The sequence below is a fragment of the Pseudoalteromonas sp. LC2018020214 genome, assembly GCF_016598755.1.
Classification (GTDB): domain Bacteria; phylum Pseudomonadota; class Gammaproteobacteria; order Enterobacterales; family Alteromonadaceae; genus Pseudoalteromonas; species Pseudoalteromonas distincta.
This window is the reverse complement of the sequence record NZ_CP066805.1, coordinates 346029-403699: the sequence shown is the minus strand read 5'-3', so window position 1 is coordinate 403699 and position 57671 is coordinate 346029. Positions and strand designations below refer to the sequence as shown.

At 39.1% G+C, this 57671-nt stretch carries 51 protein-coding genes (2 of these 51 cut by a window edge); 25 read left to right on the top strand and 26 right to left on the bottom strand.

What is annotated here, in order from left to right; all coding sequences use genetic code 11:
- On the bottom strand, positions 1 to 128 hold the 5' portion of the coding sequence (locus JG479_RS18225; protein WP_200220723.1) for an oxidoreductase-like domain-containing protein. It extends 40 nt beyond the left edge of the window; only the first 128 of its 168 coding nucleotides appear in the window; the start codon lies at positions 126 to 128; its stop codon lies beyond the left edge, outside the window.
- 103 nt (positions 129 to 231) lie between these two features.
- On the opposite strand from JG479_RS18225, the gene JG479_RS18220 reads away from it, so the two are divergent.
- Together JG479_RS18220 and JG479_RS18215 are read left to right on the top strand one after the other, a co-directional pair.
- Positions 232 to 654, top strand: a complete 423-nt coding sequence (locus JG479_RS18220; RefSeq protein ID WP_002959004.1) for a hypothetical protein — start codon at positions 232 to 234, stop codon at positions 652 to 654.
- A gap of 87 nt (positions 655 to 741) precedes the next feature.
- Positions 742 to 2106 (top strand): leucyl aminopeptidase family protein, encoded by a 1365-nt coding sequence (locus JG479_RS18215; protein WP_200220721.1) that lies wholly within the window; start codon positions 742 to 744, stop codon positions 2104 to 2106.
- A gap of 34 nt (positions 2107 to 2140) precedes the next feature.
- On the opposite strand, the gene gloA2 is transcribed toward JG479_RS18215, so the two are convergent.
- Positions 2141 to 2527, bottom strand: coding sequence for an SMU1112c/YaeR family gloxylase I-like metalloprotein (gene gloA2, locus JG479_RS18210; protein ID WP_039488460.1), 387 nt, complete (start codon positions 2525 to 2527; stop codon positions 2141 to 2143).
- A gap of 70 nt (positions 2528 to 2597) precedes the next feature.
- Entirely contained in the window at positions 2598 to 3677 is a 1080-nt protein-coding gene (locus JG479_RS18205; RefSeq protein ID WP_200220718.1) for a ketoacyl-ACP synthase III, read from the bottom strand.
- A gap of 153 nt (positions 3678 to 3830) precedes the next feature.
- Here JG479_RS18205 and JG479_RS18200 point away from each other — a divergent pair, with 153 nt between their 5' ends.
- The 7 genes from JG479_RS18200 (at position 3831) to JG479_RS18170 (ending at position 9025) form a co-directional block, all read left to right on the top strand.
- Positions 3831 to 5138, top strand: a complete 1308-nt coding sequence (locus JG479_RS18200; protein WP_200220716.1) for a metal-dependent hydrolase family protein — start codon at positions 3831 to 3833, stop codon at positions 5136 to 5138.
- Between the two features lie 8 nt (positions 5139 to 5146).
- On the top strand, positions 5147 to 5551 hold the full coding sequence (locus JG479_RS18195) for a nuclear transport factor 2 family protein (protein ID WP_008133851.1): 405 nt from the start codon (positions 5147 to 5149) through the stop codon (positions 5549 to 5551).
- A 61-nt stretch (positions 5552 to 5612) separates the two neighbouring features.
- Positions 5613 to 6854, top strand: a complete 1242-nt coding sequence (locus tag JG479_RS18190) for a sensor histidine kinase (RefSeq protein WP_200220713.1) — start codon at positions 5613 to 5615, stop codon at positions 6852 to 6854.
- Complete coding sequence (locus JG479_RS18185; protein ID WP_200220707.1) at positions 6851 to 7378, top strand: response regulator transcription factor; 528 nt, start codon at positions 6851 to 6853, stop codon at positions 7376 to 7378. Before JG479_RS18190 ends, JG479_RS18185 begins: the two co-directional genes overlap by 4 nt.
- 27 nt (positions 7379 to 7405) lie before the next feature.
- Positions 7406 to 7828: a thiol-disulfide oxidoreductase DCC family protein gene (locus tag JG479_RS18180; protein ID WP_200220698.1), complete on the top strand. Its 423-nt coding sequence runs from the start codon at positions 7406 to 7408 to the stop codon at positions 7826 to 7828.
- 102 nt (positions 7829 to 7930) lie between these two features.
- Positions 7931 to 8209 (top strand): peptidylprolyl isomerase, encoded by a 279-nt coding sequence (locus JG479_RS18175; protein WP_002959014.1) that lies wholly within the window; start codon positions 7931 to 7933, stop codon positions 8207 to 8209.
- A 132-nt stretch (positions 8210 to 8341) separates the two neighbouring features.
- Positions 8342 to 9025 carry a hypothetical protein gene (locus tag JG479_RS18170; RefSeq protein WP_200220692.1) on the top strand — a complete coding sequence of 228 codons (684 nt, stop codon included), beginning with the start codon at positions 8342 to 8344 and terminating at the stop codon, positions 9023 to 9025.
- A 650-nt stretch (positions 9026 to 9675) separates the two neighbouring features.
- On the opposite strand, the gene JG479_RS18165 is transcribed toward JG479_RS18170, so the two are convergent.
- The 5 genes from JG479_RS18165 to JG479_RS18145 form a co-directional block, all read right to left on the bottom strand.
- Positions 9676 to 10335, bottom strand: coding sequence for a DsbA family oxidoreductase (locus tag JG479_RS18165; protein ID WP_002959016.1), 660 nt, complete (start codon positions 10333 to 10335; stop codon positions 9676 to 9678).
- 114 nt (positions 10336 to 10449) lie between these two features.
- Entirely contained in the window at positions 10450 to 11670 is a 1221-nt protein-coding gene (locus JG479_RS18160) for a M24 family metallopeptidase (protein WP_200220679.1), read from the bottom strand.
- Between the two features lie 101 nt (positions 11671 to 11771).
- Positions 11772 to 12380 (bottom strand): flavin reductase family protein, encoded by a 609-nt coding sequence (locus tag JG479_RS18155; protein ID WP_007375568.1) that lies wholly within the window; start codon positions 12378 to 12380, stop codon positions 11772 to 11774.
- A 9-nt stretch (positions 12381 to 12389) separates the two neighbouring features.
- Entirely contained in the window at positions 12390 to 13112 is a 723-nt protein-coding gene (locus JG479_RS18150) for an SDR family NAD(P)-dependent oxidoreductase (RefSeq protein ID WP_200220672.1), read from the bottom strand.
- Positions 13109 to 13507, bottom strand: a complete 399-nt coding sequence (locus JG479_RS18145; RefSeq protein WP_002959020.1) for a thiol-disulfide oxidoreductase DCC family protein — start codon at positions 13505 to 13507, stop codon at positions 13109 to 13111. Before JG479_RS18145 ends, JG479_RS18150 begins: the two co-directional genes overlap by 4 nt.
- Positions 13508 to 13627: 120 nt before the next feature.
- Between JG479_RS18145 and ppc the strand changes: the two genes are divergently transcribed.
- Both ppc and cdd read left to right on the top strand, forming a co-directional pair.
- A complete protein-coding gene (gene ppc / locus JG479_RS18140; protein ID WP_002959021.1) occupies positions 13628 to 16273 on the top strand; it encodes a phosphoenolpyruvate carboxylase in 2646 nt (881 codons plus the stop codon).
- A gap of 136 nt (positions 16274 to 16409) precedes the next feature.
- Complete coding sequence (gene cdd / locus JG479_RS18135) at positions 16410 to 17336, top strand: cytidine deaminase (protein ID WP_200220659.1); 927 nt, start codon at positions 16410 to 16412, stop codon at positions 17334 to 17336.
- A gap of 94 nt (positions 17337 to 17430) precedes the next feature.
- Here cdd and udp read toward each other — a convergent pair whose 3' ends face one another.
- Positions 17431 to 18186: a uridine phosphorylase gene (gene udp, locus JG479_RS18130; RefSeq protein WP_007375563.1), complete on the bottom strand. Its 756-nt coding sequence runs from the start codon at positions 18184 to 18186 to the stop codon at positions 17431 to 17433.
- A gap of 454 nt (positions 18187 to 18640) precedes the next feature.
- Here udp and JG479_RS18125 point away from each other — a divergent pair, with 454 nt between their 5' ends.
- The 7 genes from JG479_RS18125 (at position 18641) to JG479_RS18095 (ending at position 28747) form a co-directional block, all read left to right on the top strand.
- Entirely contained in the window at positions 18641 to 19750 is a 1110-nt protein-coding gene (locus JG479_RS18125; protein ID WP_024605708.1) for an arginase family protein, read from the top strand.
- 129 nt (positions 19751 to 19879) lie between these two features.
- Entirely contained in the window at positions 19880 to 20569 is a 690-nt protein-coding gene (locus JG479_RS18120) for a transporter substrate-binding domain-containing protein (protein ID WP_002959026.1), read from the top strand.
- Positions 20570 to 20705: 136 nt separating this feature from the next.
- The gene (locus JG479_RS18115) at positions 20706 to 22007 is read left to right on the top strand and encodes a hemolysin family protein (protein WP_002959027.1); all 1302 of its coding nucleotides are present in this window, start codon (positions 20706 to 20708) and stop codon (positions 22005 to 22007) included.
- A gap of 285 nt (positions 22008 to 22292) precedes the next feature.
- Positions 22293 to 23462, top strand: coding sequence for an efflux RND transporter periplasmic adaptor subunit (locus JG479_RS18110; RefSeq protein WP_024594995.1), 1170 nt, complete (start codon positions 22293 to 22295; stop codon positions 23460 to 23462).
- A 12-nt stretch (positions 23463 to 23474) separates the two neighbouring features.
- Positions 23475 to 26609 (top strand): efflux RND transporter permease subunit, encoded by a 3135-nt coding sequence (locus JG479_RS18105; protein WP_002959029.1) that lies wholly within the window; start codon positions 23475 to 23477, stop codon positions 26607 to 26609.
- On the top strand, positions 26606 to 28024 hold the full coding sequence (locus JG479_RS18100; RefSeq protein WP_200220658.1) for an efflux transporter outer membrane subunit: 1419 nt from the start codon (positions 26606 to 26608) through the stop codon (positions 28022 to 28024). The genes JG479_RS18105 and JG479_RS18100 overlap by 4 nt, the downstream gene beginning before the upstream one ends.
- 96 nt (positions 28025 to 28120) lie before the next feature.
- Entirely contained in the window at positions 28121 to 28747 is a 627-nt protein-coding gene (locus tag JG479_RS18095) for a TetR/AcrR family transcriptional regulator (RefSeq protein WP_200220657.1), read from the top strand.
- Positions 28748 to 28813: 66 nt separating this feature from the next.
- Here JG479_RS18095 and JG479_RS18090 read toward each other — a convergent pair whose 3' ends face one another.
- From JG479_RS18090 to JG479_RS18065, 6 genes are all read right to left on the bottom strand, one after another.
- A complete protein-coding gene (locus JG479_RS18090; protein ID WP_200220656.1) occupies positions 28814 to 29926 on the bottom strand; it encodes a HupE/UreJ family protein in 1113 nt (370 codons plus the stop codon).
- On the bottom strand, positions 29923 to 30948 hold the full coding sequence (locus tag JG479_RS18085; RefSeq protein ID WP_200220655.1) for a hypothetical protein: 1026 nt from the start codon (positions 30946 to 30948) through the stop codon (positions 29923 to 29925). Before JG479_RS18085 ends, JG479_RS18090 begins: the two co-directional genes overlap by 4 nt.
- 53 nt (positions 30949 to 31001) lie before the next feature.
- Complete coding sequence (locus tag JG479_RS18080; RefSeq protein ID WP_138490377.1) at positions 31002 to 31511, bottom strand: Ig-like domain-containing protein; 510 nt, start codon at positions 31509 to 31511, stop codon at positions 31002 to 31004.
- An 11-nt stretch (positions 31512 to 31522) separates the two neighbouring features.
- A complete protein-coding gene (locus JG479_RS18075; protein ID WP_200220654.1) occupies positions 31523 to 33115 on the bottom strand; it encodes a DUF4331 domain-containing protein in 1593 nt (530 codons plus the stop codon).
- A 156-nt stretch (positions 33116 to 33271) separates the two neighbouring features.
- Positions 33272 to 33955 carry an anti-sigma factor gene (locus tag JG479_RS18070; protein ID WP_138490379.1) on the bottom strand — a complete coding sequence of 228 codons (684 nt, stop codon included), beginning with the start codon at positions 33953 to 33955 and terminating at the stop codon, positions 33272 to 33274.
- Positions 33952 to 34482 carry a sigma-70 family RNA polymerase sigma factor gene (locus tag JG479_RS18065; RefSeq protein WP_138490380.1) on the bottom strand — a complete coding sequence of 177 codons (531 nt, stop codon included), beginning with the start codon at positions 34480 to 34482 and terminating at the stop codon, positions 33952 to 33954. Before JG479_RS18065 ends, JG479_RS18070 begins: the two co-directional genes overlap by 4 nt.
- A gap of 348 nt (positions 34483 to 34830) precedes the next feature.
- Here JG479_RS18065 and JG479_RS18060 point away from each other — a divergent pair, with 348 nt between their 5' ends.
- Positions 34831 to 36450, top strand: coding sequence for a diacylglycerol kinase family protein (locus JG479_RS18060; RefSeq protein WP_200220653.1), 1620 nt, complete (start codon positions 34831 to 34833; stop codon positions 36448 to 36450).
- Between the two features lie 50 nt (positions 36451 to 36500).
- On the opposite strand, the gene JG479_RS18055 is transcribed toward JG479_RS18060, so the two are convergent.
- Complete coding sequence (locus tag JG479_RS18055; RefSeq protein WP_024591820.1) at positions 36501 to 36809, bottom strand: VF530 family DNA-binding protein; 309 nt, start codon at positions 36807 to 36809, stop codon at positions 36501 to 36503.
- A gap of 54 nt (positions 36810 to 36863) precedes the next feature.
- On the bottom strand, positions 36864 to 37166 hold the full coding sequence (locus JG479_RS18050; RefSeq protein WP_149603613.1) for a DUF1496 domain-containing protein: 303 nt from the start codon (positions 37164 to 37166) through the stop codon (positions 36864 to 36866).
- A gap of 126 nt (positions 37167 to 37292) precedes the next feature.
- Between JG479_RS18050 and JG479_RS18045 the strand changes: the two genes are divergently transcribed.
- Positions 37293 to 37526, top strand: coding sequence for a TIGR02647 family protein (locus tag JG479_RS18045; RefSeq protein ID WP_007375551.1), 234 nt, complete (start codon positions 37293 to 37295; stop codon positions 37524 to 37526).
- Positions 37527 to 37537: 11 nt separating this feature from the next.
- On the opposite strand, the gene maiA is transcribed toward JG479_RS18045, so the two are convergent.
- Positions 37538 to 38167, bottom strand: a complete 630-nt coding sequence (gene maiA / locus JG479_RS18040; RefSeq protein ID WP_039488480.1) for a maleylacetoacetate isomerase — start codon at positions 38165 to 38167, stop codon at positions 37538 to 37540.
- Between the two features lie 8 nt (positions 38168 to 38175).
- A complete protein-coding gene (gene hmgA, locus JG479_RS18035; protein WP_200220652.1) occupies positions 38176 to 39471 on the bottom strand; it encodes a homogentisate 1,2-dioxygenase in 1296 nt (431 codons plus the stop codon).
- Positions 39472 to 39622: 151 nt separating this feature from the next.
- Between hmgA and JG479_RS18030 the strand changes: the two genes are divergently transcribed.
- Complete coding sequence (locus JG479_RS18030; RefSeq protein WP_200220651.1) at positions 39623 to 40054, top strand: MarR family winged helix-turn-helix transcriptional regulator; 432 nt, start codon at positions 39623 to 39625, stop codon at positions 40052 to 40054.
- A 52-nt stretch (positions 40055 to 40106) separates the two neighbouring features.
- Here JG479_RS18030 and JG479_RS18025 read toward each other — a convergent pair whose 3' ends face one another.
- The 3 genes from JG479_RS18025 to JG479_RS18015 all read right to left on the bottom strand — a co-directional run bounded on the left by JG479_RS18025 (position 40107) and on the right by JG479_RS18015 (position 47646).
- Positions 40107 to 43229, bottom strand: a complete 3123-nt coding sequence (locus tag JG479_RS18025) for a TonB-dependent receptor (protein WP_200220650.1) — start codon at positions 43227 to 43229, stop codon at positions 40107 to 40109.
- Between the two features lie 336 nt (positions 43230 to 43565).
- A complete protein-coding gene (locus JG479_RS18020; protein ID WP_200220649.1) occupies positions 43566 to 46748 on the bottom strand; it encodes a TonB-dependent receptor in 3183 nt (1060 codons plus the stop codon).
- A 43-nt stretch (positions 46749 to 46791) separates the two neighbouring features.
- Positions 46792 to 47646 carry a S1/P1 nuclease gene (locus tag JG479_RS18015; protein WP_182671135.1) on the bottom strand — a complete coding sequence of 285 codons (855 nt, stop codon included), beginning with the start codon at positions 47644 to 47646 and terminating at the stop codon, positions 46792 to 46794.
- Between the two features lie 251 nt (positions 47647 to 47897).
- On the opposite strand from JG479_RS18015, the gene JG479_RS18010 reads away from it, so the two are divergent.
- The gene (locus JG479_RS18010; RefSeq protein WP_182712369.1) at positions 47898 to 48764 is read left to right on the top strand and encodes a hypothetical protein; all 867 of its coding nucleotides are present in this window, start codon (positions 47898 to 47900) and stop codon (positions 48762 to 48764) included.
- Complete coding sequence (locus tag JG479_RS18005; protein WP_138490387.1) at positions 48757 to 49701, top strand: hypothetical protein; 945 nt, start codon at positions 48757 to 48759, stop codon at positions 49699 to 49701. Before JG479_RS18010 ends, JG479_RS18005 begins: the two co-directional genes overlap by 8 nt.
- A gap of 29 nt (positions 49702 to 49730) precedes the next feature.
- On the opposite strand, the gene ushA is transcribed toward JG479_RS18005, so the two are convergent.
- Complete coding sequence (ushA, locus tag JG479_RS18000; protein ID WP_200220648.1) at positions 49731 to 51362, bottom strand: bifunctional UDP-sugar hydrolase/5'-nucleotidase UshA; 1632 nt, start codon at positions 51360 to 51362, stop codon at positions 49731 to 49733.
- Between the two features lie 87 nt (positions 51363 to 51449).
- The gene (locus JG479_RS17995) at positions 51450 to 51635 is read right to left on the bottom strand and encodes a hypothetical protein (protein WP_024594581.1); all 186 of its coding nucleotides are present in this window, start codon (positions 51633 to 51635) and stop codon (positions 51450 to 51452) included.
- 250 nt (positions 51636 to 51885) lie between these two features.
- On the opposite strand from JG479_RS17995, the gene JG479_RS17990 reads away from it, so the two are divergent.
- Positions 51886 to 52623: a peptidylprolyl isomerase gene (locus JG479_RS17990; RefSeq protein ID WP_200220647.1), complete on the top strand. Its 738-nt coding sequence runs from the start codon at positions 51886 to 51888 to the stop codon at positions 52621 to 52623.
- Positions 52624 to 52690: 67 nt separating this feature from the next.
- Here the strand turns inward: JG479_RS17990 and JG479_RS17985 are convergent, their stop codons facing one another.
- Positions 52691 to 53107 carry an MAPEG family protein gene (locus JG479_RS17985; RefSeq protein WP_200220646.1) on the bottom strand — a complete coding sequence of 139 codons (417 nt, stop codon included), beginning with the start codon at positions 53105 to 53107 and terminating at the stop codon, positions 52691 to 52693.
- 239 nt (positions 53108 to 53346) lie between these two features.
- Here JG479_RS17985 and JG479_RS17980 point away from each other — a divergent pair, with 239 nt between their 5' ends.
- On the top strand, positions 53347 to 56229 hold the full coding sequence (locus JG479_RS17980) for an insulinase family protein (protein WP_200220645.1): 2883 nt from the start codon (positions 53347 to 53349) through the stop codon (positions 56227 to 56229).
- A 71-nt stretch (positions 56230 to 56300) separates the two neighbouring features.
- On the opposite strand, the gene JG479_RS17975 is transcribed toward JG479_RS17980, so the two are convergent.
- Positions 56301 to 57671, bottom strand: partial view of a Na+/H+ antiporter NhaC family protein gene (locus JG479_RS17975; protein ID WP_200220644.1) — the 3' portion only. 12 nt of this gene lie beyond the right edge of the window; only the last 1371 of its 1383 coding nucleotides appear in the window; its start codon lies beyond the right edge, outside the window — the gene reads right to left on this strand; its stop codon occupies positions 56301 to 56303.

Genomic DNA, 57671 nt, shown 5'->3' with positions numbered 1-57671 from the left:
TACCGCCAAGCTGCTAATTTTTCTTTGTATTCATCCCATACGCAGGGACAGCAACTGCCACCACCGCAACATTCATCCGATTTTGGTTTTTCAGGTTTTTGCGGTAATTGATTTGTTATATTCTGCATTGTTGTATGTATTTAATACTAATTTGGTGCAAAGGGTAAGTTAAAGGGTGTTGTAAGTAAATTATTCTTTGTGAACCTGTGCTGCTGTGTGAAAATAAAAGTTATGCGATTATATAAAGTTATTCACCGTGCACCTTGGCGGGTAGTTAAAATTAGTAAAAAACGCCAACAGCTGCGTTTTCGACGTGCTATGGTGGCGCTTAAAATCGCACTCGCCCAAGAAAAACAAGAAACTAAAGAAATGCTCTCTATTTATAGGCGTTACACTCAAGGCCACACAAGTAAAGAAGAGTTAAAACGCGCAAATGAGCAATTTGTTGATATTTTAAAAGGGTTAGGGCTCGGTGTATTTGCTGTATTACCTTTTGCTCCGCTTACAATTCCTTTAGTTGTTAAATTAGGGAGTTTGGTGGGAGTTGATGTACTGCCAAGTTCGTTTAATATGAACAAATCTATTAAAGAACTAGATGCTAAAATAGATCAAGAAAATCAAAAGCAAGAATCTAAAAATAGCTTAAAAAAGTAGCTAAAATCCCTTCAAATTAGCGATACCTTTTAGGTGCGCTTATTGATATGCTCTTAAGTACCATTTTTATATTATATGAGCTTTTTAATGAGTGCATTACTACGTCATACATCTTCTGGTATTCCTTTATCTTTTATTCTTAAAAACGAATTATCTGACTGGCAAGCACAGCAGCCTGCATTTATACAAAATTGGTTAACTAATACAGGTTTTGAAAAGCAAGGTGTTGCTTTAATTCCTGATGCTAAAACGGGCGAGTTAAGCCAGGTATTTTGTCTAATGCAAAGCAGCGATGATTTTTGGGCTGCGGGTAATTTAGCAAATACACTTCCTACAGGTACTTATCAAATTCAAGGCGACAGCGCTTTTGTAGAGCAGGTTGCTTTAGGGTTTGTACTTGGTGGTTACGAATTTAGTGAATATAAAGAAAAGCCAACGGCAAAGGCGCAATTAGCCATTAGCGATAAAGCGTTATATGAACGCATTAGCCAACAGGCTGATGCCATTACACTTGCACGTGATTTAGTTAATACTCCAGCGGTAGATATGATGCCGCAACATTTATCGCAAGTTATGGAAGATTTAGCTGCAACTTATAATGGCGAATTTTCACAGTGGGTTGGCGATGAGTTACTAGAGCAAAACTACCCGACTATTCATATGGTGGGTCGTGCAAGCGAAAATAAACCGCGTTTACTTGATTTAAAATGGGGCGCATCAGATGCTCCATTAATTACACTAGTCGGTAAGGGCGTATGTTTTGACTCAGGCGGACTTGATTTAAAACCGAGTTCTGGCATGCGTAACATGAAAAAAGACATGGGCGGCGCGGCGCACGTAATGGCACTAGCGCAGCTTATTATGGCAGCTAACTTACCAATTAGATTACGTGTACTTGTACCAGCGGTTGAAAATGCAGTATCGCGCAATGCATTTCGCCCAGGCGATGTTATTAAAACGCGCAAAGGTATTATGGTCGAAATTGATAATACCGACGCTGAAGGTCGCTTAGTATTATGTGATGCATTAAGCGAAGCGCAAAACGATAATCCTGAGCTAATTATTGATTTTGCTACCCTCACGGGTGCATGTCGTGTTGCACTGGGCACGGAGCTTCCGGGCTTTTTCTCAACAGAGCGCGGTGTAGCAAATGGCATTATTGACGCCGGTTTAAGTGTACATGACCCTGTTTGGCAACTTCCGTTGTTTGAGCAATACAAAAGCTTACTAAAAAGTGATGTAGCCGATATGGCAAATTGCGCAAGCACACCGTTTGGTGGTGCTATTACCGCAGCGCTTTACTTAAAAGAATTTGTTGAACCAACAACACCGTGGGTACACTTTGATGTAATGGCATGGAACTTACGTGCATTACCAGGTCGTCCAACGGGTGGTGAAGCGTTAGGTATTCGTGCGGTGTTTAATTACCTACAAAATCGTTTTAATAAGTAAGTTTTTGATTCAATAGTAAGATATAACTTGAGCTTTAAACCTCATAAAGCTCAAGTGGCAAGTTATCTGGATCGGCAAAAAAGGTAAACTTTTTGCCGGTTATTTCATCCACTCTAATATCCTCAACGTTTACATCGCACGACTCTAAATACGTTTTTGCAATCTGTACATCCGCTACCTTAAAAGCTAAATGTCTTAAGCCTTGTGCTTCGGGATAGCTGGGTCTTGCGGGCGATCCATCAAACGAAAATAGCTCTATTTGGCTACCATCGGGCATGGCTAAATCTAATTTATATGAATTACGATCAGCTCTAAAGTGCTCATTAATAACGTTAAGTTTAAGTACATTGCTATAAAAGTGTTTAGAACGTGCATAGTCACTGCAAATAATGGCAGCGTGGTGAATACCTAAAAGTTTCAAATTTAATTCCTTAAAAAGCAAAAACGCACTTAATGAAGTGCGTTTTATATGTGGCTTATTACATGTTGTGTTAGCTAGGCTGCGCTTCTTTACATGCTTTAACGGCCGGTGCTACAAGCTCTAAACCAGTTTTATCACAAGGTAGTAAAGCAGCATCGCTTACACTAATAGGCGTTACACGTTCGCCCCATTTTATGTAACTTGCAGCCCACGTAAGGCCTGCACCAAATGCTGCAGACATAATATTTGAATGCGGTTTAATTAACCCTTGCTCAACCGCCTCACATAACGCTATAGCAATAGTCGCAGCAGAGGTATTACCATATTCACCAATGTTAACCATTACTTTTTCGTCAGGTACTTTTAAGCGATTCTGAATAGCCTGAATAATACGTAAGTTAGCTTGGTGTGGAACGAGTACATTAATGTCGTCAAGGCTTAAGTTGGCTTGTTTAAGTACGTCGTCGCACGCTTCACTCATGCCTTTAACAGCACGTTTAAAAATTTCACGACCTTCAAATAATAAATCAGAAGGACCAATTGGCTCATACTTATTTAAATCGCTACCAAAGTTGGTGATGTGTAAAATATCGCGGTCTTCGCTGTCACAACCGGTTTTGGTACCAAGTAAACCCGCTGGGGTATCTGCCGCTTCAAGTACTACTGCACCTGCGCCATCACCAAATAAAACAGCGCTGTCGCGACGTGCCCAGTTTACGTACCAGGTCATACGTTCAGCGGCAATGACGACTGCTTTTTTAATCATACCCGCTTGAATTTGTGCTGTAGCAGCTTGCAATGCATATAAAAAGCCCGAACATGCCGCGTTTGTATCCATTGCGGCAGCGCCTGTTGCACCAATATTTTTTTGCACTTGTGAGGCGGTATTTGCCACAACAGTAGAAGGTGTACAGGTTGCTAATATCACTAAATCAATATCTTTAGGATCAATGCCTGCGCACGCAATAGCATGCTTAGCAGCAACGGTTGCCAGCTCAGCGGTACTTACATGACTCACTCGGCGAGATTTAATGCCAGTACGCGTGGTTATCCACTCGTCGGTGGTATCAACTATTTCACTAATTTCATCGTTGCTAATGCTTGCTGGTGGAATGCATTTACCCCAACCAGTGATATGTGCGTAAGGCATAGTATGTTCTCTTAAGGTGGTCTGACATGTGTTACTAATGGGGGAGTTATACCAAAAAACGGCTTTCAAGACTAGTTTATAGCATGCTTTGTATCGTAAATATTCGCAATTACAGGTTATTTAAGGTAATGCTAGTATAAAAAAGGAGCAAGTATGAAAACAACACTAATAACAACATTCACTGCAATAACGCTGGCATTAATAACAAATGGGGCTTTTGCTCAACAGCATAAAATTATTTATGCGGGCAGTTTACTTGCATCCGAAGATCAAAAAGTAAAAACAGAGCAAACGTTAGTCATCACAGATAATACAATAACAGCCATTAAAAACGGCTACCTCACAAAAGCAGAACTTAACCTACCTGATGCCGATATTATCAATCTTAAAAATCAATTTGTAATGCCAGGTCTTATTGATATGCATGTTCACGTTACGTTTGAGCGAGATGCAAAAGCAAACCCTCACCGCTGGGCAACAGAATATGATGCCGATTATGCTTTGCGCTCAATTAAATATTTACAACGTACGCTCGATGCGGGTTTTACATCAGTGCGTGATTTAGGTAGCGATCACAAAGTAATATTTCCGCTAAAGCGCGCTATTGAGCGAAATGATATTAACGGCCCTCGCATTTTTGCAGCGGGTAATACAATATCGCCTACCGGTGGACACGCAGATATGCACGGATATCGAAAAGATATTACAGATGCGGTTACAGGCGGGATTGGTATATGTAATGGCGCGGATGATTGTAGCCGTGCGGTACGCGAGGTAATTAAAAGTGGTGCTGATGTAATTAAAATTACTGCCACGGGTGGAGTACTAAGTAATACCGCTGCTGGGGTTAACCAACAACTTACAGATGCAGAGCTGATTGCAATTGTTGATACGGCTCACCACTTAGGACGTAAAGTTACAGCCCATGCACACGGTACACAAGGTATAAAAGCGGCCTTAAAAGCCGGTGTGGATTCTATTGAGCATGGCTCTTATTTAGATAAAGAGGCAATAAAGTTATTTAAAAAAACGGGGGCTTATTTAGTACCGACGCTTTTAGCGGGGGCAACGGTAAGTGAAGAGGTGCTTACAAACCCAAATATGCCACCGGCAATAGCCGACAAAGTGCGTGAAGTAACTCCAAAAATGCAGGCTTCGTTTAAACTTGCACTGAAAAACAAGGTCAATATAGCTTTTGGAACAGACTCTGGGGTGTCGCGTCATGGGCTCAATGCTAACGAATTTAGTCTAATGGTAAACAATGGTATGAGCGAAGCCCAAGCTATTAAATCAGCAACTATACAAGCAGCTAAACTGTTGGGGCAAAGCGCACTCATTGGCGACTTGAGTGTTGGTAAACAAGCAGATATTATCAGTGTGAATGGCTCACCGCTTAAAAATATCGACGTACTTAAAAACGTGCAATTTGTTATGAAAGCCGGGCAAGTTTATAAACAATAGGGAAGGTTATGAGCAGCAAAATAAAAGTGTCGTTGTTTAATCATTTGATTGACGCTGAGCGCCAGTTACTAGACCCAGAAGTTCGCCAATCTGAGCGCGCATTAGATGCTTTACTCGATGATGAATTTATCGAAATTGCTGCCAATGGCACTACATTTAATAAATACCAAGTACTTACCCGCTTACCTACCGAGGTTGTGCCACAGTTTTATAATCAGCATTTTAAGGGCCGAATGCTAAGCGATGATGTAGTGCAACTTAGTTATCAAGCAGCTTATAGGCGCTCTGCTCGCGCTGAGTTTAATTATTCTTTACGTATGTCGCTTTGGCGTAAAAGTAATGAACAATGGAAAATGGTGTTTCACCAAGGAACGCCTTGTGCGCCGTTTTCAATTTCGATGGATGATGATTAAAAATCATATAACCGTTAAAATAACCTTATTAAACATTTGATTGGGCAATAACCTGTTGTTAATGCGTACCGACCCCACCATTAGTCGATTATTAATGCTGCGAAGCGGCGCTATTGCCGTGCAATTAATTGCGGTACTTAGCGTTTATTTTTTACTAGAACATCAAATTGCATTACTGCCTTTACTTATTGTTATTGCCGTTGAGGCTGTGTTTCAGCTTATTAGCCTATTTGCTTATCGTAATGTAAGCCGCGCTAAACCTTTGGGTATGTTGATGCAGCTAACTGCAGACGTATTATTTTTAACGGTTTTGCTATCGCTAAGCGGCGGTGCGACCAATGCATTTGTTTCGCTGTTATTGCTCCCTATAATGATAGCTGCTGTTACGCTGCGAGAAAAAGGATTAGCTTATATTGCGGTATTAGCCATTGCCGCATACAGTTTGCTACTTATAAAGATGCCCGATCACAGTATGCATCAAATGAATATGAGTGGTCATTTTATTGGCATGTGGGTTAATTTTGTTTTAAGTGCCAGCGTAATTGCACTTGTTATTGGCGCAATGAGCAGGGCACTTAAAGAGCGAGAGCGAATTATTGCAAACGTGCGTGAAAAACAATTGCGTAATGAACAGCTTGTTACCCTTGATGGGGCTGCTGCACAAATCACCCATCAACTAGCGACCCCAATTGCAAATTTACAGCTATTGTTTGAAGAGTTATTAGAAGACCAGCCAAACAACCCTATTGTTAAGCATATGCAAGCGCCGCTTACTCAGTGTAGTACGCAACTTAACGACTTTAGAAAACTCTCAAGGCAGTTACGCCTTAAAAATTCGCAAGAGCATACCACCGTAAAGCAACTGCAAACGCAAATTACAGATACGCTTTTACTGCAATACCCTGATCAGCACATTAAATGGATTACGCCACCTATTGCGGCAACGCTATTGAGTGATGCGATGTTATTGCCTGCTATTTTAAATTTATTGCAAAATGCCGCGCTCGCTAATCAAAAAAAAGGCCAAACTCAATTAGAGCTGAGTTGGCAGCAAGATAACTTACATAGTGAATGCGTTTACTTGTTAATTCGCGATTTTGGCCCTGGCTTTTCGTCATCTCAGTTAGCAGAGCTGGGCGGGCAACTTATGCCAAGCGATCAAGGAATGGGGCTTGCTGTGCTTTTATCAAACGTTACTTTTGAGCGTTTAAATGGCTCACTTACCTTGTTTAACCATGCAGATGGCGGCGCTGTCGCCAAAGTTAAACTCGCTATTGTAAACACTGAGAATAACGCCTTATGAAGTTACTTATAATTGAAGACGACATAAATTTAGCCAGCACACTGGCAAGGCGCTTAACTAAACAAGGCTTTATCTGCGAGGTGGCGCATAATCAAAGTGATGCGTTACTTACCGCGCGTAAACTATTGCCCGACTTTGTTTTATTAGACATGAAACTAGGCGACGATAACGGACTTACACTCATAAAGCCGCTGCGTAGTTTGCTCCCCCAAGCTCATATTGTTTTACTAACCGGGTTTGCAAGTATAGTAACCGCAGTAGAGGCAATGCGTTTAGGCGCAAACGATTACCTTACTAAGCCGGTTGATATGGCAACATTATTAAAAGCGCTTAACACCGATCCTGTGGCATCGGCATCGAATGTTATTGATGATGCGGTTATGTCGCCGGAGCGCTTAGAGTGGGAGCATATTCAACAAGTATTACACAGTAATAATGGCAATGTGTCGGTTACCGCGCGGCAACTTAATATGCATAGACGTACTTTGCAGCGCAAGTTACAAAAAAAGCCGGTGCAGCAGTAATTTATTACTTAATTTAAGGAAAGTGTTATGAGCGATGATGCAGTGACAATAATGCAAAATCAAAAAATTATATTATTTGATGCGCAATGTAAGCTGTGCAGCGCGTGGTGTAACTTTATTATTGCTCACGATAAAAATACTATTTTTAAATTATGCAGCGTGCAATCTCCAAAAGGGGAATTATTGTTAACACACTTTGGTTTTTCAACCAGTGAATACGCCTCTATGGTGCTTGTTGAAAATGGTAAAGCATTTACCCAAAGCCATGCTTTTTTTAATGTTGTTAAGCAGCTAGGTTACCCATATAAGCTAGCAAACGTATTTAGTATTTTGCCAACTAGGTTTAATAATTGGCTATACGATAGGGTTGCTTTAAATAGGTATTCGTTATTTGGAAAATATCAGTATTGCAGAGTACCCAACCCAGATGATGCTAAACATTATTTATAAATTAGGCGTTAATACACTGCGGTATAAGTAGATGCTAGGTTTATGAGGTTGTGTTAAAATCGCCGCGTTTAATTTTAGCTAACGGTATAAAAGGCTTTTTTCATGGCAAACACAGCACATGCACTTCACATTTTGGTAAAGCACAAAGAGATTGCAGAAGATATTATTAAGCAATTAGGTAAAGGTGCAAAGTTTCAAACCTTAGCTAAAAAGTATTCGTCATGCCCATCGGGCAAAAAAGGCGGTGACTTAGGTGAATTTAGACGCGGACAAATGGTTCCACAGTTTGACAAAATTGCATTTAAAGGCGCAATTTTAGAACCCCACCTAGTTAAAACTAAATTTGGCTGGCATGTAATTAAAGTACTTTATCGTACTTAGTTCTCTGTTAAGAACTAAAAAAAGTCGCACGATTTAGTCTTTGATAGTTTTGAAATTTAATTTGTTTAGTCTAATTTTAGATAAGTCGCTATCAAAGAGTAATACAGATTATATAATAAGGAGGTAACAACATTGAGGGATAATAGTAAGCTTATGCTAAGGGATGTAGCTATTTGTCTATTGCTAATTACTACAGGATATATAATTGCTCATTTATCAGAAAGTTTTGATATAAATTGGTTTACAACAATAAGAAAAGAAATCTTTCAAGCTACTTTGAGTGTGTTGGCTAATTTGGCAACTATAGTAGGGGTTGGGTTTGCTATATATGTATACAAGTCTTGGTACAGGCAACAGGATTTTATTAAAAAGGATAAAATATTAGATGATTTATATTTAGCCTTTTTAGATCTTAGTAGTTCCTCAGGTTACCTTGCTACTCTTAAGCTGGCTAAATTTAAAATGTATGAGAGTTACTATAAAAAGAATGAATTACCCCCATCTTATAAAATCGAGGACCTAAAACAGTATACCAGTGAGAATAAAGAAATTTATCAAAATAACCTAAGGAAGTATGATTCTGTGTTTAATGCATTGACTCTTACAGCCCTCAATTCTGACTTCTACGCAATAAATTCTCATAGAATTACTACTTCTTTTAATAAAATAGATAGGGAAATTGATAATGCTATAGCAAACAAAAATTTTGATGAGAGTAAAAATTTAATTGAAAATGAGTGTGATTTTATTAAAAACTTCTATAAAAAATTCATTGATTTTCATAAAAAATCTAGGGATGAATTGAAGCTCAGTTAGGTGGGCTATAACAAAAATCATCTAGCATCCACTCTTAATATTAAGTGTTTAAAAATAGCGATATCACTCAACCTAAATTCAAAAAAAACGACTGTAAAAATTTAAACCTAAAACGGCGAGATATCTAGTAGCGCAGCTTTGTTTGTTCAATTAGGGGGGGGAGTTTCTAGAGTTTTAGACAATATATCCCAATATGTGGCACCATATCTGTCGTTTTAAGGCATACATTAAAATTTGAGATGGTTGCTGCTGGTTTGCCCATTATTTTCTTTTATTTAAATTTGTAAAATTTATCATTCGCCAATCCAACCGGGCCAATTTTCCATTCTATCTATGTAATCTGGTGGGCCTTGCATAGTTACTGTGTTAACTTAAACTTTTCGCAGAAGAAAATAGCTAAAATGACGCTGACACTCACCCTAATTTTTATACGATTTCATTAAATCACAACTAAGCTCATTTACGATAATTGTATATGTTTGATTGAAGATAAATCACTCATGAATAATCACTCGCATTTAATACTGTATTTTGACGATAAAATATCAAATAGATTTAATCAGAAGGTGATTCATGTTCGCTTGCCTATACGCAATATAAAAGGCTGCAATGTGCAGCCTTTTATAAGTGTTAAACAGCTATTTTACTCGTTAAGCGTCTTGCTTGGCTTCTTCTTCACTAATTTGTTTTAGTGCTTGAATGAATGAGTCGCTTGGTTGTCCGCCAGTAAGTGCATATTTATCGTTTATGATAAATGTAGGGACGGAAGTAATACCCATTTGTTTAAAGTTGTCTTGCTCTTGGCGTACGTCTTGTACGTATTTGTCTGAATGTAGAATACCGCGTGCAGTTTCTTTATCAAGACCCACTTTTTCAACAACGTCGAGCAACGCTTCTTCTTGGTTTAAGTATTTTAAATCTGTGAAGTGCGCTTCAAAAAAGGCGAGTTTTAGCTTGGTTTGCTTACCTTCTTCACGTGCCCACATTAATAAACGATGCAAATCAAAGCTGTTGATCATGATGCGTTTGCCATCAAAATTAAAGGTAAAGCCAGCACGCTGACCGGCTTCGAACATGTTTTTACGATTTTCGTCGCCTTGCTCTTCTGTTAGGTTGTACTTTTGCATTAAATGTTCGTTTAAGTCTTGACCTTCAATTGGCATATCTGGGTTTAGTTCAAAAGGATGCCACGTAATATCTGCGCTCATTTCGTCTTTGAGTTGCTCTAGTGCAGTTTCTAGGTTTTTATAACCCACTACACACCAAGGGCACATTACGTCTGAAACGATATCAATTTTAAAGTTTTTCATATTTATCCTTTTGAGGATTGCTTTGGTATAACAGGGGATATTGGGATGAACTGCACTTTATCAATACCAAACTAAAAAGAGCAGCTAAACAGCTGCTCTTGAAGGTATTCAGTTTTAAGCGTTAAGCCCAAATGGGTCGTCAATGCTATAACTTGGTAGTGTAAACCAATGAGGGCCGTTGTCGGTCATGTAAAAATGATCCTCTAAACGCACGCCAAATTCATCGGGTATCACTAACATTGGCTCGTTACTAAAGCACATGCCTGGGGCAAGTGGGGTTTTATCACCGCCAACTAAGTATGGCCATTCGTGAATATCTAGCCCAATACCGTGACCCGTTCGGTGTGGGCAACCCGGTGTTTGGTACTGCGGGCCTAGCCCTTGCGCTGCTAAATAGTTACGTGCGCCCGCGTCAACGTCTTCGCACGTAGCACCAATTTTAGCTGCATTAAACGCGGCCATTTGCGCTGCTTTTTCATGATCCCAAAACATCCGTTGGCGCATTGTTGGTTCGCCAAATACATAGGTACGGGTTATATCTGATAGGTAATCGTGTACTTTACAGCCAGTATCAATTAGTACCATATCGCCTTTTTTAAGTACTTGCGCGTCTTTAACACCGTGCGGGAAAGACGTTGCAACACCAAATAAAACAATACAAAAATAGTTACCTGGTGCACCCACTTTTTGGTGTGCTTGCTTAATAAAAGCTTCTACTTCGGTGGTGGTTATTCCCTCATAAAGCATGCTTGCTGTGGCTTGATGTACGGCTAAGGTCATGCCCATCGCGCGTTGCATTAAGCTAAGTTCATGAACTGATTTATGCATACGGCAATGCGCCGTTACAGGTTGTGCGTTTATGAGTGTTAAACCCGTTTGTGCTTTATTAATGCCGTCGAATATAAAAAATTGTGCGCTTTCATCAATGCCAATAGTTGCGTTTTCATTAATGTTTAGTTTTTTTAACACTTCGACAAAAAGTGCATAAGGATTTTCGTGCTCTTGCCACCCATGAATAGGCCCATCTATTACTTTAAACCCGTTTAGTGAACCAATTTCGAAATAAGGCGCAATGTATTGTACTTCACCAAGGGCGGGTAATATCGCGCCAACCATACGTTCGCTCGCGTACCATTTCATGCCTGTAAAGTAGGTAAGGTTGGTGCCAGCGTTTAAATAAATTGCATCTATGTTGTTTGCTAGCATATACGCTTGCGCCTTGGCTATGCGCTCTAAATGTTCGTCAGCTGCGATAGGGATCAGCGTTTGCGTCATGTTACTTAGGCTTGCCAGCGCTTGCTCGCTTGATTGAGTACCAATACCGATGGTGGTCATATTTTTCTCCTTGGATTTTTAGCTAGTGTGATTAATACCAAGGTAAAATTCAATGTTATGCGATAAGAGGCTATTAGTTTATAGCCTCTTAAAATGGCATATTATTTTTTAGCGTAAGGTAAACGCGTTAGTTTATTACTTGTGTGGTAGCTATCAAGCCCAGTTACTGCCACCGTTTCAATAGCCTGTAAATCTAAAAAGCCATCACTTTGAAGTGCTACTTCATCTAAATACACATCAGTGATTTCACCTATTACAAGCTCTGTGCCATTGATGGCTAAATGTTGGTTTTCTACAAATTTAACTGAGTACTTTAAGCGGCTTTCTTTTACAAAAGGCGCTGCAAAGTCGTTTAAGTATTCGGGCGTTAACCCCGTCGCTGCAAATTCTGACTCGCCTTTATCGTAGCGGGCTGATGTTTGATGAGCTTGCTTATAAATAGCTTTATTAACCTGATTAATGGTGTAACTACCGGTTTCGATTATGTTTTCGAACGTATGTCGAGGCACGCTATTTGGGCGCATTATCATGCCAACTAGTGGCGGGTGAGCGCCTAAATGAATAACAGAGCTAACAATGGCGAGATTAGTATTGCCTTGTTTGTCTTGCGTGCCAATTAAGTTGGCGCTTTTAAAACCCGAAAGCGAATTAATTAAATGAGTACGAGTGTGTTTTTCAAGTGCGTTTATGCGCTCTTTAGTAAAATGCATTAAAGGTCCTTACCACGGTATGGTTTCGCCTTGCCAATCTAAGTAGGCAGGCTCACCATTGAGTTCTAAATGAGGGTTATTAAAAGTAACTGTAAAAAGCTGCTTAGCTACAAATTCAGCTGTAAAGAGTTTTCCAGCGGGTACGTTTTTTTGAAATGGCTTTGAAAGCGCAGTATCAGTAGTCCCTGGGTGAAATAAAACGAGCTTGGTATTTTTAGCTCGGCGTGAAAGCTCAATCGCTGCGGTTTTAAATAGCATGTTAAGAGCAGCCTTAGAGGCGCGATACGTATACCAACCGCCTAATTTATTGTCGTTAATGCTGCCCACACGCGCACTGAGTGCTGTAATAGTACAGTGCGTTTTATGTGTTAAGAGCGGCAAAATACTCTGCAAGCAAAGTAGGGGAGTTAGGGTGTTTGAATTGAGAAGTTGGCTAAAATACTCAGCGTCTAAATCCTCCAGCTTTTTTTCGGGCATATGGGTTTCGTTGTGCAGTGTACCATTGAATATAATAACTTGTTGTATATCGGCATTTTGCTCTTTTAGGTAATTAGTAACGCGCGCTAAACTTTGTTTTGTGTAGTCAGTATGCAGGTGGACAACACTAGAGTCAGATTCAATACTTTTTGAACTAATACAAACAATCTGATGAGTAGGCGTGTTTATTTGTAAATGTTCTATATATGCATTTGCTATGGCACTGCTTGCGCCGAATAAAACAATGATTTTCATTTATCACCTTTTGCTTTTAGTCCACATTGGCCGTTACTACACTGAGTATTTGGCATTAAAAAGCGACTGATGGGGTGCCTATACTTAGCAAATAACAGGTAACCGCAGTCAGCGAAAAAGCGAATTATTGGCAAGCGAAAAATTTTCAACCAGCTGTGTTTACCCACTATTTTCCATGCTTCGTACGTTACATCAAGCCCGTAAATCATTTCACCTGATTGCTTTTGGGCTTGCAGGTAGTTCATTGCTTTGTCTTTATCAATATACGGGTAGCGTTCACTAAAGTCGCTCGCGTTAAGATCTTCAAGCGTAATTAGATTTTTAGAGTCTGCGTGTTTTAGTTGCTGCATTTCGGTGCTGCAAAGAGGGCAGTTTCCATCGTAAAAAATGATCATGTAATTGCTTTGTGATTATTTTATATATACTTTTTTACGACAAGACATTGCAAATGGATCTATTAAATATCTCTTCATGATGATATTAATAGTGTCCTACGAAACAAAGGAGAATGAGAAATGAGTGAACAATATGCCGCCTTGCGAGGTAATGTAAATTTACTTGGGCAATTACTAGGACAAACTATTAAGGATGCTCAAGGCCAAGCTATTTTAGATAAAGTAGAAGAAATTCGGGCTTTATCTAAATCATCTCGCAGTGGTAATGAAGACGACAGACAAGCGCTAATAGACGTTTTACATGCGCTTAGTGATGAAGAGCTTTTGCCGGTTGCCCGTTCATTTAATCATTTTTTAAACCTTGCTAATGTAGCAGAACAATTTCATACCGTTTCGCGTTTTAATGACGTTGGCCTTGGTCAACAAAACCCTCTCACTCAAACATTAAAAACGTTAGTTACAAAAGCAGAACAAGGCCAGCTAGATAGTAATCATTTGGCCGAAACACTCTCAAAACTCCACATAAACTTAGTATTAACCGCCCACCCAACCGAGGTGACGCGCCGTACTATTATTAACAAACATGTTGAACTAAGTGATTGCTTAGCGTCATTAGAGCGAAAAGATAACTTACCGCTAGAGCGAGACGCTATTTTAAATCGTATTGAACAGCTTATTAGCCAAGCTTGGCATACCGACGACATTCGTCGCTCTCGCCCAACGCCAGTTGATGAAGCTAAATGGGGTTATGCGGTAATCGAAAACAGTCTTTGGCACGCTGTTCCGCGCTTTTTACGTGAATTTTCAGCCAATGTTAAAGAGCAATTAAGTTTAGAGCTACCAAAAGATTACAGCCCGATTGAGTTCACATCTTGGATGGGTGGAGACCGTGATGGAAATCCATTCGTAACATCGCAGGTTACAGCAGAGGTGCTTGACCACGGTCGTTGGATGGCGCTTAACTTATATATTCAAGATTTAAAAACGTTATGCGCTGAACTCTCTATGTCAGACGCCAGTGATGAGCTTATTGAGTTGGCAGGTCAAGACTTTGAACCATACAGAGCGGTGATCAAAAAGCTTAAAAACCAAGTTGCAGAGACCGTAGCTCACCTTGGCGCTAAAATTAAAAATAAGCGTAGCGATTCACAAGATTTAATTACCGATATTAATCAGCTTAAGCACCCTGTAGAGGTCTGCTACCGCTCGTTATTAAAGTGTAATATGAAAGTAGTTGCTGATGGCTTATTGCTTGATTTACTCTACCGTATTAATAGCTTTGGCTTGCGTTTAGCTAAACTCGATGTGCGCCAAGACTCGTCTCGTCACAGCGATGTTTTTTCTGAGCTGACTCGTTATTTAGGTTTAGGCGACTACAACCAATGGCAAGAGCAAGATAAACAAGCTTTTTTACTTACTGAGCTTAACTCTCGCAGACCGCTTATTCCAAAACATTGGCAACCAAGCCCTGATGTTCAAGAAGTGCTAGATACCTTTGACGTTATTGCTAAGCAAGACGAACAAACATTTGGCTTGTATATTATTTCGATGGCGCGAACAGCATCAGACATTTTAGCAGTACAATTATTGCTAAAAGAAAGCGGCTGTAGCTTTGATTTACCAGTAGCACCCTTGTTTGAAACACTTGACGATTTAAACGCAGGCAGTGATGTAATTACTACATTACTTGATAATGTTTGGTATCGCGGGCACATTAAAAACACCCAAAATGTAATGATTGGTTACTCTGATTCTGCTAAAGATGCCGGCATGATGGCAGCAGGTTGGGCGCAGTACGAAGCAATGGATAAACTAGTGCAGCTTGCTGATGAGCGTGGTATTGAACTTATTTTATTCCACGGACGTGGTGGCACAGTAGGGCGTGGTGGCGCACCTGCTGCACAAGCGCTGCATTCACAACCGCCAGGTTCGTTAAAAGGTGGTTTACGTGTAACCGAGCAAGGCGAGATGATTCGCTTTAAATTTGGTTTACCCGACGTAGCACTGCAAAGCTTAAATATTTACGCAGGCGCGGTTCTGCAAAGTAACTTATTACCGCCGCCGGAACCAAAACCGCAGTGGCGCGAAGTAATGAAGCTAATAAGTGAGGAGTCGTGTGAACATTACCGTAATGTAGTTCGCCACGATGAAAACTTTGTACCTTACTTTAGAATGGCAACGCCTGAGCTTGAACTGTCTAAGTTGCCGCTTGGCTCGCGTCCTGCAAAACGTAATCCTAATGGTGGCGTTGAAAGCCTGCGTGCTATTCCATGGATTTTTGCGTGGAGCCAAAACCGTTTAATGCTTCCTGCATGGTTAGGTGCGTTAACTGGCTTAAAAGCTGCGCTTAATAAGTACGGCGCAGAAACACTCAACGAAATGAGCCTACAGTGGCCGTTCTTTAGATCGCGCCTAGAAATGCTAGAAATGGTATTTAGTAAAGCCGATTGCTGGTTGAGTGAGCATTACGATAATGCGCTGGTGGAAGATATGTACAAACCATTGGGTGTAACACTTCGTAAAGAGCTTCAAGAAGCGATTAGCTTGGTGCAATCACTTAGCCCACAAAAGAGCCTACTCGCCGAACAACCTTGGATTAAGGAGTCGATTAGTTTACGTAATCCGTACACCGATCCACTTAACCTATTACAGGTTGAGCTTTTACGCCGTGCTCGCTCAGAGGAAAAACGAAACGAAGGTGACATTGATAATGCGTTAATGATCACGATGACAGGTATAGCTGCAGGTATGCGTAATACCGGCTAACACTTTATTTTGTTAGGTATACCTATTGGTATTAAAAGGGAGCACGCGATGTGCTCCCTTTTTTTGCGTTAAATAGGCTGGTATTTAACATCCTAACCTTTTAAACTACTTAGCCATTGAATAATTAAAAAATATTATGGCTTCAGCAACTTTTACTGTACAGCAAGATACAGCACTTACAAATTCGCACTTCACATTAAGCGTAGCGCAAACAGCGTCATTACGTAGTCAATTAAAATCACAACGTGGCATATTAAATTCTAATAATATTAAAGCGTTATGCACGCAACTCAATGTGTCTGATGATGTATTACTACAAGGTTTAGTACCTTTAGCTTCTGAGTATGCCGTTGCGCCAGTGTCAGGTTTTCATGTAGGCGCAATTGTTAAAGCACTTGATGAAAAGGGTGAGGTAAACTTTTACTTTGGTGCAAATGTAGAGTTTGATCATCAAGCATTGAGTTTAGTGGTTCATGCAGAGCAATCGGCTATAAATAACGCATGGTTAAACGGCGCTAAAAAAATAGTTAAAATTGCGATTAGCGATGCGCCTTGTGGGTATTGTCGCCAGTTTATGAACGAACTCGCTGATGCGAAAGAGTTTGATATTTTACTTCCTGATCAGCAATTTAAACTTGCTGAATTACTGCCGCATTCATTTGGACCTACCGATTTAGGTAACGAATTTAGCTTATTTAACCCAAAACCACAGCAAGGTAATTTTAGCGCTGAAGACCTTGATGAAACCCTAGCGCGTTTTGCACTTAATGCGTATGTGCCTTACAGCCACAACTTTAGCGCCGTAAAAATAAGTACATTTAGTGATGGTGATTTTTACGGCAGTTACGCCGAAAATGCAGCTTACAGTCCAAGTTTATCGCCACTACAAAGTGCACTAAGTCAGTTCTTTTTAGCTGGGCTTAGCTTTAACGAAAGTACGGTGAAGGGAATAACATTGCTCGAAACAGCGGGTCGTGAAAACCAGTCGCAAGTGGCAAAAGCTGTACTTGCCAGTTTTACGCATTTACCTGCACTTAAAGTAATTAGCGCACCACTTAAATAGTGGCTTGCATACAATAAAGCACAGCCGGAGCTGTGCTTTGTTAAAGCGAGCCATTCTATCGAATTAACTCACTCACTGACTACTATAACCTGTATTAATCAAGTAATACTTTAGCTGCTTCTAATACTACTGCTACAGATTTACGCTCAATTTCACCGTGGTCTACATTTGGTATTTCTTGGCGAGTACGGTTAACAAGTACGCCTGCTACACATGCTGCTTGTAATCCAAGGGCTGCACACATAGTAAATAATGTTGCCGATTCCATTTCGTAGTTCATCACGCCCAATTTTTGCCACTCTTCGCAGCTACCTTGTAGTGATTTAGGAACGTAACCAGAGTGCGTATCGTAACGCTCTTGCCCTGGGTAGAATGTATCGCTTGATGCAGTAATACCAATATGAAAATCGATATTTAGGTTTTTACATGCTTGTACCATAGCTTGTGTTGCATAAAAGTCAGATACAGCAGGGTAGCTAAGTGGTGCAAAATGTTGGCTAGCTCCATCTAAACGTACAGACGCTTGGCTAATTAAAATTTCGCCTTCGTTAATGTGTGGCTGAATTGCACCGGTTGTACCAATACGTAAAAATTTACGCACGCCAAGTTGTGCTAATTCTTCTACTGCAATCGACGTAGATGGACCACCAATACCTGTAGAACATATAACCACAGAGTGGCCGTTTAATTGACCTAAATAAACATGAAACTCGCGAGTTTGAGCAAGGCAGGTTGGGTTGTCTAGGAATTGTGAAATACGTGCTGCACGATCTGGATCGCCCGGTACAATCGCAAGTTTTGCACCTTTAAGATCATCAATACATAGTCCTAAGTGAAATACCTTTTCCATAGCTAAGCCTTTTATAATAATTTGTTGTCAATCTAGCATGATTGCTAGAAACGTTTATCAAGTACAGGACGATTGTCCGTTTTATCTTAACTCTTCCAATAAAGCCTTAATAATTTTAAGGGCTAATTTGATTTATTCACCAACTATGAATATTCACTCAAGTACTTATATACGTAGCCTTGTTGCGCTGTTGACATGTTCAAGCAGACATAATAAGTATCACTCAAGCGCGTAACTACGATTAAATGAATGATTACAAAGTTTCATTAATATCAAATAAATTCAATGAGTTAAATTTTTAGTGAACACGTAAAAACTAACGTGTTTACTTATATTAAGCACTGACTTATTTAGCAAAGTGGCATTTATTTGAAGTTTAGGCATTTTTAGTGATTTTGCATAACTACTCAAAAGTAATTAGCTACGTACAGAATAAAAACCGAAGGAGTTTATTATGAGCACACAATTTGAAGCATTTAAAAACAAAGTTGAGCACTGTTTGTGCGCACCGGGCGATGGCGTATACACAGTAAATACTGCAAAAGAGCGCAAAGCCGCACTGCGTAATAAACTTTACGGACAAACTGAAAACGTTGATAACTTGTGGCGCGAGTCTTTAAACGAGTTACCAAACTCACCACATAAAGCCGTTATGTTAGGTATTAGCTCCGACTGTGGCGGTGGGATATTACGCGGCGCAAACTGGGGGCCGTTGTTTGTGCGCTCAGCTTTAATTGATCAGCAACCTCAGTGTCATTCGTTTGATTTAGGTGATGTACGTGTGATCCCACATTTACTTCATGACAAATACCTAAATGATGCAACCATTTCTAATTGCCAAAAAGCCTTATATGGTGATGAAGATAACGATTATTACGTAAGCCCGTTATCAATCACTGAAGATGTATGCGACAGTTTTTACGCAACGTTTAAAGATAAAGGATTATTTGGTATTGGTGGCGATCACTCAATTAGTTACCCACTTACTAAAGCGTACTTAAAAGCAAAACGTGAGCAAGGTAAGCGCACGGCTATTATTCACTTTGACGCGCATACCGATTTACTTGTGGAGCGCTTAGGTATTGATTTATGTTTTGGCTCGTGGTGTACACATATATTAGAGTTTTTACCGGCGCCGCATCATTTAATACAATTTGGTATACGCTCAAGTGGCAAGCCTAAAGCGCATTGGGAAAATACTTTTGGTGTTAAACAGCACTGGGCACATGAAATCATTGAACGCGGCGCAGCAGCGGTTGCTGCCGACGCTATTGCACAGTTAAAAGCCGATAACGTTGATGAAATATACGTAAGCTTTGATATTGATGCACTTGATGCTGAATTTGCATCCGCCACAGGTACGCCAGAGCATCACGGTTTAACGCCTCAGCATGCGCTTGATATTTTATCAGCCATTGCGGATGAGTTTCCTATTACGGGTGCAGATATGATGGAGATAGCGCCATTTACCGACAGCTCTTTAGTTGGCCAATCAAGCTCAGAAACGACACTTAGAGAAGGCGCTAAAATTTCAGCCTTTTTAATTAGTGCAATGAACAAGTAAGCTGCAGAAGCTATAAAGGCTAGCACTATCAGCGTATAAGTGTGCATTACATAACTAAAAACTAGCAGTTCACAAAGCCTCAGCTATATTTATTAAATACATATAATGAGTTGGTTGAGGCCTCGCTAGATGAAATTGTTGATCTTTTTATTGTTCATTAGCTGTATTAAAGTTGATGCAGCTGAAATTACAATAGTAACGGAAGTATTTCCGGACTTTCAGTATATTAATGAAGATAACAAACTCGTTGGCCGCTCTGTCGAAAAAGTTCATAAAGCGCTAGAAGGTACAGGTATAAACTACACTATGTTGGCGCATAGTTGGGCCATATCCTACAATGCAGCGCTACGCGATAAAAACACCTGTATATTTTCGATTGTTCGATTACCTAATAGAGAAAGTAAGTTTAACTGGGTAGGCGAACTGGAAAGCTTTGACTCTGCCATTTATGGTCTAAAATCCAGAGGTATAAAGTTAAACACTCTCAATGATGCTAAAAAATACAAAATAGCAGTACTGCGTGATAACTTTAGTCATCATTATTTGCTTGAAAGGGGCTTTAGTGAAAGCAAGCATTTATTACTCATCGATAGCCTAGATAAAATAGATAAACTCATAAGCACTCGTCACCATATACTTGATTTTGTTATCCTCAACAAAAAGCAATTTAACTATCGAGTTAAAACAGAGCCTAAGCTTGAGTTACTAGAACCATTACTTGATTTAAACACAACTCAGTCTCCGTTATTTTTTGCCTGTAATATAAATATGGATCCGGCTTTAGTTTCTCAATTAAAAGTTGCCTTTAATAAAATTTAAGCACTTTAAACTCACTGTTTTACCTCTTAAACAATTGAAAATTTATATTTCGTAAATATAAATTGCTGCGTTTAAAAAACCGATTATAATCCAGCTGCTTTTTGTTTAAAAAAGCGCTAACTTATTGGAGCGTTAAATGGGTGATTTAATCGGGATTAGCTTATTGATCTTGATCAGTGCGTTGTTTGCTATGTCAGAAATAGCAATTGCAGCGTCGCGTAAAATAAAACTGCGGGTAATGGCAGATGAAGGAAATATAAAAGCAGCAGCGGTATTAAAGCTACAAGAAAATCCAGGGGCTTTTTTTGCCATGATCCAAATAGCACTCAACGCGATTGCGATATTGGGTGGTATTGTGGGCGAGCAGGCTTTATCGCCTTATGTTGAAAGTGTTTTAGTGCTTTTTTATCAAGGTGCACACTTAGAAAAAATTAGCTTTTTATTCTCATTTTTTACTATTACATCTCTGTTTATCTTGTTCGCCGATTTAATGCCAAAGCGTTTAGCGATGATCATGCCAGAAGCTGTCGCTGTTAGAGTCGTTACAATAATGCGCTGGGTAACCTTTGCCTTAACTCCGCTAGTGATGTTTTTTAATGGGGTAACGAACTTTGTGCTGCGCTTATTTAAAGTGCCTGCTGAGCGAGAAGACAACGTTACAACTGAGGACATTGTTGCCATGATGGAAGCGGGTGCTGCATATGGTAGTTTGCAAAAGCAAGAGTATGAACTCATTGGTAATGTGTTTGACCTAGAAGCGCGGTTTTTATCAAGCGTAATGACGCCACGCGACCAAATTGTCTATTTTGATTTAAACGAATCTAGCCATGATATTGCGACCAAAATTATTGACCACCCTCATAATCACTTTTTAGTGGTGTCAGGAAATTTAGATAAATTGCATGGCTCTGTTGAATCTAAAGATATTTTACGACAAGTACTAAAAGGCGAAGCCGCCAATATAAACGATGAGCTGATTGATAAAGATGTTTTTTACTTACCGGAAACATTAAGCCTATCAGAAGCCTTAAATGCGTTTAAAAGCGCAGCAAAGCCATTTGCTGTTGTCGTAAACGAATACGCGCTTTCGGTAGGTATTGTAACGGTAAAAGACTTAATGAAAGGGTTTATGGGTGATTTAATTACTCATCAAGGTGATGAATTAATTATAGAGCGCGATAAAAATTCATGGCTTGTAGATGGGTTAACTCCAATTACCGATTTAGCAAAGGTACTTGATATAGAAGAATTTCCAGATCAGATGCACTATGAAACTGTCGCTGGATTTTTAATTTACAGTATGAAGCGAATCCCTAAACGTGCAGAGCATTTAACTTTTTCAGGCTTTAAGTTTGAAGTTGTTGATGTAGAGGGCATTAGGGTAGAGCAGTTGTTAGTTTCAAGAGTTATTAATCCACAGAACGACAACCCCCTTTAAAAAAGTAAGATAGTCGTTTATATAAATAGCCAAGCTGTTTTTGCTTGGCTTTTTTATGCCTATTTAAAAGTTTCGTTCCTAAAATGAGTGATTATTTCAACCTGTTTAATTGCTTTATTTTCAAACAGCTCTGATTCTATTTTCATCAAATTAACATTAAATGCTACCTAAGGCGTATATTGTACTCAATAGTGTAAGTTTGTGTAAATTTCTCCTTATTAAGATTCATTATCAGCGCATTTTAATTTAGAATGATCGTTCACTCTAAACTAAAAGGTATTTAACATGCAGCGTTCCCGCATCGCTTTATTTGTATTGTCAGCCCTCGTCGGTTCTGTTGCTTTAACTGGTTGTGATCAGGCTGCTGAGCAGTCACAAGCTTCAGCTCCTAAAGCTGTCCCAGTGGGTGTAATTACAGTAAAAAGCCAAGCGCTTACTCTCAAAAAAGAACTTCCTGGTCGCATTAGTGCATTTCAAATTGCTGAAATTCGTCCACAAGTAAGTGGTATTGTGCAATCTCGTTTATTTGTTGAAGGTAATGAGGTTAAACAAGGCCAAGCACTGTATCAAATAGACCCTGCTACATTTGAAGCAGACTTAGCAGCAAGTGAAGCAAGCGTAGCGCGCGCAGAGGCAAGCATTGCCAGCTCTAAATCAAAAGCATCGCGTTATAAAGAGCTTTTAAAAATTAAAGCCGTGAGCCAACAAGATTTTGATGAAGCAGATGCCGCATACAAGCAAGCTAATGCTGAATTATTAACAGCTAAAGCGCAGTTAAAATCAGCGCAAATTAATCTCGATTACAGCCACGTCTCTTCTCCTATTAGTGGTCAAATTAGTAAATCAAGCGTAACAGTGGGTGCACTCGTAAGTGCCAATCAAAGTACAGCACTTGCTACAGTAACTCAGCTTGATCCAATTTATATCGATTTAACACAATCAAGTAATGAGCTTACCCAACTTAAAAAAGCAATATCATCAGGTGCTCTAACTGTCGATTCGGCTAGCCAAACTGACGTAGAACTTATTATGGAAGATGGCTCTATTTATCCTCATAAAGGCACATTGCAGTTTTCTGAAGTGACCGTTGATCCAAGTACTGGCTCAGTAACACTGCGTGCTAAATTTTCAAACCCAGAAAAATTATTACTGCCTGGCATGTATGCTCGAGCTTCTATTGTGGAAGGTGTTAAGGCGGGTGCTATTTTAGCTCCGCAACGTGGCGTTAGCCGTAATTCAAAAGGCGAACCAACAGCAATGGTTGTCAGTAAAGACAACACAGTAGAAAGCCGCGTATTGAAAGTAGATAGAACTATTGGTTCTGATTGGCTTGTTACTGATGGCCTGAGTGATGGCGATAAGTTAATAGTAGAAGGTTTACAAAAAATCCGCCCTGGTGCACCTGTGAACCCATCTGAAATTCAATCGTCTGCTAAAGCCGATCAAGCGCAATAACGGAGAGTTTTAATGTCACGATTTTTTATCGATAGACCGATATTTGCTTGGGTACTCGCTATTGTAGTGATGCTTGCAGGTATTTTGGCGATTAGGAGTTTACCTATTTCGCAGTATCCTTCAATTGCACCACCTGCAGTGAGTATTACTGCAACGTACCCTGGTGCATCTGCACGAACACTTGAAGATACGGTTACGCAAGTTATTGAGCAAAAAATGAAAGGGCTTGATGGCTTGCTTTATATGTCATCTACGTCTGAGTCGAGTGGTTCTGCTACACTTACACTTTCGTTTAGTGCCGAAACTGACCCTGATATTGCACAAGTTCAAGTGCAAAATAAACTAGCGACAGCAACTCCACTATTACCAGAAGCCGTACAAAGGCAAGGTGTGGTAGTTGCAAAATCAGCGCGTAACTTTTTAATGGTTTATGCTTTTGTGTCTAAAGATGGCAGCATGACCAATATTGATATTGGCGATTATGTTTCATCGAACGTGCAAGACATTGTCTCGCGTGTTGAAGGCGTAGGTGAAGTACAGCTGTTTGGTTCTCAGTACGCGATGCGTATTTGGTTAGACCCAGCAAAGTTACAAAATTATAAGCTTACACCTGCTGATATTAGTGCATCAATTAGTGCGCAAAATGCACAAGTATCTGCCGGTCAACTTGGCGGTATGCCTGCCGTTGATGGTCAACAACTTAATGCAACAGTAACGGCGCAAAGTCGATTACAAACGCCAGAGCAATTTAAACAAATATTAGTTAAAACCAATCCAGATGGCTCTTTTGTACGTCTAGAGGACGTTGCTAAAGTAGAGCTTGGCGGTGAAAGCTACCGCGTTGTTGCTCGTTACGATGGGCAACCTGCATCAGGTTTAGGTATTAAATTAGCCAGTGGCGCTAACGCACTTGATACCGCAGAGGGCGTTAAAAAAGCAATTGAAGAGCTAAAACCGTTTTTCCCTGAAGGGTTAGATGCCGTAATACCTTACGATACAACACCGTTCGTATCGTTATCTATCGAAAAAGTTATTCATACATTAATTGAAGCTGTTGTACTGGTTTTTGTAGTTATGTATTTGTTCCTACAAAACTTTAGGGCAACACTTATTCCAACTATTGCCGTACCTGTGGTTTTACTAGGTACATTTGGTATTTTATACACCTTTGGTTATTCAATAAATACGCTGACAATGTTTGCGATGGTACTTGCCATAGGCTTATTGGTAGATGATGCAATTGTTGTTGTAGAAAATGTTGAGCGTTTAATGACCGAGGAAAAACTCTCGGCACTTGAAGCTACACGTAAATCTATGGATGAAATTAAAGGCGCGCTGGTAGGTATTGCTATGGTGCTTTCTGCGGTATTTATTCCAATGGCATTCTTTAGTGGCTCTACCGGTATAATTTATCGTCAGTTTTCTATAACACTCGTATCGGCGATGGGGTTATCTGTTTTGGTGGCTCTTATTTTAACGCCAGCATTGTGTGCAACGCTTTTAAAACCAAGCCATGTACATACCAATGACACGTTGTTTGGCCGATTTTTTACAGGCTTTAACCGTGGTTTTGATAAAACAAATTCAGGTGCACAAAGCTTTGTAGGTCGCATGCTTACTCACTCTAAACGTTACTTACTTATTTATGGCGTGATTGTGGGCGGTATGGTTTATGTATTTTCAAGCTTGCCAACGGCATTTTTGCCTGACGAAGACCAAGGTATTTTGTTTAACCAAGTGTCATTACCAGCGGGTTCTACAACACAACAAACACTTGAGGTTGTTAAAAAGGTAGAAAACCACTTTTTAAACGATCAATCTGAAGCAGTAAACGGTATTTTTACCGTGACTGGTTTTAGTTTTGCAGGTTCTGGCCAAAACTCAGCAATTGCCTTTGTAAATCTTAAACATTGGGATGAGCGTCAGCGTGACGAGTTATCTGTTCAAGGTGTTGCAGGTAAAGCGATGGGCTACTTTTCAACGATAAAAGAAGCATTTGTTTTTGCCTTTCCGCCACCTGCAATTGTTGAACTGGGGACTGCTAATGGCTTCAATATTTTCTTACAAGACCGTGTAGGCCTTGGCCATGACGCACTTTTAGCTGCACGAAATCAGTTATTAGGTTTAGCAAGCCAAAGTCCAATTTTAGCGGGCGTGCGTCCAAATGGACAAGAAGATATGCCAGAGCTACAACTTGATACAGACCTTGCAAAAGCCGAAGCGCTTGGCGTGTCGCAAAACGATATTAACAGTACACTTTCAACAGCATGGGGTAGTAGTTATGTAAATGACTTTATTGACCGTGGTCGAGTTAAAAAAGTGTATATGCAAGGTGATGCACAATCTCGCATGGTGCCTGAGGATCTAAATAAGTGGTATGTGCGCAATGATAATGGCGATATGGTGCCGTTTTCAGCGTTTGCTAGTGCCTACTGGACGTATGGTTCGCCGCGTTTAGAGCGTTACAATGGTTTTTCAGCAATGGAAATTCAAGGTAGTGCAGCGCCGGGTTACAGTACAGGCCAAGCAATGGATGAAATGGAGCGTTTAGTTAAACAATTACCAAATGGTATTTCGTCTGAGTGGACCGGTATTTCATTCCAAGAGCGCTCTAGTAGCGGTCAAGCACCTCTACTATATGGCCTATCGCTGCTGTTTGTATTTTTATGTTTAGCCGCGCTTTATGAAAGTTGGTCGGTACCGTTTGCGGTAATGATGATTGTGCCACTGGGTATATTTGGTGCAATTATGGCAGCGCTTGGCGGTGGCTTATCTAACGATATTTACTTGCAGGTAGGCTTGTTGACCACCATTGGTTTGGCATCTAAAAATGCGATACTGATTGTAGAGTTTGCGATTCATAAAATGGAAGAAGGGCTTGGCTTAGTTGATGCGGCTATTGCTGCTGTTCGCCTTCGTTTGCGTCCAATACTTATGACTTCTATGGCCTTTATTTGTGGTGTTTTACCGCTTGCTATTGCCTCAAGCGCGGGTTCTGGTGCGCAAAATGCGTTAGGTATTTCGATTATTGGCGGCACACTTGCATCATCAATATTAGTTGTTGTTTTTGTACCGTTATTCTTTGTGTTAGTGCGCCGTGTATTTCCTGGCAAAGCTAAAGAGACAACGAAGGAGAGCGCAGAATGAGCATTAAAACATTCAGCCTAAGTGCAATTGCCTTATTGGTGCTAAGTGGTTGCCAATTAGCGCCAGAGCAAAAAGACCTTGCTCTACCAGTATCTGATGCTTATGCATCAGGTACTGGGCAAAGCGCTGCGCAGCAATTAAATTGGCAGCAGTTTTTTAATGACGAAAAACTACAAACGTTAATTAGTCAAAGCCTTGAGCATAACAAAGACATGCAAATTGCAGTGCTTAATGTGCAGCGCGTGCGTGGTTTGTATCAAATTGAAGACTCTGCTTTGTATCCATCCCTTGATTTAAATGCCTCAGGTACGCGCCAGCGTTTACCGGCTGACTTATCAGGTACTGGCGATGCAGCTATTAGCTCGCAATACAGTGCAACAGTGGGTATTACCTCTTACGAGTTAGATATTTGGGGCAAAGTACGCAATCAATCAGCGCAAGCACTGCAAAACTTATACTCTACAGAGCTTAGCCAATACAGCACGCAGGTGTCTTTAATTTCAGAGTTGGCAAATGCGTGGCTAAATTATGCAACTGATTTGCAACTGCTAGAGCTTGCAAAAGAAACGCTTACCTCTCAGCAAGAATCATTATCGCTTACGCAAAAAAGCTTTGATTTAGGTGCGACGTCTTCAATTACCCTTGAGCAGCTTAAAAGCACAGTTGCTACGGCAAAAGTAGACATAGCAACGTACAAACGTTTGTTAAAGCGTGATAAAAGTGCCTTAGATTTATTAGTAGGTAAATCTGTTTCAGCTGATTTACTGCCTAATAAAGACCTGACTAACTTGATCAGTATGCCAGAAGTACCCGTTGGTTTACCGTCTGACTTGTTATCGCAGCGCCCTGATATTAAAGCCGCTGAGCATTTAATGCTTGCTGCAAATGCCAATATTGGTATTGCACGTGCGGCGTTTTATCCAAGCATTAGCTTAACAGCCAATGCCGGCTCTGCTTCAAGTGATTTAAGTGGCTTGTTTGATTCAGGCTCGGGTACATGGAGTTTTGTGCCGTCAATTAGCTTACCTATTTTCAATATGGGACGTAACCAAGCAAATCTTGATGTAGCAAAAGCAGATCAAGAAATTGCGGTAGCAACGTATCAGCAAAAAATTCAAAATGCATTTCGCGAAGTTGCTGATGCACTTGCCGATAGAGAGGGCTACCAAGAGCAATTAAGTGCCCTTGATATGCTTATAAGTAGTCGACAAATCACGTTTGATTTATCAAAAATGCGTTACGAAAAAGGTGCAGATAGCTACTTGCAAGTACTTGATGCTCAGCGTACATGGTACGGCGCACAACAGCAGTTAATTGCGGGTCAGCAAGCGTATCTTGCGAGTCAAATTAACTTGTACAAAGCGCTTGGTGGCGGATGGAATGTAGCCAGTGAAACAACTCAGGAAGAGAAATAATATTTGCGGCTTTTAAAGCCGCATTACATATTTATATGGCGAGACTATTTATAGCTCTTGCTTTACTGAGTTTATGACTTGGTAGTGGAGTTGAACATGAAGCCTAAAGCAAAAAGGCAAACAGATCCCGCGATAGCACTTGCTAGGCGTGAGCAAATTTTAAAAGCTGCTGCAGAGTGTTTTCGCCGTAAAGGTTACCACGGTGCAGGTATGGCAGAAATATCTAAAACGGCAGGGATGAGTGCAGGCCATATTTATAATTACTTTGAAAGCAAAGAAGCGATTATAGAAAGCATTATTGAAAAAGACATGGAAGAAATGTTCTCTATCTTTCAAAAGTTTGAAGATCACCCTGGTGATGTTTTGGCGGCTCTTTTAGATGGCTTAAATATTGGTGTGCAAAGGCACATGGACACAGGCTCGTGTGTTATTGATTTAGACATGATGGCAGAAGCAGGTCGAAACATTAAAGTAGCAACTCTCTTGCGTGAAACCGATATTCAAGCAAGAGGGCGCATGAGACAGCTTTTAACAAGCGAGCGAAGTGCGCTCAAAGACATTGATGAGCGTGAACTTGAAAGCCGAATTAATGTTATTTTTTCGATGATGGCAGGGTTATTACTTAGAAAGTTACTCTACCCTGAGCTAACCGAAGAAACGGTACTCATAGCGCTTCGCCCTGCGATGAAAACATTACTGATGCCATTTGATAAAGCGCAGTAACGCTCAAAATAGATAACTAAAAAGTAAGCTAGCCAATATTTTGGCTAGCTTTTTTATTTATACTATTTAAAAACGCTCGATTGACCACTGAAGTGCAACAATTGCGATAGCAACGGAGCCCATTGGCATTACCCACTTTTTATACCAAGTGTAGTGTCGTACATAAATGAGTATTGGTAAGGCTATCAGTAATATACTAAGTTGACCGATTTCGACGCCTAAATTAAACGCCAATATACTGAGCAGTTGATAGTCGCTCGACAGGCCAAGCTCGCCAAGTACGCTCGCAAATCCCATCCCATGTAGTAAACCAAAAGCAAAAGTAAGCCAACCTAAACGAAGTACCAACGGCCACACATTATTTAATGCTGCAAATAAAACCGATATAGCAATTCCAAGCTCTACCCAGCGACTATTTGGTGAGACTAAGTTCATAGCGGTGGCGGTAAGCGTAATAGAGTGCGCAAGCGTAAACGCGGTTACTATCCATGCTGTGTGTTTAATAATGTGTTTTTTAGAGCTAATACCTTGCCATGCTTTATCGCTGCGTTTTAAAACACAGGTAAGTAACAAAGCGATTAAAAATAAAATATGATCAATACCAATCCAAATATGTAAAACACCCTGGTACACGTATTGATTAAAGGTACTTAAATAACTTGTTTGCTCAAAGCTGAACGTTTGTTGTGCCTCATTGATATTAAATACACGAGATACACCGTTAATATTTACGATGGATTTATGGTTAGCATCAGTTTTAAAAAAAGCGGAATAGGAAAGGGTGATTGCTTCATTATCATCACAGCTAAACTGCAGCGGAATTACCAAATAAGGTTGGTTAAAATGGTTATCTAGCTGATAGATACCTTCACTTTTTAAAGGGCATATTTGCGCGCTTTGCGTGATATTTAAATTTTCTTTAATGAAGTTATTTATTGAGCTGCGTTTTGCTTTTATTTCTGTCCACGAAATTTGGCCGTTTTTATCTAAATCCAGAGGCACTGCGTGCTCTAAGTCGGCAATATTTATTTGCCAGGTACCCGTGTATAGATTTTTGCTGGTGTCGTTATTGTTCTCGCTATTTAAGGTTATATAACTTGTACTTAGTTGATGGGCAAAGCTGTAAGTTGAAAAAATGCACAGCATTAAAGTGAGTATAAATAGATAAGGCGTTTTCATAGTGTATCTCGTTGCATCGCTTTTGCTTGAATAAGTAATTGCTCATCGGTGCTCATTTTAGCCTGCTGCCAATTAATATGAGCCCAGTAAAGTGCTTTTTCGCGATTTGGTTGTACATCAAGGTAATATTTAGCTAAGTCACTTGCATGAAAAGAATCTTTACGAAGCTCTCGTAGCGTAACTCTTTGCGCCATTGTATTTTGCCATTTTTTATCGCGTTTATTCAGTTTTTTTTCTGCGATTGAAAGTCTTAGCAAAATAGCATCTTCTAAATTGCCTTTATCAGGAAGCAGTACGCTTAATGTATTTAATACTTGTTGTGGTTGGTTTAGAGCAATTTGAATATCGGCCCATAAAACAATTAGGCTCACAGGGGCTTGAACTAAATCTACACTTTGTAAGTGAGACAATGCTTGTTTGTAGTTATTTAAACGATAGCTCATTTCACTTAAAACATGGTTTGTAGCTAGGCTAGTTTGATTATTATTTATAATTTTTACTAATGCTTGGTAGCTGTCTAAAACGCTTTCATGTTGGCTTTGTACATCAAGTACACAGGTGCTAGCAGTAATAGTGCTTACGTGCCCAATTAAAGCGACGCAGTGCTTTTTTGCTTGTGCAAACTTACCTTGAGTCATAAATATATTGGCTAGCAATAAATGGCTATTACTATGCTGTGGCTCTTTAATCAAAACGTTGTTAGCAATATCAATAGCTTCGTTGAAAAGGTGCTCTTTTTGTAAAACGCGAGCATATAAGTAACCAATTTGAGATGAGGGTGTGTGTTTATATAGCTGGGCTAAACGGGTTTTAAGTAGCCCCTGTAAACGCTCTGTTTGGCCTACATATTGGCTGTTAGTGACTAATGTATTTATTTCCTCAACAGACAGAGAAGCACTAAGCGTTGAATTACTGTTAGCAATAACTGCATCATTTTTTGGAGTAAAAGGCGCAGCGCTTAATGCAAAGGTCGTTAGGCATAAAGTAATAAATGCGACGGACTTAAAAATTGATAAATGCATTATAAATATCCTTTGAAAAAAGCCATCCATGGCCTGTCAGCTTAATTACTTGGTTAGTTACCGTTTGTTGAAATTAATCCATCAACATCGGTATCGGTGTTTGTAAACACCCGACCGTTAACAGTTAACGGCTCTGCATTTGGCGCTTGATTAAATGCATCGGTTGCAAATTGAGCAAAGTCGACTTGTAGTGCGTCAATTGTAATGTTTACTATTGCAGTTACTTGCGAATTAACGCCATCACTTACACCAAACATAAAACTATCTGAACCTGTCACTTCTTTATTTGGTGTATAGGTAAAGTTACCGTCGCTATTAACGGTAACAGTTCCAAGAGTTGGCTCACTTGTTAACGAATAAGTAAGCGAATCGCCATCATTGTCGGTTGCGCTAAGCATATCGGTAATGCTTACCTCAGTTTGTGTAGTTAGCATTGCATCACTTGCGGTAGGCGCTGTGTTTACAACCGGTGTAGGCTGTTTTTTATCGTCATCGCTACTACATGCTCCCAATGTTAATGCACTGAGGAGAACACAAATATGGGTAGTTTTTAAATTACGCATTATTTTACTCCTTATTTAGAGCCAGCAAGCGGTGTTGCAAGGTATGGGAATGATGAATCCATCATTGTTGCATCAATAGGTGCGCCGTCTGTAAATGGCACTGTGCCTGTATTAGCATCCTCTGGTGCACAAAGTCCTAAATCAGTGTCTTCACCATTTACTGGGATAGGATGACATAAACGACCCATCACAACACGAAGTGCAATATCAACCACATCATCACCCGGGCGACGACCATTTGGGAAGCCGGCTAAATCATTACCCGCTACACCAAATGCAGATTGATCAGCTTGCGCTGTTGCTGCAATGCCTGTATTTAAACGTAGCATTTCTGAAGGTGTTACAGTTGCTTGCTGATTAACGCCTGCAAAACCCGTTAAAAATGCAGTGATTAAATCAGTACGCGGGAAGTTTGTGGGTGCCAGTGTTTCTAAGTTTGCGCCAAGGGTCGTATTAACAGCATCTTTAAACAAAATGTTTAATAACTCTGGCAGTGCTGGGTGAGATACATAATCTAAAAATTGTGCATCATCTTTAGGGTGAGCAGTGGAGAATGTGTCTTTGTCTTTAATGCCAATTACAAGCTCGTTTACAAGCGGGCTACCCAAGCGTGAAACTTGTGTTAAAGCACCACCATTAACGCCATTATTAGCAAATTTAGCATTAGGATTTAATACGCGAGCTTGAGGTAGGCTTGCTGTTGTCCATGAACCTATTACGCCGTTACCTTCACCAACAATACAGCTTTTAGGTATTTCGATAGCAATTGATGTTACGTTTTTATCTGCAAGGTCGTCGTTATCAGCTGATTGTGTTATGCCACCAGGAAAACCACCGCCGTCACCAGCACCAGGGGCGCTATCACCCTCTACAGGTACATAGTTAACTAAATCAAATGTTTTACCTAGGTTAACTACAAATGGGTCTTTACGTTGCCCTACAAAAACTTGTGCCATGCTTTCACAGTTAGGAATTGAAACCTGATACACAAATTGGTCAGCGTAAGTTTGATAATCGCTCATTGAACCAAATGTTTTATTGCCCACATAATCAAGCGGTTTAGAAAATGTGCTGGAGTTTGATGCAGTGTTATTTAATACCGTTGTTTCGCCAGTACGCTGCGCGCCGCTTATCATGCTTACTGTGTATGATTCGCTAAAATTTACAGCGCTGTTATCTCCGGCAGATACACCGCCTACATTTTTAAGCGGTACAGACACGGTGCGTTGATTACCTTCAGGTCCAACAGTTAATTGCACACCTTGGTTATCATTAGGAAGCATGCTTTTAAAGTTAAACGCAAATGTAATATCTTCAACAGCATCGCCGTCGTTATCTATATGAATGCTGTAGGTAGCATCTGGGTCCATTGCAAAGTAATTAGGACCGCCGTATGCATCTTGCAGCGGGATGTAATTAGCTATTAATGTGACGTAATCATCACGACCTTGCTCGTAACTATTAAATACATAAAAATCGGTTGAATCTAAAGTCGGGAAACGGCTTATATTTGGCGCTTCTCTGTGGCTAGATGCTTCACTTGGTGCACTTACAAACGTACTACATATTACTACTGCGAGTATTGATGGAGTTAAAGCTTTCATGACTTTGTCCTTTAGTTTTGATTGAAGTCATAGCTAATAACGGGGCGGGATTTAAATTGGATGCAAAAAAGTTAAATTATTTTATTTTTTGTTAAAAAGTTTAAAGGTAGGTTGGCTGCTTTGTGTAAGCAGCCAACTTTGGTCATAATAGTCGTGTTATAAAAGTACCAGCTCTGTGGTGTAAAGCACTTCAGTGGGAGAGCCATTTGGTGAGCCACCAATAGGCTCTAAACTCACTGCTAACAATGCGATATCACTTGCGTTGAAACGGTTATCTTTAAATAATATTTTACTGCCTTGCTTGGGCAGTAAACCCAATGAAATAGGTGCATCTTGACCTTTTAAAATCATCCACAGCTCATAATCTTTATTAGTTTGAGCAACCAATTGGCTACTAGCTTTAATTGAGAGCCCTTGCTCGCTTACATCAATAAACCACAATGATTGTTTATCTTGATTTTGAACCAAAGCAATTTGCTGAGTTTGCATAACATTGGTACTAGGCTGAATAACCAAAAAGGCTAAAACAATGCATGCGGCAGTTGCCACAAAAGACCATGTACGCCAAATTGAAGGCTTGGTATGTATGACTTTTTTACTTGTTTGTGGTCTGTTTTCAATACGCTGTAGTATATTTACCCATACATCGTCACGTGGCGTTTGCGGTGTAATAGCACTCGCTAAGTTGTTTAGGTTTTGCTCCCACATATTTGTTGCTTCACGTGCTTGATTTGAGTTAAGTAACAGACGCTGAAAACGCTTACGGGCAAGCCCTCTAAGTGTGCCAAGCACGTACTGCCCAGCAAGCGCGTCTAATAGTTCGGGTTTATTATAATTCATAATGTTAAACACCTTTGTAGCTGCATAAGCCCACGCCTGATCCAGCTTTTAACTGTACCTAATGGCGTTTCTATATGATCCACTAACTCGCTATGACTCAGCCCCTTATAATAAGCTAAGTGAATAGCTTGTTTTTGTTGCGGCTCAAGCTGTTCGATACAATTAACCAGTTTCGTTTCTTCATCGTAATTAACTTCAACACTTTCATTTTCATTTTCATATTCGTCATCGCCTAACGACTGCTCTTTTCGTACTTTGTGATAGCGCAGTGAGTCAAGACTTCTATATCTGACTATACTTATCATCCAACTAATAACGGTGCCTTTAGAGGCGTTATATTCAGATGCGTTATGCCAAATTTTTATAAAAGCGTCTTGTAGTGCCTCTTCCGCATAAGCTCTGTTAGTGAGCATATTTAAGCTAATAGCAAAAAGTTTGCCGCTAGTTTGTTGATATAAACTTGAGAAAGCATTTTTGTCTCCTTGTGCTGTTGCGCACAAAAGAGGGAGTAAATCATCGTTGTCCATAGGGGTCCTGTTTTTCTTATTATCATTGAGTAAACGGTTGAGGGTGTGATTTGGATGCAATAAATTTAATTGCCTTTTAGATTAGCTGCTTTATACGTTAGTACAAGTAATAACCGATCAGTGTTTGAAGTTTAGACGTGTAAGTATAATTTATTCACATGTTTGTAAAAAATGCACAAAGAGCGGTCTGTAGTAGATTTTAGTTTATTAATTACTATATATATCAATGGCCTATTGTTCGCGTTTGGATTTTAAATGGCATTTATATGGCGTGATATTTGCAAAAGACTACTTAAAGCCGTTTAAATTAAGATTATAAATCGGCATTATTTTCACAAAGGAGAGACTATGTGGGCTGCAATTAGTTATTTACTATTAGCACTACTGCTTATTTTTATTGGTTGGGAAGTGAACTCTGTCTATTTTGCTATTGTTTTTTATTGGACTGCGCTGTCACTTTTATTAGTGAGTACCGCGTATATTTTTAATACAGCAAAAATATTTAGAAAGCGTGAAAATGGGGTGATCCCATTTTATATACGGTGGGCGTTTGTGCCATTTTTATTCGGTGTGCAAATTTATAATGCCTGGTCACGTAAGCGCGATAAAGTGCCGCCCATTCAACAAATAAACGAAAACCTATTTTTAGCTTGCCGATTATTTCCCTCAGATATAGACACATTAAAAGATAACGGGATTACGGCGATTTTAGATGTTACGTGTGAATTCGACGGACTCGAGTGGAGTTCAACACAAGAGAATATTAATTATTTAAACATTCCGGTGCTCGATCATAGTATTCCTACCCATTCTCAGTTAAATCAGGCTATTAATTGGATACATCACCATGTTAAAGAAAACCATCGCGTAGTCGTTCATTGTGCTTTAGGGCGTGGGCGCTCTGTTTTTGTCATGGCGGCTTATTTACTGAGCCAAAACAAAAATGCAGATGTGCATGAAGTACTTGCACAAATAAAAGAAACCCGCGAAACCGCAAATTTAAATAAGCATCAACTTCGCCATTTAGCTAAGCGACATAAAAAAGGCGAATTACTGATTAAAAACAAAGCCGTTTTAATTGCAAACCCTGTATCTGGTACACGATTATGGGAAGAAAAAGAGCACTTAATTGTTGCGCGGCTATCGGACTATTACGATCTGAAAGTACTCACTACTACAAAAGAGGTTAACGGTATTGAGCTGGCTAAACAGGAAATTGCGCAAAAGCCGGATATTATTATCGCATGCGGGGGAGATGGTACGGTGGCCGAAGTTGCAAGCGTACTTGTAAATACACAATGTAAACTAGGCATCATCCCTATGGGGACTGCAAACGCCCTTGCGCATGTATTGATGGGTATTACCTCTAAATTTATTCCTGTTGAACAGGCTTGTGACTTAATTATAGATGGTCAAACAAGCATAATAGATACTGCTTATTGTAATAATGAGTTAGTACTACTGCTCGCGGGTATTGGTTTTGAGCAATCAATGATAGAAAAAGCAGATAGAGAGTCGAAAAATAAGTCGGGGCAACTTGCCTATTTAAATGGTTTTTTTGAAGCGTTTGGCGAGCAAAAATCGCAGTTACTTAAAGTAAAACTCGATGATAATGAGCCTAAAGAAATATGTACTAATAGTTTTATTGTGGCCAATGCTGCGCCTTTTACAACATTATTGGCTCAAGGTGGAGGGCAACCTGATCATAGTGACGGGCTACTCGATATAAATTGGTTAACACCAAATAATGAAGATTCAACCACAGTACTAAGTATTGCAGAGCTGATGTTTAGTAGCTTAACGCAAACACATTTAGCTATAAACTCTCATCATACAAATGCCAAAAGAGTAGAGATTACAGGCGAAGGGGAGCTTAAGTACGTGCTAGATGGTGAAGTTAAAACCGCTCAAAAACTGGTTATTACTATTGAGCCGGCTTCATTAAATGTGATTTGCAAAGAGCAATAAATCGCGTTAGTTATAATCAAAAAAGGAGCTAAATTAGCTCCTTTTTTACATCACTTTTTAATTGATGGCCAAACAAACCCTGTTGTATCCGGCGCTTGAGAAGATGTTTCTCTTGGTGCACTTTTTGGTCTACGAATAGGCTTATTATTTATAGTGTGAATATAAAGTGCTTCCACTTTATCGCGAGCCCAAGGCGTTTTACGCAAAAACTTTAAACTCGATTTAATGCTGGGTTGATCAGTAAAACATTTAATTTTTACTTGCTCGCCAAGTGTTCTCCAGCCAAGTCGTTGCTCTAACTCAACAAGTATTTGTTCTAATGTTACCCCATGTAAAGGGTTTTTAGGTTGATTATTCATAGCCATACTACTTATTTAAACTGCATGCATTGTAGCTTAAATCAGCTTTTAGTGCTAATTCACAGTGATTGTTTTAGGAGCTGTTGGGTAAATAGCATTACCTTGCTTATCTATTTTAAGCCAAATGAGTTGGCTGTTACTGTGTTGGGGTGTTTTAGCACCACACAAAAGTGTAAAAGAATGAACTTGTATTAATGCCCCTTCGCTATAGCGTTTGTTGTCGTACCAACAGTTAACTTCTTCATTTACAAACTGGTTTGCATCAATAATTGAATGGGTTTTTAGCGTTGTTGCTTCACTAAGTATTGAATACGATAAGCTGCTAAAACAAAAACATAGAATTAAAAAGTTACGCATTAGAGGCCTTTAAATAGGGAGGGTTAAAAATAATACATTAAGCTAAAAAACGTGCTAGTGTAAAGTACACAAAGTGATTTTAAGTATAAACTTAGTTATTCACAGAACAATAAAAAGGTGCACACAATGCAATTTAATCAAACAATGATCGAAGAATTCACACTATTAGCAAAGTTTCCTCGCGACAGTAAAATGCAGGGTATTAAATTACATTCAGACGCAGAGCCAAGCTTACTTAGCGCAGCGCAACGTTTATTTGAAAAAGGGATTATAGATAGCCCAGATGGCGGATATTTAACTGATCTGGGCTTAGATTTAATTGAGCACGTTACGGTTATTCATAGCGCGCTACAAAGTTAATCTAAATTAGCTTAATTTGCATCGGGTTGATTTTGCGGTGCAGCGTCATTAAATGCAGCTAATTTATTACAATGTTCGTAAATGGCTGCAATTTTTGGATAAGCGCCCATATCTACGTTAAAACGAATTGCATTAAATACTTGCGGCACTAAACAAATGTCAGCAAGTGTTGGTTGGTTACCAAAGCAGTAGTCATTATTTTCGTTTAGCATCAGTTCTATTTTTTCAAAACCAACTTCTATCCAATGTCGATACCATTTATTTTTAGCCTCGTCATCAACACCTAATTCGTTTGATAAATACTTCAGCACGCGTAAATTATTAACAGGATGAATATCGCAAGCAATGGCAAAGCTTAAGTTTCTTATTTGCGACTTTTGCCACGCAGTTCCTGTAATTAATGGCGATTGCGGATAAGTTTCATCAAGCCATTCCAGTATTGCAAGCGATTGTGCTAAAACACCATCATCGGTTTCAAGTGCCGGCAGTAACCCTTGCGGATTAGTCGCTAAGTATTCTTCCCCAAGCTGCTCCGATTTTAAAAGGTTAACAATAGCAAGTTCATGATCGATTGCTTTTAAGTTAAGCGCTATACGCACTCTATAAGCCGCTGATGAGCGAAAGTAGCTGTATAATTTCATAATTAATCCTATGAACCTGTAAATTGTTTTTTAATAGTACGCCAGCAATCGGTGTAATTTCGTTGGCGCTCTTTACCTTCTAATGCATATTTTGTCGGTGAAATTATATAGCGCGACTCAAACATAAAGGCCAATGTGTTTTCATATTTTTGTGGTGTAAGCTCAGCGTTTGAGGCTTTTTCAAATACGTCGGCTTCAGGTCCATGTGGCGACATACAATTGTGTAAACTTGCGCCACCAGGTACAAAACCATGCTCTTTTGCATCATACACACCTTCAATCAAACCCATAAATTCACTCATAATATTGCGGTGATAATACGGCGGGCGAAATGTATTTTCGGCTACCATCCAACGCGGTGGAAATATCACAAAATCGACATTTGCCATACCCTCAGTAGCAGAAGGAGAGGTTAGCACAGTGAATATAGAAGGATCGGGGTGATCAAAGCTCACTGTATTCATTACATTGAAACGAGATAAGTCGTATTTATAGGGCGCACTATTACCCGTCCATGCAACCACATCAAAAGGAGAGTGCTTAATTTCACAGCTAAATAAATTACCGTTAAATTTAGAAACAAGCTCAAAGTCACCCTCTTTATCTTCAAAGGCCGCTACAGGGTATTGAAAGTCTCTGTCGTTGGCATAACCGTTTGCACCAACAGGTCCTCGCTCTGCAAGCTCTAACGCATGGCCATAATTTTCACAAATATAACCACGGGCTGTATCGTCAATTAAATCCACAGAGAACTTAATTCCTCTGGGAATTACAGCAATTTCACCTGGTTTAATGCTTAACTTACCGCACTCGGTGTGAATTAATAACTCACCTTGCTGAGGGACAAACAACATTTCGCCATCGGCATTGCAAAAGTAACGCCCTTGCATTGACTGATTAGCGACATATACATGAATGCCAATACCAGATTGCCCATTAGCACTGCCATTAGCTGCCATAGTTACCAAGCCATCAATAAAGTCAGTAGGCTGTGAAGGCATATCAATAGGATTCCAACGTAGCATTGTTGGTGGTGTTACGGCTTCAGTGATTGGGGCTGTTCTTATTAGACCGTTATCAATTGCTTGGTAATCACCTTGCACTACAGACGGACGAAGGCGGTAAAACCAAGTGCGACGATTTGAAGCGCGAGGAGCCGTAAATGCAGTCGAACTAAATTGCTCGGTGTATAAATCGTATTTAACTTTTTGTGGGCTAAATTGTCCTATTGGCAGTGCACCGGGTAGCGCTTGTGTTTCAAATTCATTACCAAAACCGGTCATATAACTTAATTGTGTCGCCATTACTGACTCCTGTGAGAGGGGGTTGGTTTAATATTATTTTTATTTCAGTTAAGATACTCTCAAGTGAGACCAATATCAAATGTGCAACTACGCATCTGTGTAAATATTAATGAACACCAAAGTAAGCCTTATAAAGCTGGGATAAACAAAAATGAAAATTGATTTAGCAACGTTCTTACCTTATCAATTAACCAATATAGCAACACGTGTAAGTAATGACTTTGCCGAGGTTTATCAAACTAAATACGGTTTAAATATTCCCCAGTGGCGAATACTTGCTAATTTAGCGCAGTATGGTCAGAGCAACGCAAAGGATTTATGCGCGCAAGCAAATATGGACAAGTCGACAGTGTCGCGTGCGGTAAAAGTTTTAATAGATAAAGGTTTAGTGAAAAGTGAGTTAAATGCACAAGACAAACGCGCGGCCTTACTTGTACTGAGCAAAGCAGGGCAAAACTTATATGAGCAAATAGCACCCGATGCACTTAATTGGGAAAAACAATTACTGAATACTTTAACCAACGAAGAATACGAAGTGTTAGTGAGTATTTTTGAAAAGTTAAATAACAAATTAAAGGCATAAAAAAGCCCACCAAAGTGGGCTTTTAAAAGATGTTTTAGGCTACAGTTCTAAATTAGAAGGTGTAACGAACACCTACACGCATTTGCCAGACAGATGCATCTGATTGCACTGATGTATTTGCATTATTCGCATTAAAGTCAGAGTAAACGTAACGACCCTGATCATCAAGTGATGTTGAAATCATGCTAGCGCCTACGAAAGGACCTTTCTTAAGTACGCCCCAATCGTCGTTTAACAGGTTAGTAAGGTTATCAATTACGAAGAATGCTTCACCTTTGTGACCTTCCATAAAGCCTGGAAGCTCTTGAGTTAACTTAAAGTTAAACTTAACAAACCAATCAGAGTTTTCTGCGTTACGGCTAGTAATTTGACCACGCTCTAAACCATTTGATGCAATAAATTCATTGAATTCATTGATATCAGCAGCACTCATGTTGTAAACAACGTTAGGATCGTTTTCAAGTGGAACATACAATAGCTGGCGGTTACCATTCCAGTTTGCATCGCCCCATACATTTTCGTCACTGCCATCAAATGTGTAGCTGTATGGTAAGCCTTTATATGCTTCACCAAATAGGTTAAAGCGAGTAGCAAACCCATCAACAAACTCATGAGTATAACCAAGAGTCATAGTAAAACGATGTGGAATTTCGTAATCAGATGAAGCAACACCTGGGTTACCTGGATCTGTAAGAGCGATATTACCGTAGTTTGAACCAGCAACAGAGCTTGTCATTGGGTTAACATCATCAGAATCTGTGTATGCATAACCAAAGTTAACGCTCACACCATTATCAAACATCTTGCTAACAGCTAATGAGATAACAGATGAATCACCGCTATCACCGCTAACATTTGTTAGTAAGTATTCGTTTTTACGACCTTCGATTGATTCGTATATAGGACGACCATCAAATGTAGTTTCGCCAGAATCTTGAAGTGCGATGTCACGCATTAATGCAGCATCTTTTTTCTTTGAATATAAGTAATCAAGTGAAATTACATATTCATTTTCTGTTGTATATGTCGCACCAAGTGAGTATTTCCACTCTGATGGGATTTCAAAGTCTGGGTCAACAGCGTTTGCAACTGAATCGCCTGAGCCGATTACAGTGTCAGCTACTGCATCAAATTGAGACTGAGGTACTTCAAATCCTGGAGTACCATTATTTACATTAGGTGTTGCGAACAAGTCGATAGCACCAAACTGGTTTGCACTAATATTAGTAATGCCGTCGTTTGAGTAAGAGTTAGATAACCAAACATTAGGGTTACCGCCTGAGAACAAGCCAACGCCTGCGCGTACTTCAAGTGCATCTGTAGCGTACCATTGGAAGCCTACACGTGGTTGAATTAAATCAATACCATCAAATGTACTTTGGTTACTGTAGCCATAGCGGTCAGTAAAGTTTTGATTTAAGTTAGGTACATCATCACTTGTGTATTTGTCGTAACGTAGACCAAATGTGATGTTTGCATCTAAATCAGTGAATGAATACTCGTCTTGCACGTAAAATGTATGCTGAGCGTACGAAAAGCTTGCTGCTGCATCGTTTGGATCATTTGTAGCAGCTGCATTATTGTAGAAAATTGCACTTGCAATACCGTTTTCAAAATCATCAATATTGTTGAAACGGTATTCACCCTCAGTATGCTGAACGAATAAGTTAAATACATCTAACTCTTCAAACTCGTAACCAGCAGTAATTGTGTGCTGATCTAGGTAGTAAGTACCTGCAACTTTAAATGTAGTTGTATCGTAATCTAAGTCATTTGATTGACGTGAATCATCTGGACCAATATAAACTGTACCACCATCTTCGGTACGAATTTGCATTTCACCAAAGCTGCTTGCTGCATCTAGTGATTGTACTGTTGCATCTAGCTCAGACTTACCAATACGAACTTCAGTAGAGAAGTCATCTGACCAATCAGAGTAAACAGATGCAATGATTGAAGTGAATTCTGCACTTTGGTCATAAAAGTGATTAGATAGTGATACACGGCTAGAGCCAGTATCAGACTGTGAAACAGTATTACCATCGTTGTAGTTATAGATTAAGTTTGCACGGTGATCTTCGTTGATGTTCCAATCTAGTTTAACTAAGATTTTTTCATCTTCAACAGGCATACTTGAAGGCATTCCGCCTACATCGTAACCATATACAGTTTGAGCAACGCTTGTGATACGCGAGATATCATCAGCAGTTACACTGCCGCTGCTTAAACCATCGTAGTTAAACTGTTGAACACCTTCAAGTTTTTCATATGAAGTGAATAAAAATAGTTTATCTTCAATTAGTGGAAGACCTACGTTGAAGCCGTAACGTTTTTCAGTATAGTTACCGTTATCAACGTCATCACCTTCAATTTTATCACCCTTGAAAGAGTCACTAGTGTAATCGTAGAAAACAGCGCCATGAACATCATTGCCACCAGATTTGGTTACAGCGTTGATGTTACACGATGTAAAACCACCGTATTGAACGTCAAACGGTGCAAGTTCAGCTGAAACTTGTTCAATTGAATCAAAAGAGAAAGGGGCGCGAATAGTAGGGTAACCATTTGAGCTTAAGCCGAAGTTATCGTTCATACGAACGCCGTCTAGCGTTAAGCTATTGTAGCGAGGGTTACCACCACCACAGTTAATTGAACCACGGCTATCATCAATTGTGATACGCGGGTCGATACGGATAATGTCTTTTAAATCACGGTTAATAGCTGGTGTATTTTCAAGATCAGTTAGCGTAAATGTAGACGCCGGACCAGTACCACCAGACATAGAGCTAATTGGCGCGCCAGAAACTACAATTTGTTCCATGCTTGATTGTGACTCAAGAGAAACGTTTACTGGATAATCGTTACCAATATTAAGAATAATGTTATTGAATTCTTGGTCTGCATATACATCTGAATCAACAATTACTTTATAAGGGCCGCCAACTCGCAGGCCTTTAGCTGTGAAATAACCCGCGTCATTTACTTCAGTTGTTTTTACTGATCCAGAAGGTACGTGTAAAATTGTTACTTTAGTGCCGGCTGCTGGGTTGCCGTTAGGCCCCATTACTTGACCTTTAATTGCAGAGGTCGTTTCGTTAGCCATTGCAGCGCCACTTACACCAACACATGCTGCAATAGCAAGTGAAAGAGCTGTTTTGCGTAATTGAGTTTTCATTTAATTTTCCCGTGTAGTTATTAATTAAATTTTTATATTTTTATTTTAAAATTTTTCAAAATAAACAGTTAAAGTTCATTTATTCAAAATCCGTTACTAGTGTACCTTATTTATTCGTTACAAATAAAATACAACTGCAATATATTTTTAATAAATAGTACTATTTTTGTCTATTTGAGTGTTTTTTTGAGCAATAACTCTATATCGGGGTATATATTACGTGGGCTTTATGACAAACATGTGAAATTGGGGTGTGAAAAACAAAAAACCCATTACAAATTTGCAATGGGTTTTGTTAACAAATAACTTAATGTGTTATTACTTACCTATTAAGGCTTAAAACTTGTAGCTAATACCAACTTTAGCCTGCCAAGCTGATGACGATGAATTGATTTGTGAGTAATTACGCACATCTGCACCGCCAAAGCTGTTGTCTATTTTATATCTGCCTTGGTCATCAAGGCCACCAAAGTCATAAATAGTTTGGTTAGAGTAACCTAAGCGTTTTTCTACACCCCAGTCGCTGTTTAGAAGGTTTGCGAAATTATCAATCATTAGATAAACCTCACCAGTGTGACCTTCAGCAAAGCCTGGTATTTCTTGCTTAATGCTAACGTCCATCGTAGTAACCCAAGGTTGAGTTGCTGTATTTTTACCTAAAATACCACCACGCTGAGATATACCAGCACGCTCTAGTAATGGTTCTAACTCAGCCCAAGTCATACCTGATTCATCCCAGTTTACATTTGGATCATCAGCACCTGTAGGTATATATGGTAAGTAAGCACCATTAGTAAAGAAACTACTCGTATCACCCAAATCACTGTCTTTATACATGTTCATTGTATAACTAAATGGACGACCTGAACGACGTTCAAAATACACGTTAAACTTAGTCGCATACCCTTCAAAAAACTCTGTGTTATATGCTAAGTTGATTTTAAAGCTGTGCTCAACTTCGTAAAAACCACGTGCTGCAATATCTTCATTACGATTTACTGTAATATTATGCTTGTAGTTGCCTTCCGCTTGAGAAGCTGAACCTGCTGATGACTCGGTAACATCTTGGTGTGCATAGCTTGCCGATACAAACAGGCCATTATCCCACTGTTTAGCAATACCTGTTGAAATAATAATTGAACGTCCATCATCTGATGAATTCGTCATTTCTATGTCAGCGTTATCAGCTAAAGAGCCACTATAAATAGTTTCATTTATAACGCGTTCACCATCAGCTGCAATACCGATTGGGTTAATAGATGTATTATGCCATACCGCCTCATTCTCTTTTTTATGATAAGCAATCTCTGCTTGCCATTTAAAGCCATCACCTAATAGTTCAGAATCAAACTCATATTCAAAACCTATTTGGGTGCGAATGCTTGAAGGCAATTTAAAATCAGGGTCGATATAAGCAACGCTACCAGCACCTTGTTCTAATGAATTTTGAATTTCACTAGGCACCTGAGTAATATCGGCAGTGTTATTTGCATAGTAGTCGTTAATTACATCGTTAGGAGCAGATACTAATGTAATACCATCGCTTTGGAATGAGTTGTTATACCAAACATTTGGAATACCACCTTGGAAACGACCAATACCACCGTTAATAGTAAGGGCTTCTGTTACGTAGTATTTAAAGCCAACGCGAGGAAGTATAATGTCTAGACCATCTAGATTTTCTTGGTTAGTAAAGCCATACGTATTCGCAAAATTTTCATTTAGAGTTGGTTTATCATCTGATGATAAACGCTCATAACGAACACCTGCTGTAACTTCTAAATCGTCACCTACATAAAAAGTGTCTTCAATGTAAAGTGCTAGTTGATTGCGTCTTACATCATATGCTGTATCAGCTGAATCATTAGTGTAAGCATTCTGATAAGAGAAATCATAAGAACCAATTTCACGGTTTTCAAAATTTTCTAAGCTATCAAACTTCCACGTGCCAAGAGAGTTTTCAGCAAATAAGTTATATAAACGAAGTGACTCATATTGAGCACCAAAGTTTATTTCATGCTCATCCATTAAATAGGTAGCATCGAGTGTAAAAGTTAAATTTTGCGTTTCAGAGCGGTTAGCATGACGATATTGATCTGTACCAAAGTTGTAAGAAGGGCCATTTCGACCATCTTCATCAACTGAAATACTACCTAGATTTGAGCGAGTTGCGCTATCAGAGGTAACATCTTTATACGACACACCAATTTCAGTAGAAAAATCTTCAGTCCAATCAGAGTAAAGCTTTGTTGAAAAGTTATTGAACTTCGTTACGTAGGCGTAGGTGTTCGATGTTAGTACAATATTATCGCCACCGGTGCTAGTGTTACGCTCATCTTGATCGTCTTGCCATTGGTAAGTAAAATCTAAACGATGGTCATCACTTGCGTTCCAGCTTAGCTTAACTAACAGGTTTTTATTTGTATCTTCTGGCGCACCTGCTAATGAATCAGTCAAGCCATATTCATTATTTAAAATAGAAATGAAACGGTTATAGTTAGCTTCAGAAGTATTAAATTCGTTGGTTGCACCAGAGCCGTCAAAGCCGTAATCAAGATCTAATTCGCTTGACCATTCTGAATAGTTAACGAAATAAAACAGTTCGTCTTTAACAATTGCGCCACCAACGTTAAAACCAAATCTTTCTTCAGTTTTAATCGGCTCTACTTTATTTGTAGAATAAGTTTTGTGACCTAGCTCATCAAGGTCATCTTCTTGAACAATGCTATCGACATCGCCTGCAATCTCTGGAGTAGAGATTTCATAAAAGCCAGAGAACTTAAACTCATTTGTACCAGATTTTGTTACTGCATTAATAGTACCGCCACCAAAGTTACCTTTAGAAGCTGAGAAAGGAGATACATCAACAGAAACTTGTTCAATAGCATCAAGTGCTACAGGAGGCTGAGAAGTAGGGTAGCCACCAAAGTTCAAGCCAAAGTCATCATTTTGACCAATACCGTCAACTGTTAAACCGTTGGTACGAGGGTTACTACCTGCAAACGTTAGCTCGCCATTACCATTAATACTGGCAAGTGGGTTTAAGCGCGCAATATCTTTAATGTCGCGGTTAAAGCTTGGCATATTTTCAATAGTATCAGAACCAAATGAGCTGCTTGAGCCACCAGATTGCTGAACGATTTTATAACCAGACACTTCAATTTTTTCAATGTTTAGCGGAGCAAGCTGCGAACTTAAGCGGTATGTTTCACCCAGATTTAGATAGATATTTTCAACAGTTGTATCATTAAACTTATCAGAATCGATGATAACCATGTAAGGACCACCTACACGTAAGCCATTAGCGATAAACGTACCACTTTCGTTTGTAGTTAGCTCGCTAATAGTTCCCGTTGGTTGGTGAACTACTTTAATTTTAACGTTTGCAGCACTGCCACCTGAAGGCGTCGTAATTTTACCACGCATTGCAGATGAAGTATCAGCAGCCATTGCGCTTGTAGAAACACCTAGAGCTAAAATTACCGCTCCAGTTAATTTCGAAAGGCGAAGCTTAGTCATAATGTTGATTTCCCGTGTGTAGGTTATATAAATTTAATACTGTTTATTTGTCAGTCGTCATTTTTAGTGCCGTTTCTAACTCTTTTGCAGAAGGGTCAAATAAGGCGTTTAATAGTCCAGCTAGTCGAATACCCGCTTGTTGTAGGCGTGTTTTAACAATTGGAGTGTTGTTATAAATGTAGCTGTACCCAACTTCGTCGTTGGTGTACTTATAAATTTTTGTTGCTAAATTGTGTGATTCTTCAACCCAAGTTTTAGGTGAGCTTTGTAAATACTCAGCAATTAATTCGCTGTTATTTGTATCAATAAATTGAGCGTATTCAGTAAACGACAAGTTCTCGTTCTCAACTAACTTTGTATCCCAAAGGCTGTGAAGATTTGTTTCTTCGTTAAAAAATGAAACCTTAATACGGTTACCACCTCTGTCTTCACCTCGACCGGCATGAAATGGCTGATGGCTATCGCCTACTAAATGCACCAAAAAACGCAAACTGAACTGCTTAGCATCTAAGGTGCTATTTTTATCAGTGAGTGTTTGCATTGAATAGTGAATGCCTTCTAGGATATTACTTACAGATTCTTTGTTTTTAGTGTGATCGTGATTGAAGCTGAAAGATTTTCCTGGTGCTGCATTAATATAATGCCAACGAGATGATTGCTTTTGCCAAAAGTCGCCAGGAGCAGAGCGCATTTCATCAGGCCACGTTGATATTTGCGCAAGTGACTCACCATCTAAATAAGGTTTAATTGCTGCTTTAGTGGTTTCGCTTATATGAGATTGTGCAATCTGCCCTACAATACGGTGGCCATTTTGACCCCAAGCGTGTGAGTTAGTGCTTGTGAATATCGCACTAATCAAAAGCGCAGAAGATATCGAGTACTTTATATTGTTATGCATTAAAACTTCCTAAATGAATATTTCATGGGGTTGCTATAAGCTAATGCGGTCAATTGTCCTCATTTTTAATGTTGATAGGAAGGACTTATTAAAATTCATAGTTTCTTATTCAATTACGTTTAAAATCAGTCCCTTATATTTAACAGGTAAAATTACTTGTTGTAATGGGTAAGCGAAATTGTTCAAATACACTATATCGTCTATTTTTGGGTGGCATTGCTTTGAATTATAAAAATATTGTGTTGCACAAAATGTTAATTGTTACATTTTTATTTCTATTATTGGTCGTTACGTGGGTTTGCGGTCAAGTTAGTGTATACAATGATGATTTACATTTTCCGGTTATGATCGAAACCTCAACAGAGTGTCAAACAACTGCTACAAGTAATAAAGGCCAATTAATTGTTTTTACACAATCAAAAAAAATAGCCAAATTATTAACACAAAAGTTATGCTCTGATAACGTAGTAGCTAAGCAATATGGCTCGGTAAAAGGGTATTGGGGATATAGAACGGCAGATAGCTTTGAGTTTGTTGGTAAAGGAATCGCTGACCTAATTTTGGCTAAAAGCAATATTATGGCTGCATTTAAAGCGGAGTCGACCTATAACTACCAACCCGTAGTTGGTTTTTCTGACTACACGGCTTTTTTTATATCTTCTAAAGAAAAACCTCGAATTACTAAACAATATTTTTTAGATAAACGCATAGGTTTGCTTGATTATCCTACCAGCCGATCAGGGCATATTTTACCAAAGCAAATGTTTAAAGAACTGGATATAAATTTAGCTAATTTGAAAATCACTTATGCTAGTTCTCATAACGAATTACGCGATTTACTCGCCGACGGAAAAGTAGATATTATTGCTTCGTTTTGGAAAGAGAGTGACGAAAAACGTTTTTCAAAAAACTATATTACGCCTTTGAGTAATAATATTACTGGAACAAGATGGTATTTAAAAATGCAGCAAAACAATACTGATTTATTATGTGCAGTACAGGCAAATTTGCTTGATATGTCTAAAGATCAAAGTTTGCATTATTATCAAAATGCACAATCGTTTTGGAGTTGCGGTACTAGCTCAGTAAACTTAAAAGAGGAAGTTAGTGATGAGTAAATATAAACAACTACTTGTTTTACTATGCTTATTTTTAACTTTATCTTCTGTGTTTTACATTTCTGTAATTCAAAAAAGCCAGCAAGTAACTAAACAAAAAATAACGCAGATAGAAAGGCAAATTGCACTCGACTTACCATTACTTGATTTATCAAATGAACTGCTAAAGCATTCGGGGAATAAAGATGCAGTTAATCGCTACATTAAAACCTTAAATAGCTACATTAATATGAGTGGGCTTAAAGTTGTTGCTATTGCACCAAAAGGCGAAATGCTAGCACCTGTAAACTTACACCAAATAACACGTAGTTTGAGCACTAATAACGGACCTGTATTAGTTGTATTTAACGTTCAGCAAACCCACTTTACATTAAGCCATTTTATTTACTATTTTATATTTTTAGTATTAAGTGTGTTGATTAGTTTTTGGGTAAAGTTTGCGTTTATTAAACAAAGTAATAAGCAGTTTAATAATGCACAGCATCAGTCAATTACAGAGCCTACGCCGCTGATGCTTATAGTTGATCTTAACGATAAAACACTATCAAGTAGTTGTAATGCAGAGCAAAAAGTGGGTTTAGCCAATAAGCCATTATGCTTTTATTTAGCACTTGTAGAGTATTGTACAAATAACGATGATGTAGCGCTTAGTCATAATAAAGATGTACCAGAGGAGCTTCTAGAGCTCGCTAACAAGTATTTTTATAGGTTGGTCGAACTTGGTCATACGGTTAGAAAAAGACCTAATTTTAATAATAGCCTAGAAAAAACCTTGAGTGAGATACGAGCGGCGTTAGATGAAGTACTTAGTGAGTGTCCTGAAGAAAAAGAGTTATATTACCCACCTAAAGCCTATGGAGAAGGCTCTCGTTCTCGTTTGCATAGTTATGGGCTGGCAAATATTAAAAAAGGTAATATTGAAATAAGAGGAAAGTAACTAGATTACTTTCCTCTTATTCTTAGAGGTTATTTAGGGGTAAATTCAGCCGCTTTAAGAGGGCTATTTTTTGAAATAAAGTCTTGAAGTGCTTTAGCATCTGTTTCGTCTGTACTTACAAAGCCTTTTTTATTTGTAAGTGCAGGATAACCATCACCGCCTGATGCGTTATAGCTATTTAGACTCATTCTGTATGTTTTATTTTTATTAAGCGGTTCGCCATTGATCAAAACATTAACCAACTGATTATTTTTACGCTCAAACGATATTTTATGGTATTGCAAATAAGCACCAGCATCCGGCGGGAAGCTCGTTACTGTATTTAAGTAATCCCATAAATCACTGCCTTGCCAATCCATGTAAGTAATGCGGTTTTTAAAAGGATGTACTTTTAAAATATCTTTATAGCTTACTTTACCAGCCTCTATTGAGCTGCGAATACCACCGCCACTTATTAATCCAAAGTCTGCATTTACTACATCCATTTGAGCTTGAATAATTACACGTGCAAGGTTTGTTTGTTGGTAACGAACTTTGTTTCTGTCACCTTCTAAGCGAGCATCTACTTCACCAATGGTACCTTCAATTTGTTTAGCGCCTTTAGCTTGGTATACCGCTAAATAAGATTCAAGTTTAGGGTCTGGTTTAATGTACTCGTTTGCTAATACTGCTTTAGTAGAGCCATCAGCTTGAACTTTATCTACATACAAATTAACAGGCATGAGTTTATAGTCTAGTAACGTTAATTTTCCGTTTTCAAGCTTAAACTCAGCTTTACCAACATACTTACCCCATTCATGGGCTTGCATAATGTAAGTACCGTTTTGCTGGTCTGGCTTACAGGCAAGGCCAGGTTTAAAGTTATCGTCATTTACATTTGTATCACTCATACACACAGGTTCTTGTGAGTGACCGCCAATGATCATATCAAGTGTGTTTGCAGGAAGTGAGCGAGCAAGTGTTACATCACCTGGTGCATTAATGCCAAAGCTAGCATCAACATAATGACCCATATGAGTCAGCGCAATGGTAATGTCAGGGTTGTACTTAGCTTTTATTTCTTTAGCTAGTTTTGCGGTAACGTCAACAGGGTCTTTAAACTCTAAGTGCCCAATATACTGAGGATTACCAATTTTAGCTGTGTCTGTTGTTGTTAATCCAATAACAGCAATAGTTAAGCCATTTTTTTTGAATATTTTATAGCTATCAAACGCATGTTCGCCTGATTCTTTTTCAAATATATTGGCTGATAGAAAAGGAAAGTTCACCCATTTTTGCTGTTGCTTCAAAACATCAATAGGGTTATCGAATTCGTGATTACCTAATGCCATTGCATCATAACCAATCAGCGACATACCTTTAAAGTCAGGTTCTGCTTTTTGTAAATCTGACTCAGGAATACCGGTATTAATGTCACCACCAGAGAGAAGTAAAACGGCATGACCTTGCTTTTGGGCGTCATTACGTAAAGAGTCAATTAACGTTTTGCGAGCGGCCATACCGTATTCGCCTTTTTCGTTTTGCCAAAAACGTCCGTGATTATCATTAGTATGAAGAACAGTTAAATATTCAGTAGGAGTACTGTTAGAGGTTGATTCAGGAACAGGAGATGTACATCCAAGTACACTAAAAATAATCGAAAATAAAATAATTATACGCATAAAATACCTATGGATTAAGGTCTACTTAATTTATCAAGCGGGTAGTTTAAACTAGTTTTATGCTAAAAAAACGTACTTATTGACATTTTATTTAGAAGGTACAGTTAATCGATTTGTGGCGGCACTTTCGCGACGCTTTAACTCTGCATCCGCATATTCCCGCTTAGTATGGTTTATACCTACCATCCACGTTAAAAAGCTCGCCGGTAGTTTTGTGTATGGTTCACCTTTGTGTAAACCAAAGTCGCAAATTGTTTGTTTAGTGTGTGGCATTGTTAGATCCTGTTGTTTGTGTTTTTTTAAGGTAACAAATAAGAGACCACACTTTTAAGATGATTTAATTTTAAATAGTTAGATTTATATAGCAAAAAAGAATATAAATAATGGCATATGTAATTAATTTGTTATCAACACGGTCTTAATTGTATCAACTCACACTTTAGAATCGATTTTAGTCGCCGATGGCATTAATGTGTTAACGCATTAACTAATTATTTAAAAAATATAACAACAGGAATAAAACATGAAAAAACTTTTACTTGGCTCAGCACTTGCTGCAGCAAGTTTTACAAGCACCGCTACTATAGTTGAAATGAACACGAGCCAAGGTGTCATAGAGATTAACCTATTTGATCAACAAACCCCCAAAACAGTCGCAAATTTTTTAAGTTACGTTCAAGACGATTCATATAACGAAACAGTAATTCACCGCTCTGTTAGTAACTTTGTTATTCAAGGTGGTGGATTTACATTTTCTGATTCGCTAGATGCGATTACTACAAAGCCTGCTGTAGAAAATGAGCCCGTTTTTTCTAATGTTAAGGGCACCATTGCGATGGCTAAATTATCGGGTGATGCTAATAGCGCAACAAGTCAGTGGTTTTTTAATATGTCTAATAATAGCGCAGGAAGTGCAGCACTTGATACGCAAAATGGTGGCTTTACTGTGTTTGGACAAATTACTGCAGCAAGCCAATCAACGTTAGATAAAATTGCAGCCTTAGTACACTGTGATGAAACACCCGTGGTTGATATTACTGCTGAGCAATGTGCAAGTACTGATGTAACAATTAGTAGTGCTAACTTAGTGACTATTCAAAATGTGGCGGTAATGGATGATGATCCTAATTCAGCAGCAGGCCTTACTGTTACTGAAAATACGCTAATTGATTCTGACACATCAACAGATTCTAGCGGCGGGTTAATTTGGCTTTTAGGTGCTTTTTTACTTGCGGTACCTCGTTTAAAACGTGCTAAATAATTAAAATTAACGGTAATGTGGATGGCCTAAACCAGCCGTCCACATTACTATTATTAAACTTTGCTGTTTAAAATAGTACTCGCCAAACCATTGCTAGCCAAATTGAAAACACACAAATACAACCCAGTAAAAACACTTTAAAACGTGCGCGTACGTTATTTTTACCTAAATGAATAACACTGTGCACAATACGTGTTGCTACAAATAAACAGGCCAGTATTGCCACAAGTGTACTGGCGCTATTTAGTTGCAGTGCAAGTAAACACCCCGCGTAAAAAAGCACAGGTATTTCAAACTGATTTGAAAAGTTTCTATCTGCCACCCTAATAGTGTCGCCAGCCTTATCTAATTGCATTGTTTTAAAGTCACTTAAATCTAGTTGTTTGTTTTTAGCTGCGGCAAAGCGCCTTTTACCCATAATGAGCATGACAACCAGTGAAAGCGTAACTTGTGCAAACATGGCAAGTATGATGATTTTTTCCATTGTTTTTCCTTATTATTATTTAGAATTTGCGTATTTTTTGATGTTGAATGATTTTTAATCTCGCAAGGTTGGCAGACTCCCAACTAATATCCGATTATGAAGACATTTTTCACAATGTGTTACACAAAATAGCGTTATTTTGTAGAAAGTTATTAATTGAAAATGTTAGTTTAGCTTAACTATATTGCTTTGAATTGGCGCACGCTATTTTGCGCAATACTTTTTAATGGAAAACAAAAATGAAAAAGATTATTGGTTTTAGTGCTATCGCACTTGCAGTTTTAAGTGGTTGTTCAAATACGGCTTCGGTTTCAGTGGCGCCTCAGGCCTCTTTACTATCAGATACGTTAGTCGTTAGTCCTAACGATAACCGTGAATATAAAACACTTAAGCTGGCAAACGACATTGAAGTAATTTTAGTGTCAGATCCAGGTGCTGAAAAATCAGCAGCGGCACTAAGCGTTGGTGTTGGTTTACTGAACGACCCAATGTCGCAACAAGGTATGGCGCATTATTTAGAGCACATGCTGTTTTTAGGCACAGATCGCTACCCAGACACAAAAGGGTATTCTGATTTTATGACCAAAAATGGTGGCGCGCACAATGCTTACACGTGGCTCGATATTACTAATTACATGTTTAAAATTAATAACGACGCGTTTGATGAAGGGCTAGACCGTTTTGCTGACTTTTTCAAAGCGCCTAAGTTATACCCAGAATACACAGACAAAGAAAAAAATGCAGTAAACGCAGAGTGGTCAATGCGCCGCGAAATGGACTTTTTTGGACAATTTAAACTCGCGCGTAAAATGATGGGTGATCACCCAGCTAATCGCTTTTTAATTGGTAACCTAGAAACGCTTGGCGATAAAGAAAACAGTTCACTTCATAAAGAAACGGTTGATTTTTATAATAAATACTACTCTTCAAATATTATGAAAGTTGCGCTTATTTCTAATTTACCTATTGCTGAAATGGAGCAAAAAGCGCAAAAATATTTTGCTGACATAAAAAATAAAAATATCGAAAAACCAATAGTGACTGCAAAACTTGATTTTGATAACGCTGGCGGAAAACGCGTGTTTTATGCACCAAATGAAGATGTAAAACAGCTGCAACTTGATTTCACCATTGCTAATAATAATAGCGAATTTGCACTTAAACCAAATCGATTTGTAGCGTATTTACTAAGTAATGAAATGCCGGGCAGCCCAGCGCAACTTCTTCGTGATAAAGGGTGGGTGTCTCAGCTTTCTGCTTCAGCTGCACCAAATCAATATGGCAACTACGGTTCGTTAAATGTAAATGTAGAACTTACCGATGAAGGCATGAAAAATCGTGATGAAATAGTTGCGACTATTATGCAGTACATCGACCTAATTAAAAAAGAAGGTGTTGATAGCAAGTACTTCAACGAAATTCGTACTTCCCTTAATAACCAATTTAAGTTTTTAGAAAAAGGTGATGAATTTAATTATGTAAGCTCGCTTACGCAAAGCATGCAAGATTATCCGTTAAATCACGCTATTAATGCACCTTATTATTATGCAAAGTTTGACGCTGACGCTGTAAACAATGTACTTGAGCAGTTAAATGCCGACACCCTTCGTATTTGGTATGTATCGCAGCAAGAAGAGACAGACTCACAACTACACTTTTACGACGGTAAATACCGCATCAGTGACATTAGCGATGATGAAATTGCCAGCTGGAAAAAACCAAGCGAATTTAAGTTAGCACTACCAACAGTAAACAATTTATTGCCTGAAAATTTTGCAATAAAAACTCAAGCATTTAAAGAGCAAAAACACCCAGAACTTGCTTACGATAAAAATGGTGTAAAAGTATGGCGCCAAGCAAGTCAAAAATTTGCAGAGCAGCCAAAAGGGCTTGTTGAAGTTTATATAAATACTCAACCCGGTTTGAACGATATTAAAGCAGAAGTCCTTTATTCTGTTTGGGCCGATTTATATAATATTCAACAAAGTCAGTTAAGTACCGAAGCAGCAATCGCCGGTATGAGTGTAAGCTTAGCACCGAGTAATGGCCTTGTTTTATCTATGAGTGGTTTTACAGATAAGCAAGATGTATTGCTTAAACAAGCTTTAACCGGGTTAAAAGCTGATGAAACAGCACAAGCATTTAGCCAAGCGGTAGATCGTTTTAAACGTAATTTACTAAACCAACAAAAGCAGTTTCCGTATGCACAAGCATTTGGCGAGTATTCAAAACTGACCCGTACAGGTGGCTTTGATACAGATGCGCTTATAAAAGCCGCTGATTCACTGAGTGTTGCCGACTTAGCACAATTAAAAACAGCTACGTTTGCACAAAACGATTTACGTGTATTTAGTTACGGTAACTACGATCAGCAAGATATAGACGTGATAGCACAAGAGTTAAGTGCAACATTACCAAGTAATCATAAGCGCAGTGAATTTGCACGAAGCAAAGCGTGGTTGCCTCAACCTGGCGAAACGCTGGTATTGCAAAAAGATATTGATGTAGCCGATGTAGCGGTGGTTGATATGACCGTTCATCCTGTTGCGGGTTACAAACAAAAAGCAGAAGCAGCTGTATTACAAAGCCACTTTAGAACAGTTGCGTTTGATAAAATGCGTACTGAGGAGCAACTTGCATACGCAGTAGGTGCGTTAGCTCGCCCAATTGAAGATTACTCAGCAATTGGTTTGTATATTCAAACACCGGTTAAAGGACCAAAAGAAATACAAGCTCGTTTTGATAAGTTTAAAAAAGAATACGCAGTTGAACTTGATAACATGAGCGAAGAGACGTTTGAGCAGCTGAAAAACTCTACCCTTGTATCACTTAAAGAGCAGCCTAAAAACTTAAGTGACGAAATGAGCCCACTTATAAACGATTGGTACCGTGAAAACTTTACCTTTGATTCTAAGCAAAAGCTGATTGATGAAGTTGAAAAAGTAACGCTTGCAGATATAAAAGACTACTACAAGCAAACAATGCTTAACCCTAATGCTGCACGTTTAAATGTGCAATTACGCGGGACTAAGTTTATAGAAAGTGACTTTGCCGATTTACCAAATCAAACTAAAATCACAACGCTTGATGCCTATTACAATGGTATTAAACTACAAAAATAAGCTTTATTTATGTAGCTAAAAATAAACCCCAATGTATTACTACATTGGGGTTTATTATTTATTCAGCTAATTTAAGCCATTATTAAAAAGCCTATAACAGCTAATGCCGCAGCAATTAGCGTGTATGGCAATTGTGTAACAGCATGGCTCATTAAATTACAACCAGAACCTTGCGCTGCGAGTACGGTTGAATCTGAGTAAAAACACGCTTGGCTACCAAAAGAGGAAGCCGATAATAGCGCACCAATGACCAGTGGTATGTTTGCATCAACCGCATTTGCCAGTGGCATAACAATGGGAATTGATACAGCAAAAATACCCCAGCTAGACCCAGTTGCAAACGCTAAAATAGCCATTGAAATAAATACCACGGCTGGTAAATATGCTGCGGTCATATAAGGGCTTAAGCTACCAATAACAAACTGAGGCAAACCAATTAAGTCGCATACATCTTTAAATATAAACGCCGCTATAACAGTACCAATCGCGGGGATCATACTTTTAAAGCCATCAAGCATGCGTTCAATCATTTCACTTACGCTCATTAATTTTTGTAGAGCATAAAACGGGAGAGTGACCGCCATTGTTGCTAATAAGCCTTTGTATACGTCTATTTCAAAGTAAACAGTAAATGCAACCAGTACAATAATCGGCACCAAAAAGTTACGTAATTTACCTTTAGGATCAGCATCTTCAAAGTTCTCTTCTACGGCTTTTACTGCATATTCATCTGCTGTTTGAACGTCGTTGTATTGGGCTGGATCGACTTGAGCTTGCTCAATTTGTGCCATTTGCTCTGCTTTTTTCATTGGACCAATCGCAGGAATAATACCCAGCACAACAAGTAAAACAACAAGCACTGCAAACCACGCATAAAACATATACGGTATGGCTTGGATATAAACTGCAATCCCTTTGCCTTCTTCAGCAATACCGTTATCTACGAGTAAGCCACCAAAAAAAACCGCCCAAGTAGATAAAGGGACAAGTACACAAATTGGTGCAGCAGTAGAGTCTACAACATAGGCAAGCATCTCACGGCTCACTTTAAATTTATCGGTAATGCGTTTCATGGTTTCACCCACGGTAAGCGCATTTAAGTAGTCATCAATAAAAATAACTACACCCAAACAAAAGGTCATAAACAAAGATGAGCGTTTACCTTTAGTGTATTTAAGGGCTAACTTGCCAAAAGCCGATGCGCCACCTGTGCGCACTAATAGCGCGATTAAAGCACCAAAGCCACCACATACAAGTATTAGCCAGCCGATGGTTTCGTCTGTCATCACTTTTAGCGATGTACTCGCAAAGTTAGTAAGTACCTGTGCAGGATCGGCGATAACTAAACCAACTAAAGCACCAATAAGTAAAGATAAAATAGGGCGGCGTAATACAACAGCCAATACAACCACCACTAACGGTGGCAGTAAACTTAACGCAGA

What these genes read in the sequence shown, in the direction of transcription:
- JG479_RS18030 (WP_200220651.1), top strand. Translation starts at nt 39,623, where the DNA reads ATGAAAATTGATTTAGCAACGTTCTTACCTTATCAATTAACCAATATA.
- JG479_RS17980 (WP_200220645.1), top strand. Translation starts at nt 53,347, where the DNA reads ATGAAAAAGATTATTGGTTTTAGTGCTATCGCACTTGCAGTTTTAAGT.
- JG479_RS18045 (WP_007375551.1), top strand. Translation starts at nt 37,293, where the DNA reads ATGCAATTTAATCAAACAATGATCGAAGAATTCACACTATTAGCAAAG.
- JG479_RS18160 (WP_200220679.1), bottom strand. Translation starts at nt 11,670, where the DNA reads ATGACCACCATCGGTATTGGTACTCAATCAAGCGAGCAAGCGCTGGCA.
- JG479_RS18215 (WP_200220721.1), top strand. Translation starts at nt 742, where the DNA reads ATGAGTGCATTACTACGTCATACATCTTCTGGTATTCCTTTATCTTTT.
- maiA (WP_039488480.1), bottom strand. Translation starts at nt 38,167, where the DNA reads ATGAAATTATACAGCTACTTTCGCTCATCAGCGGCTTATAGAGTGCGT.
- JG479_RS18120 (WP_002959026.1), top strand. Translation starts at nt 19,880, where the DNA reads ATGAAATTGTTGATCTTTTTATTGTTCATTAGCTGTATTAAAGTTGAT.
- JG479_RS18015 (WP_182671135.1), bottom strand. Translation starts at nt 47,646, where the DNA reads ATGCATAACAATATAAAGTACTCGATATCTTCTGCGCTTTTGATTAGT.
- JG479_RS18125 (WP_024605708.1), top strand. Translation starts at nt 18,641, where the DNA reads ATGAGCACACAATTTGAAGCATTTAAAAACAAAGTTGAGCACTGTTTG.
- JG479_RS17995 (WP_024594581.1), bottom strand. Translation starts at nt 51,635, where the DNA reads ATGCCACACACTAAACAAACAATTTGCGACTTTGGTTTACACAAAGGT.
- udp (WP_007375563.1), bottom strand. Translation starts at nt 18,186, where the DNA reads ATGGAAAAGGTATTTCACTTAGGACTATGTATTGATGATCTTAAAGGT.
- JG479_RS18145 (WP_002959020.1), bottom strand. Translation starts at nt 13,507, where the DNA reads ATGATCATTTTTTACGATGGAAACTGCCCTCTTTGCAGCACCGAAATG.
- JG479_RS18010 (WP_182712369.1), top strand. Translation starts at nt 47,898, where the DNA reads ATGTTAATTGTTACATTTTTATTTCTATTATTGGTCGTTACGTGGGTT.
- JG479_RS18155 (WP_007375568.1), bottom strand. Translation starts at nt 12,380, where the DNA reads ATGCATTTTACTAAAGAGCGCATAAACGCACTTGAAAAACACACTCGT.
- JG479_RS18110 (WP_024594995.1), top strand. Translation starts at nt 22,293, where the DNA reads ATGCAGCGTTCCCGCATCGCTTTATTTGTATTGTCAGCCCTCGTCGGT.
- JG479_RS18165 (WP_002959016.1), bottom strand. Translation starts at nt 10,335, where the DNA reads ATGAAAAACTTTAAAATTGATATCGTTTCAGACGTAATGTGCCCTTGG.
- JG479_RS18185 (WP_200220707.1), top strand. Translation starts at nt 6,851, where the DNA reads ATGAAGTTACTTATAATTGAAGACGACATAAATTTAGCCAGCACACTG.
- JG479_RS18060 (WP_200220653.1), top strand. Translation starts at nt 34,831, where the DNA reads ATGTGGGCTGCAATTAGTTATTTACTATTAGCACTACTGCTTATTTTT.
- JG479_RS18055 (WP_024591820.1), bottom strand. Translation starts at nt 36,809, where the DNA reads ATGAATAATCAACCTAAAAACCCTTTACATGGGGTAACATTAGAACAA.
- JG479_RS18025 (WP_200220650.1), bottom strand. Translation starts at nt 43,229, where the DNA reads ATGAAAACTCAATTACGCAAAACAGCTCTTTCACTTGCTATTGCAGCA.
- JG479_RS18105 (WP_002959029.1), top strand. Translation starts at nt 23,475, where the DNA reads ATGTCACGATTTTTTATCGATAGACCGATATTTGCTTGGGTACTCGCT.
- JG479_RS18195 (WP_008133851.1), top strand. Translation starts at nt 5,147, where the DNA reads ATGAGCAGCAAAATAAAAGTGTCGTTGTTTAATCATTTGATTGACGCT.
- JG479_RS18220 (WP_002959004.1), top strand. Translation starts at nt 232, where the DNA reads ATGCGATTATATAAAGTTATTCACCGTGCACCTTGGCGGGTAGTTAAA.
- JG479_RS18090 (WP_200220656.1), bottom strand. Translation starts at nt 29,926, where the DNA reads ATGAAAACGCCTTATCTATTTATACTCACTTTAATGCTGTGCATTTTT.
- JG479_RS18180 (WP_200220698.1), top strand. Translation starts at nt 7,406, where the DNA reads ATGAGCGATGATGCAGTGACAATAATGCAAAATCAAAAAATTATATTA.
- ppc (WP_002959021.1), top strand. Translation starts at nt 13,628, where the DNA reads ATGAGTGAACAATATGCCGCCTTGCGAGGTAATGTAAATTTACTTGGG.
- JG479_RS18065 (WP_138490380.1), bottom strand. Translation starts at nt 34,482, where the DNA reads ATGGACAACGATGATTTACTCCCTCTTTTGTGCGCAACAGCACAAGGA.
- JG479_RS17985 (WP_200220646.1), bottom strand. Translation starts at nt 53,107, where the DNA reads ATGGAAAAAATCATCATACTTGCCATGTTTGCACAAGTTACGCTTTCA.
- JG479_RS18070 (WP_138490379.1), bottom strand. Translation starts at nt 33,955, where the DNA reads ATGAATTATAATAAACCCGAACTATTAGACGCGCTTGCTGGGCAGTAC.
- JG479_RS18115 (WP_002959027.1), top strand. Translation starts at nt 20,706, where the DNA reads ATGGGTGATTTAATCGGGATTAGCTTATTGATCTTGATCAGTGCGTTG.
- JG479_RS18100 (WP_200220658.1), top strand. Translation starts at nt 26,606, where the DNA reads ATGAGCATTAAAACATTCAGCCTAAGTGCAATTGCCTTATTGGTGCTA.
- JG479_RS18080 (WP_138490377.1), bottom strand. Translation starts at nt 31,511, where the DNA reads ATGCGTAATTTAAAAACTACCCATATTTGTGTTCTCCTCAGTGCATTA.
- JG479_RS18050 (WP_149603613.1), bottom strand. Translation starts at nt 37,166, where the DNA reads ATGCGTAACTTTTTAATTCTATGTTTTTGTTTTAGCAGCTTATCGTAT.
- JG479_RS17990 (WP_200220647.1), top strand. Translation starts at nt 51,886, where the DNA reads ATGAAAAAACTTTTACTTGGCTCAGCACTTGCTGCAGCAAGTTTTACA.
- ushA (WP_200220648.1), bottom strand. Translation starts at nt 51,362, where the DNA reads ATGCGTATAATTATTTTATTTTCGATTATTTTTAGTGTACTTGGATGT.
- JG479_RS18150 (WP_200220672.1), bottom strand. Translation starts at nt 13,112, where the DNA reads ATGAAAATCATTGTTTTATTCGGCGCAAGCAGTGCCATAGCAAATGCA.
- JG479_RS18005 (WP_138490387.1), top strand. Translation starts at nt 48,757, where the DNA reads ATGAGTAAATATAAACAACTACTTGTTTTACTATGCTTATTTTTAACT.
- JG479_RS18085 (WP_200220655.1), bottom strand. Translation starts at nt 30,948, where the DNA reads ATGCATTTATCAATTTTTAAGTCCGTCGCATTTATTACTTTATGCCTA.
- JG479_RS18190 (WP_200220713.1), top strand. Translation starts at nt 5,613, where the DNA reads ATGCGTACCGACCCCACCATTAGTCGATTATTAATGCTGCGAAGCGGC.
- cdd (WP_200220659.1), top strand. Translation starts at nt 16,410, where the DNA reads ATGGCTTCAGCAACTTTTACTGTACAGCAAGATACAGCACTTACAAAT.
- JG479_RS18075 (WP_200220654.1), bottom strand. Translation starts at nt 33,115, where the DNA reads ATGAAAGCTTTAACTCCATCAATACTCGCAGTAGTAATATGTAGTACG.
- JG479_RS18095 (WP_200220657.1), top strand. Translation starts at nt 28,121, where the DNA reads ATGAAGCCTAAAGCAAAAAGGCAAACAGATCCCGCGATAGCACTTGCT.
- JG479_RS18020 (WP_200220649.1), bottom strand. Translation starts at nt 46,748, where the DNA reads ATGACTAAGCTTCGCCTTTCGAAATTAACTGGAGCGGTAATTTTAGCT.
- JG479_RS18205 (WP_200220718.1), bottom strand. Translation starts at nt 3,677, where the DNA reads ATGCCTTACGCACATATCACTGGTTGGGGTAAATGCATTCCACCAGCA.
- JG479_RS18200 (WP_200220716.1), top strand. Translation starts at nt 3,831, where the DNA reads ATGAAAACAACACTAATAACAACATTCACTGCAATAACGCTGGCATTA.
- hmgA (WP_200220652.1), bottom strand. Translation starts at nt 39,471, where the DNA reads ATGGCGACACAATTAAGTTATATGACCGGTTTTGGTAATGAATTTGAA.
- JG479_RS18175 (WP_002959014.1), top strand. Translation starts at nt 7,931, where the DNA reads ATGGCAAACACAGCACATGCACTTCACATTTTGGTAAAGCACAAAGAG.